This is a genomic window from Nostoc sp., from assembly GCF_036919895.1.
In the GTDB taxonomy this organism is placed as follows: domain Bacteria; phylum Cyanobacteriota; class Cyanobacteriia; order Cyanobacteriales; family Nostocaceae; genus Nostoc.
Genome location: NZ_JBALBW010000102.1, coordinates 1 through 57,671, shown reverse-complemented (window position 1 = coordinate 57,671; position 57,671 = coordinate 1). Strand labels below are relative to the sequence as shown.

42 protein-coding genes (1 of these 42 running past the window's edge) are annotated in these 57,671 nt (G+C 42.1%); 21 read left to right on the top strand and 21 right to left on the bottom strand.

All coding sequences use genetic code 11. The annotated features are described in order from the left end of the window. Both V7K55_RS20795 and V7K55_RS20790 read left to right on the top strand, forming a co-directional pair. Positions 1–2,425, top strand: the 3' portion of a protein-coding gene (locus tag V7K55_RS20795; RefSeq protein ID WP_334834524.1) for a penicillin acylase family protein. It extends 128 nt beyond the left edge of the window; the window shows 2,425 of its 2,553 coding nt (coding positions 129–2,553); the start codon falls outside the window, past its left edge; its stop codon occupies positions 2,423–2,425. A gap of 192 nt (positions 2,426–2,617) precedes the next feature. Continuing rightward, complete coding sequence (locus tag V7K55_RS20790; RefSeq protein WP_334834523.1) at positions 2,618–3,061, top strand: hypothetical protein; 444 nt, start codon at positions 2,618–2,620, stop codon at positions 3,059–3,061. A gap of 37 nt (positions 3,062–3,098) precedes the next feature. Here the strand turns inward: V7K55_RS20790 and V7K55_RS20785 are convergent, their stop codons facing one another. The 8 genes from V7K55_RS20785 to surE all read right to left on the bottom strand — a co-directional run bounded on the left by V7K55_RS20785 (position 3,099) and on the right by surE (position 12,601). Further along, positions 3,099–3,782 (bottom strand): class I SAM-dependent methyltransferase, encoded by a 684-nt coding sequence (locus tag V7K55_RS20785; RefSeq protein ID WP_334834522.1) that lies wholly within the window; start codon positions 3,780–3,782, stop codon positions 3,099–3,101. Next, positions 3,779–4,111 (bottom strand): low molecular weight protein tyrosine phosphatase family protein, encoded by a 333-nt coding sequence (locus tag V7K55_RS20780; protein WP_334834521.1) that lies wholly within the window; start codon positions 4,109–4,111, stop codon positions 3,779–3,781. Before V7K55_RS20780 ends, V7K55_RS20785 begins: the two co-directional genes overlap by 4 nt. A gap of 117 nt (positions 4,112–4,228) precedes the next feature. Next, positions 4,229–7,021 (bottom strand): preprotein translocase subunit SecA, encoded by a 2,793-nt coding sequence (gene secA, locus V7K55_RS20775; protein ID WP_334834520.1) that lies wholly within the window; start codon positions 7,019–7,021, stop codon positions 4,229–4,231. A 321-nt stretch (positions 7,022–7,342) separates the two neighbouring features. Next, entirely contained in the window at positions 7,343–7,930 is a 588-nt protein-coding gene (locus V7K55_RS20770; RefSeq protein ID WP_442949102.1) for a cytochrome C, read from the bottom strand. Positions 7,931–8,160: 230 nt separating this feature from the next. Continuing rightward, positions 8,161–9,069: an AAA family ATPase gene (locus V7K55_RS20765; protein ID WP_334834519.1), complete on the bottom strand. Its 909-nt coding sequence runs from the start codon at positions 9,067–9,069 to the stop codon at positions 8,161–8,163. A 122-nt stretch (positions 9,070–9,191) separates the two neighbouring features. Then, entirely contained in the window at positions 9,192–10,271 is a 1,080-nt protein-coding gene (locus V7K55_RS20760; protein WP_334834518.1) for a bifunctional riboflavin kinase/FAD synthetase, read from the bottom strand. Between the two features lie 350 nt (positions 10,272–10,621). Next, positions 10,622–11,518: an MBL fold metallo-hydrolase gene (locus V7K55_RS20755; RefSeq protein WP_334834531.1), complete on the bottom strand. Its 897-nt coding sequence runs from the start codon at positions 11,516–11,518 to the stop codon at positions 10,622–10,624. 276 nt (positions 11,519–11,794) lie between these two features. Then, positions 11,795–12,601, bottom strand: coding sequence for a 5'/3'-nucleotidase SurE (gene surE / locus V7K55_RS20750; protein ID WP_334834530.1), 807 nt, complete (start codon positions 12,599–12,601; stop codon positions 11,795–11,797). Positions 12,602–12,822: 221 nt separating this feature from the next. Between surE and pheS the strand changes: the two genes are divergently transcribed. Further along, a complete protein-coding gene (gene pheS, locus V7K55_RS20745; protein ID WP_334834516.1) occupies positions 12,823–13,815 on the top strand; it encodes a phenylalanine--tRNA ligase subunit alpha in 993 nt (330 codons plus the stop codon). A gap of 13 nt (positions 13,816–13,828) precedes the next feature. On the opposite strand, the gene V7K55_RS20740 is transcribed toward pheS, so the two are convergent. Then, positions 13,829–14,632: an SAM hydrolase/SAM-dependent halogenase family protein gene (locus V7K55_RS20740; RefSeq protein ID WP_334834515.1), complete on the bottom strand. Its 804-nt coding sequence runs from the start codon at positions 14,630–14,632 to the stop codon at positions 13,829–13,831. Positions 14,633–14,742: 110 nt separating this feature from the next. Here V7K55_RS20740 and pirA point away from each other — a divergent pair, with 110 nt between their 5' ends. The 5 genes from pirA (at position 14,743) to V7K55_RS20715 (ending at position 20,998) form a co-directional block, all read left to right on the top strand. Continuing rightward, complete coding sequence (gene pirA, locus V7K55_RS20735; protein ID WP_012409843.1) at positions 14,743–14,898, top strand: arginine synthesis PII-interacting regulator PirA; 156 nt, start codon at positions 14,743–14,745, stop codon at positions 14,896–14,898. Between the two features lie 424 nt (positions 14,899–15,322). Continuing rightward, positions 15,323–17,200: an NAD(P)H-quinone oxidoreductase subunit F gene (locus V7K55_RS20730; protein WP_334834512.1), complete on the top strand. Its 1,878-nt coding sequence runs from the start codon at positions 15,323–15,325 to the stop codon at positions 17,198–17,200. Positions 17,201–17,249: 49 nt separating this feature from the next. Beyond that, entirely contained in the window at positions 17,250–17,972 is a 723-nt protein-coding gene (locus V7K55_RS20725; RefSeq protein WP_334834510.1) for a carbonic anhydrase, read from the top strand. Positions 17,973–18,058: 86 nt separating this feature from the next. Then, positions 18,059–19,555, top strand: coding sequence for an NADH-quinone oxidoreductase subunit M (locus tag V7K55_RS20720; RefSeq protein WP_334834509.1), 1,497 nt, complete (start codon positions 18,059–18,061; stop codon positions 19,553–19,555). Positions 19,556–19,690: 135 nt separating this feature from the next. Further along, positions 19,691–20,998, top strand: coding sequence for a CO2 hydration protein (locus V7K55_RS20715; protein WP_334834508.1), 1,308 nt, complete (start codon positions 19,691–19,693; stop codon positions 20,996–20,998). A gap of 133 nt (positions 20,999–21,131) precedes the next feature. On the opposite strand, the gene V7K55_RS20710 is transcribed toward V7K55_RS20715, so the two are convergent. Then, positions 21,132–23,639, bottom strand: coding sequence for a CPBP family glutamic-type intramembrane protease (locus tag V7K55_RS20710; protein ID WP_334834506.1), 2,508 nt, complete (start codon positions 23,637–23,639; stop codon positions 21,132–21,134). A 117-nt stretch (positions 23,640–23,756) separates the two neighbouring features. Further along, entirely contained in the window at positions 23,757–23,906 is a 150-nt protein-coding gene (locus V7K55_RS20705) for a hypothetical protein (RefSeq protein ID WP_334834504.1), read from the bottom strand. Positions 23,907–23,972: 66 nt separating this feature from the next. Between V7K55_RS20705 and V7K55_RS20700 the strand changes: the two genes are divergently transcribed. Both V7K55_RS20700 and V7K55_RS20695 read left to right on the top strand, forming a co-directional pair. After that, positions 23,973–24,857 carry a pirin family protein gene (locus tag V7K55_RS20700; protein ID WP_334834502.1) on the top strand — a complete coding sequence of 295 codons (885 nt, stop codon included), beginning with the start codon at positions 23,973–23,975 and terminating at the stop codon, positions 24,855–24,857. A 76-nt stretch (positions 24,858–24,933) separates the two neighbouring features. Beyond that, complete coding sequence (locus V7K55_RS20695) at positions 24,934–26,319, top strand: aromatic ring-hydroxylating dioxygenase subunit alpha (RefSeq protein ID WP_334834501.1); 1,386 nt, start codon at positions 24,934–24,936, stop codon at positions 26,317–26,319. Between the two features lie 356 nt (positions 26,320–26,675). On the opposite strand, the gene aspS is transcribed toward V7K55_RS20695, so the two are convergent. After that, on the bottom strand, positions 26,676–28,463 hold the full coding sequence (aspS, locus tag V7K55_RS20690) for an aspartate--tRNA ligase (RefSeq protein ID WP_094330350.1): 1,788 nt from the start codon (positions 28,461–28,463) through the stop codon (positions 26,676–26,678). Between the two features lie 213 nt (positions 28,464–28,676). Between aspS and V7K55_RS20685 the strand changes: the two genes are divergently transcribed. The 4 genes from V7K55_RS20685 (at position 28,677) to V7K55_RS20670 (ending at position 34,363) form a co-directional block, all read left to right on the top strand. Further along, positions 28,677–30,620: a pentapeptide repeat-containing protein gene (locus V7K55_RS20685; RefSeq protein ID WP_334834499.1), complete on the top strand. Its 1,944-nt coding sequence runs from the start codon at positions 28,677–28,679 to the stop codon at positions 30,618–30,620. 250 nt (positions 30,621–30,870) lie between these two features. Next, on the top strand, positions 30,871–32,388 hold the full coding sequence (crtD, locus tag V7K55_RS20680; protein WP_334834498.1) for a C-3',4' desaturase CrtD: 1,518 nt from the start codon (positions 30,871–30,873) through the stop codon (positions 32,386–32,388). A gap of 204 nt (positions 32,389–32,592) precedes the next feature. Continuing rightward, positions 32,593–33,699, top strand: coding sequence for a saccharopine dehydrogenase family protein (locus V7K55_RS20675; RefSeq protein WP_334834497.1), 1,107 nt, complete (start codon positions 32,593–32,595; stop codon positions 33,697–33,699). A gap of 274 nt (positions 33,700–33,973) precedes the next feature. After that, positions 33,974–34,363 (top strand): hypothetical protein, encoded by a 390-nt coding sequence (locus V7K55_RS20670; RefSeq protein ID WP_334834496.1) that lies wholly within the window; start codon positions 33,974–33,976, stop codon positions 34,361–34,363. A gap of 192 nt (positions 34,364–34,555) precedes the next feature. Here V7K55_RS20670 and V7K55_RS20665 read toward each other — a convergent pair whose 3' ends face one another. Beyond that, positions 34,556–35,854: a cation:proton antiporter gene (locus V7K55_RS20665; protein WP_334834495.1), complete on the bottom strand. Its 1,299-nt coding sequence runs from the start codon at positions 35,852–35,854 to the stop codon at positions 34,556–34,558. Positions 35,855–36,096: 242 nt separating this feature from the next. Here V7K55_RS20665 and V7K55_RS20660 point away from each other — a divergent pair, with 242 nt between their 5' ends. After that, a complete protein-coding gene (locus V7K55_RS20660) occupies positions 36,097–36,366 on the top strand; it encodes a hypothetical protein (RefSeq protein WP_094330359.1) in 270 nt (89 codons plus the stop codon). A 203-nt stretch (positions 36,367–36,569) separates the two neighbouring features. Here V7K55_RS20660 and V7K55_RS20655 read toward each other — a convergent pair whose 3' ends face one another. Both V7K55_RS20655 and V7K55_RS20650 read right to left on the bottom strand, forming a co-directional pair. Continuing rightward, entirely contained in the window at positions 36,570–37,709 is a 1,140-nt protein-coding gene (locus V7K55_RS20655; RefSeq protein WP_334834494.1) for a glycosyltransferase family 4 protein, read from the bottom strand. Between the two features lie 50 nt (positions 37,710–37,759). Then, entirely contained in the window at positions 37,760–38,929 is a 1,170-nt protein-coding gene (locus tag V7K55_RS20650; RefSeq protein WP_334834493.1) for a glycosyltransferase family 4 protein, read from the bottom strand. Between the two features lie 511 nt (positions 38,930–39,440). Between V7K55_RS20650 and V7K55_RS20645 the strand changes: the two genes are divergently transcribed. The 3 genes from V7K55_RS20645 (at position 39,441) to V7K55_RS20635 (ending at position 43,628) form a co-directional block, all read left to right on the top strand. Beyond that, on the top strand, positions 39,441–41,738 hold the full coding sequence (locus tag V7K55_RS20645; protein WP_334834492.1) for a hypothetical protein: 2,298 nt from the start codon (positions 39,441–39,443) through the stop codon (positions 41,736–41,738). 223 nt (positions 41,739–41,961) lie between these two features. Then, the gene (locus V7K55_RS20640; RefSeq protein ID WP_334834491.1) at positions 41,962–42,582 is read left to right on the top strand and encodes a PEP-CTERM sorting domain-containing protein; all 621 of its coding nucleotides are present in this window, start codon (positions 41,962–41,964) and stop codon (positions 42,580–42,582) included. Between the two features lie 188 nt (positions 42,583–42,770). Further along, positions 42,771–43,628 carry an Rpn family recombination-promoting nuclease/putative transposase gene (locus V7K55_RS20635; protein WP_334834490.1) on the top strand — a complete coding sequence of 286 codons (858 nt, stop codon included), beginning with the start codon at positions 42,771–42,773 and terminating at the stop codon, positions 43,626–43,628. Position 43,629: 1 nt separating this feature from the next. Here the strand turns inward: V7K55_RS20635 and V7K55_RS20630 are convergent, their stop codons facing one another. Beyond that, complete coding sequence (locus V7K55_RS20630; protein ID WP_334834489.1) at positions 43,630–44,508, bottom strand: aspartoacylase; 879 nt, start codon at positions 44,506–44,508, stop codon at positions 43,630–43,632. 170 nt (positions 44,509–44,678) lie between these two features. Between V7K55_RS20630 and V7K55_RS20625 the strand changes: the two genes are divergently transcribed. Continuing rightward, on the top strand, positions 44,679–45,857 hold the full coding sequence (locus V7K55_RS20625) for an AGE family epimerase/isomerase (RefSeq protein ID WP_334834488.1): 1,179 nt from the start codon (positions 44,679–44,681) through the stop codon (positions 45,855–45,857). 157 nt (positions 45,858–46,014) lie between these two features. Continuing rightward, a complete protein-coding gene (locus tag V7K55_RS20620; protein ID WP_334834487.1) occupies positions 46,015–46,146 on the top strand; it encodes an ATP-binding protein in 132 nt (43 codons plus the stop codon). Here V7K55_RS20620 and V7K55_RS20615 read toward each other — a convergent pair. From V7K55_RS20615 to V7K55_RS20595, 5 genes are all read right to left on the bottom strand, one after another. Then, a complete protein-coding gene (locus tag V7K55_RS20615; protein ID WP_334834486.1) occupies positions 46,135–47,439 on the bottom strand; it encodes a hybrid sensor histidine kinase/response regulator in 1,305 nt (434 codons plus the stop codon). The two genes, V7K55_RS20620 and V7K55_RS20615, sit on opposite strands and share 12 nt — an antisense overlap. After that, the gene (locus V7K55_RS20610) at positions 47,436–50,246 is read right to left on the bottom strand and encodes a CHASE2 domain-containing protein (RefSeq protein WP_334834485.1); all 2,811 of its coding nucleotides are present in this window, start codon (positions 50,244–50,246) and stop codon (positions 47,436–47,438) included. Before V7K55_RS20610 ends, V7K55_RS20615 begins: the two co-directional genes overlap by 4 nt. A 49-nt stretch (positions 50,247–50,295) precedes the next feature. Then, positions 50,296–51,279 (bottom strand): DUF928 domain-containing protein, encoded by a 984-nt coding sequence (locus tag V7K55_RS20605; RefSeq protein ID WP_334834483.1) that lies wholly within the window; start codon positions 51,277–51,279, stop codon positions 50,296–50,298. A gap of 634 nt (positions 51,280–51,913) precedes the next feature. Beyond that, a complete protein-coding gene (locus V7K55_RS20600) occupies positions 51,914–54,397 on the bottom strand; it encodes a two-partner secretion domain-containing protein (protein ID WP_442949101.1) in 2,484 nt (827 codons plus the stop codon). Positions 54,398–54,779: 382 nt separating this feature from the next. Next, positions 54,780–56,813, bottom strand: a complete 2,034-nt coding sequence (locus V7K55_RS20595; protein WP_334834482.1) for a GAF domain-containing sensor histidine kinase — start codon at positions 56,811–56,813, stop codon at positions 54,780–54,782. Positions 56,814–56,907: 94 nt separating this feature from the next. On the opposite strand from V7K55_RS20595, the gene V7K55_RS20590 reads away from it, so the two are divergent. Continuing rightward, on the top strand, positions 56,908–57,671 hold a 764-nt coding region (locus V7K55_RS20590), incomplete at its 3' end, for a cobaltochelatase subunit CobN (protein WP_334834480.1).

The window sequence follows — 57,671 nt, the reverse complement described above, 5'->3', positions numbered from 1 at the left end:
ATCCTTTCCGCAAGAGAGTGGCACAATTCAACTACCTAAACTCAAAGCTGAAGTAACCGTCCAGCGCGATAACTGGGGAATTCCCCATATTTATGCTGCTAACTCTCACGATTTATTTATGGCGCAAGGTTATATCCACGCCCAAGACCGTTTTTGGCAAATGGATTTTTGGCGACATATCGGTTCTGGCCGACTCTCAGAAATGTTTGGTTCCTCTCAGGTTGACACTGACAGATATCTGCGGACAATGGGTTGGGCCAGGGTAGCACAGCAAGAAATTCAGGAAATTAATGCAGAGATGAAAGCATATCTAGAAGCATACTCAGATGGTGTCAATGCTTATCTGAGGGAGCATCAAGGTAGCGCTCTCAGTCTAGAATACGCTGTGCTAAAATTCCTCAATCCTGGATATAAGCCAGAACCTTGGCAAATATTGCATTCCCTGACTTGGGGGAAAGTGATGGCTTACGATTTGGGTACAAATTTCCAGAGTGAAGTTGAACGTGCCATCCTGCTCAAAACCCTTACTCCCGCTCAAGTTGAGGAACTTTATCCACCCTATCCTCAAGATTTGCCAGCGATTTTACCTGAGTTCCAGAAAGGGAAAACAGGAGAGGATGAAAATTATGATAATCCGTCATTCACCGCCTTTGATATTGAGGAGGTAATGGAGGCAATTACCAAGCCGATGATGGCTTTGGAACAACTTATCGGCCCCACGGGAATAGGTATTGGTTCCAATAACTGGGTAATATCCGGTGAACGTACAGATACAGGTAAGCCAATTTTGGCAAATGACCCCCACTTAGGTGTGCAAATACCCTCTATTTGGTATGAGGTTGGCTTGCACTGCATATCCAAGAGTGCAGAATGTCCATACAACGTTACTGGTTTTTCCTTTGCCGGAATGATTGGGGTCATTATCGGTCATAGCGATCGCATTGCCTGGGGTGTAACTAATGTACTATCTGATGTAATGGATTTATACATCGAGAAAATCAATCCCAATAATCCCAATCAGTATGAGGTAAATGGCAAATGGGTTGATATGAAACTCGTGCAAGAGACGATTCAAGTTGCCGGAAGTCAGCCAATTGTCCAAACGGTGCGCTATACCCGCCACGGGCCGATTCTCTCTGATGTTTCGCCCAATCTGAAGGAGTTCCAACCAAGTCAGCTGTTAGAAATACCCCAAAACTACGCCGTAGCCTTGCGCTGGACAGCCCTAGAACCTTCCAAACTAGCAGATGCCATTCCCCAGATAAATCGCGCCCAAAACTGGCAGGAATTCCGCACTGCTGCGAGAAATTATGATGTCCCGGCTCAAAATTTGGTCTACGCCGACATTGATGGCAATATTGGCTACCAAATGCCTGGTAAATTCCCTATCCGAACTAAGGGAAATGGGCGTTATCCCGTTCCTGGTTGGACAGATGCTTATGAATGGCAAGGCTATATTGACTTTGAGAAGTTACCCAAAAGTTTCAATCCATCTCAAGGTTATATTGCTACTGCCAATAATTTAGTTATGCGTAAATATCCTTACTTAATTACCGCAGACTGGGTTTATGGCTATCGGGCGAAGCGCATCGTTGAGATGATTTCCCAACAAACGGAACCGATTTCTGTAGAAGATGTGCAGCAAATACAGGGTGACGATCGCAATCTCAATGCCCAAATATTAGTACCGCTACTGCAATCGATCGCTGTTGAGACTCCGCACTTGCAAGCAGCCCAAAAACTTCTCCGAGATTGGAATTTGCAATTGGGAATGACATTACCTGCTGCTGCCTTGTTTGAAGTATTCTGGAAACACTTGCTAGCAGATACCTTTCACGATCAGTTGCCTGAGAGATATTTTCCCAATGGGGGCGATCGCTGGTATGCTGTGGTAGCAAGTCTGGTAAAACAGCCCAATAGTTCTTGGTGGGATAATCGCAACACCCCAAAAGTTGAGAACCGCGACGAAATTTTGCAGCAATCCTTTACGGAAGCCGTGGATGAACTAGAACGGGTTCAAGGCAAAGATCCGAAAAACTGGAATTGGGGCAAACTACATACTGTTACTTTTCGGAATGCCACCTTGGGTAAATCTGGGGTTGCACCGATTGAAGCTTTATTTAATCGAGGCGCATTTGCCACGGCTGGTAACGGTGAAACAGTGAATGCTAACCGATGGAGAGCAAATAAATCCTTTGAGGTGACAGATATTCCTTCTCTGCGGATGATTGTAGATTTGGGAAATTTGGATAACTCAGTCGCGATTCATACACCTGGACAATCAGGACATGCTTTCCATAACCACTACAACGATATGGTTGACTCCTGGCGCAAGATTGAATACCACCCAATGTTGTGGGAGCAAAAGAAGATTACAACTAGTACTGCTGCGACATTGAAGTTAGTTCCAAAATTGGGAGTGTAAAGTGCAACCCAACTATAGAATGTTAACTTTTACTGCTTAAGTGTAATTACATACACGTTATAGTCAAAATGAAGTATAAAGTAACAGGGCAACAGAAATCAAGATTCTTTTTAGTTAGAAAAAAGCATTTTCGCTGGCCATTTATTTCTGCTGTCCAACTTTCCCGAAACATAGTTGGAGAAAATAGAACAAATGCAACGTGTATTTAAACAAAGTTTTATGCTTTCAGTCACTACTGCGATCGCATTATTATTTGCAGGTTGCGGAGAAAGTAAAGTTGCCCAATGTAACAAAGTTATAAAAGTTGCGAATCAGGCATCTAGTCTAGGTCAGGAATTCGGTAAAAATCCCAATCCGGCCAAAGGTTCTAAAGCTTTAACTGAACTTGCTGGTAAGATAGATCCACTTACCCAAGAGATGAAAACCCTCGAAATTAAGGATGAGAAGTTGCAAGGTTTTCAAGGACGCTTTATCACACTCTATCAGAACATTAGCAAGCAATTGAATAATGCAGCAGGCGCTATAGATAAAAAGAATATACCAGCAGCACAAGGCTTTTTGGTATCTCTGAAACAAAGTAGTACCGAAGAAAGTTCAATAGTTAGCGAAATTAATAGCTACTGTTCTGGTAAATAATCAATTATGCATGGAATCTTGAGCAAAAATATACTGGTTAAATAGTTGGTCGATAACCACCGAAAACAGCAAAGCTAAAATTTTTATACCAGCAATCCACATTTTGAAACCCTGCCGCTTCTAGCCAGCGAAGTTGAATATCAAGAGTTGCCATGCGATCGTATTCCATACGTTTTTGTGCAGCTTTGAGATCCTCTTCTAATATACCGTTAGCGCGGATAGAGTTTAACCAGTGTTGGCGATAAAGTTCTTCTAAATCAGCAGTTTTGCCGAGAATTTGGTCAGCATTGACAAATATTCCACCAGGTTTGAGGACATTATAAATCCGTTGATAAAGAAGTTCTTTGTCAAAATCAGAAAGATGGTGAATCGATAAGGCCGAGATTATAAGGTCGTAGGAATCACCCAAATCAGTCTCAATATAGTCACCAATTAAGATTTTGGGAGATTTACCCATTTTGCTAAATCTAAACTTAGCTTTTTCTAGCATCTCAGGGGCTAAATCTAGTAAGGTAAACTCTGCATTGGGGAAGACTGACTGAACCATACCTGAGTAAAGTCCAGTACCAGCACCCAAATCTAGAACTTTAAGCGGTGCAGTCCAATCGCCTGGCATGATTTCAACGGCTGTTTTGTAAAAGTCATCAAAACAGGGAATTAGAATCCGACGTAAGTTATCATAATCTCCGGCGGCAGAATTAAAAGCTTCTTGAATATTCATTTTTTAATTTTTAATATTGGTAGAACTTTCTGTTTTAACAACTCAATTAAAGCTGGTTCCATATACTCATAGTCATCAGGTATATCTAAACAAATAATTTTTTTATCTTTAAGAAATGGCTGAAAATTTTTTGATAGCTTGCTTTTATGGGATTTTTCCATCACAAAGATCGTATCAGCCCATTGAATAGCTTCTGTTGATAATGGTACTTGAGCATAGCGATCTAAACCTGCCGAATCAGTTTCAAGTTCTTCATATTCTGAAAACACAGCCTCGGCGGTGGGGCTTCGCAGTTTATTCTGGCTACAGATAAATAAAAGCTTTTTCATTAATTAGTATAAATTTTGTGTAGCCATTTATCGCAACTTTTTTTGAGAGATGCCTTAAAATACAAAGACGCAAAAACGCCTCTGCGTCTCTGCGTCTCTGCATGAGATATTCTCTACCTATACCATCTCTGATTCTGCCTGCATCATCTGCTGCGGCTGGGGCTGGAACATAAACAACGAGTACACCACATCTCGGCGAATGTTGACCATCATATCCAAGAAGAGTTCGTAACCCTCGCTCTTATATTCAATCAACGGGTCTTTTTGACCGTAACCACGCAATCCTACCGATTCGCGCAAGGCATCCATTTGTTGTAGGTGTTCCCGCCACAGGGTATCAATGCGTTGCAAAATAAAGAAGCGTTCGGCTTGGCGCATCAGTCCGGGTTGAACTTGGTCAATCTGCGCTTCTTTGAGATCGTAAGCAATTCGCACCTGTTCGTGGAGGAAGGCTTTTATCTCGCTGACTGACATATCTTCTAATTGATTCGGTTGCAAGTCTGCTAGCAGATAGACAAATTCTTTGACTTTCTCAACCAACTTTTCTAACTCCCACTCTTCCGAGGGTAAGTCTACGTTGATATAGTAGTCAACGATGTCATCCATCGTTTTTTCAGCGTACTTGATTACCTGTTCTTTCAAATCTTGACCTTCTAACACCCGGCGGCGTTCAGCATAAATAGCACGACGTTGATTATTCATCACCTCGTCATACTCAAATACCTGCTTACGGATGTCGTAGTAATAGGTTTCTACTTTTTTCTGTGCGCCTTCCAAACTCCGGGTGAGCATCCCAGATTCGATGGGCATATCTTCTTCTACGTTGAAGGCTTGCATTAAGCCAGCAACACGTTCGCCACCAAAAATCCGCAGTAGGTTATCCTCTAAACTGAGGAAGAATCTCGTGGTTCCAGGGTCGCCTTGTCTTCCTGCACGTCCCCGTAACTGGTTGTCAATCCGCCGCGATTCATGGCGTTCTGTACCAATTACGTGCAAACCACCGATTCCCACGACCTCATCATGTTCGCGGGTAGTAAATTGTTCGTATTCTTGCTTAATCCGCTTGTAGGCTTCCCGCAATTTGAGAATCACCGCATCGTCTATGGGAGCTTTTTCTGCGGCTACAGCTACCTTGTCTTCAGCTTCCAATTCCGGTAAACTGCGATCGCCATACTCACGGACTGCAATTTCTACTGCATCTTTCAGTAGTTTTTCTGTCTCTTTTGTCAATTGGGTGGGGAAAATTTCTGGTGAAGCCCGCCAAGTTTTAACTTTTTTCCCAGGGACAAAACCTTGACCACCACCGTGTCCTGTAGGCAATCCGGCTGGTCTTTGAACGCCAAAGCTATCTTCATCTTCTGGCATGACGATGCGGGGCATAAAGTATTCCCGCAGCTTCAGACGTGCCATGTATTCGGAGTTCCCACCCAAGATGATGTCTGTACCTCTACCAGCCATGTTGGTAGCAATAGTAACAGCACCTTTGCGTCCAGCTTGGGCAACGATTTCCGCTTCCCGCTCGACGTTTTCCGGTCTGGCGTTGAGTAATTCGTGGGGAATCTCCAGTTGCTTCAGCAGTCGGCTGAGAAGTTCGGATTTTTCCACACTAGTGGTTCCCACTAATACAGGTCGGCCGAGTTGGTGCATTTCGGCACATTCTTTTGCGATCGCACCCCACTTACCTGGTTCTGTCTTAAAGACCATATCAGATAAGTCTTCACGTCTTCTGGTTTGGTTGGTGGGAATTACGGCAACTTCTAGTTTGTAAATTTTTTCAAATTCTGGTTCTTCCGTTTTTGCTGTTCCTGTCATTCCACCCAATTTTGGATACAGCAAGAACATATTTTGATAAGTAATTGTCGCTAGAGTTTGAGTTTCTGGCTGAATCTCTTCGTGTTCTTTGGCTTCAATAGCCTGGTGTAATCCATCACTCCAGCGCCGTCCAGGTAGCACCCGACCGGTAAATTCATCCACAATTACCACTTCCCCATTGCGGACGATGTAATTTACATCCTTAAGGAAAAGTTCTTTGGCTTTAATTGCATTAAAAACGAAGTGCGCCCAAGGATCTTCGGGGTCAAATAAATCTGTGACTCCCAAAAGATTTTCCGATTCAGCAAAGCCTTCATCTGTCAGTAGCACGTTCCGGGCTTTTTCATCTACATCATAATGCTCGTCTTTTTTGAGCGTAAATGCGATTTCAGCCGCTTGCACATACTTTTCTGTAGGTCTTTCCACCTGCCCAGAAATAATCAGAGGTGTCCGCGCTTCATCAACTAAAATTGAATCTACTTCGTCAATTACGCAATAATTGAACGGGCGTTGCACCACATCTGCCATAGATGTCGCCATGTTATCCCGCAGGTAGTCGAAACCGACTTCGCTGTTGGTGACATAAGTGATGTCGCAATCGTAGTTTTTCTGGCGTTCGCTGGGAGTCATGCTTGACTGGATTAGCCCCACACTCAGCCCCAAAAACCGATGCACCTGCCCCATCCATTCAGCATCCCGACGAGCCAGGTAATCGTTCACAGTGATGACGTGTACACCTTTACCAGTTAGGGCATTTAAATAACTCGGCAAGGTTGCTACGAGGGTTTTACCCTCACCGGTTTTCATTTCGGCAATTTGCCCTACATGTAAAATGATACCGCCAAGCATTTGGACATCAAAGTGCCGTAAGCCTAAGACTCGTCGTCCTGCTTCCCGAACAACGGCGTAAGCTTCTGGTAAAAGGTCATCCAAGGCTTCACCTTTGGCAAGCCTTTGTTTAAATTCAACAGTTTTACCTTTTAACTCTTCATCAGAAAGAACTTTAATGTCTTCCTCTAAAAGGTTAATTTCAGTAACAGAAGGCTGGTATTTTTTAAGCTTACGAGCGTTGGGGTCGCCCAACAAAAGTTTTAACATGGCAGGTTATAGAACTGAATCAAGGGGGATGGGGATTAAAAGGTCGGCATTGATTATAAACATTTAACCCAACCCAACTGTCTTGGTCGTGGATGGGTGTGAAATGAGAATTACCTCAAAAACAGGAGAAAAACTAGTCAGTTAGTTTCTTAAATGATTGGTTTTAACTCTTATCTTACTATTTAGTCTTTCTTCATAGTATCATTTTGCCCCCAACTGGGGGCAGAGAAGGACTGGGGGAAGAGAGTTATGAGTTAGTTATAAATTTTCCGACCCCTAATTCCTGTACAGACAAAGATTTTTCGCGTCTCTCCTAATTCCTCACTTCCATTCTGCTGACAGGCGGCGGAAATTGTAGTCACTAGCACTAGGATGACAACTGACACAGCTACCAACTTGGACAGGACGTGGTAACTTCACTCCTGGATGCAAAGCTTTGAAATAACGCGAGTTGTTGACGCGATAGGGTGTTTCTTCATCATCTAGCTGAACGCGGGAGAAAGTCAAAAGATATTTCCACACCAAAATGCGCGGTGGATCGATTAAAGGCTTTAATTGTGCGCCGTAATGCTGCGAGTCTTGCAGGAGATTTTTCCAAGTTTGGGTGGGTAAAACAGCTGGTGGTAAAGCAATGTGGCAGGTAGAGCAGTTTTCTAAGTATAGTTCTTGCCCCAGTTGATACTGTGCAGGTACTACGTCAACTGTGCCAATTTCGGCGGGGGGTGTAGCACTTTGGGCATTAGTTGCTAAGGCTAGAAGCCAACCCATAGCTAGGCTCCACGTGACAATTACCAAAAGTAAACCGAAAAATTGGCGTTTGAATTGGCGTTCGGCACTTTGCTGTGGCGTTTGGCGTTGGCGTAGCCCGCCGTAGGCATCGCGGTTTTTGCGCTTAATAAAAATTGACATTCCTCACATTCCCAGATATTTAGAAGTGGCGCTTGTGCTAATCATAGGACTTACGCAGTATTGGTAGTGTTTCGGATTTTGTGTAAGTAGTTTTATTAATGGCAAGCCGCTCTGCGTCTTTTGTAGGAGATCCTAACATTTGAAATCCAAGCAAGATCGGTTGCATTGGATTTCAGATTCTGTTAGTAGTATTTCAAGAGAAAGCAATTAGACCAAAATCCTTTATTACCTTAAGGAATAGAAACCGATCGCAATAACCGCTCAACAACGGTTCTTGCATTCCTTCCTCCTCTAGGAATCAGGCGATGGCAAAGAACGTGAGGGACGAGAAATTTTACATCATCGGGAATAGCATAATCACGCCCTAATAGAAAAGCTAGCGCTTGGGCCGCCCGTTGTAATGCTAATGTGCCACGCGGACTTACACCAAGGGCGATTTCCTCATCTTGGCGTGTTGCTCGCACCAATTCGAGGATGTACTGTTGCAAGGAAGTTGCGACTTTTACTTGAGAGCAGAGGTAACGCAATTCCTGTACTTCCGCTAAGGTAATACAAGGCTGTAAATCAGCAACCTTCACACCCTTTTGGAGATTTTGCAGCATCAGGAGTTCTTCTGCCTCCGAAGGATAGCCCAAACTCAGCGACAACATGAACCGATCCATTTGCGCTTCCGGCAAAGGAAAAGTACCTTGATACTCAATAGGGTTTTGAGTGGCAATGACAAAAAACGGCTGGGGAACTGGACGAGAGACACCATCGACTGTTACCTGATGTTCTTCCATCACTTCGAGCAAAGCTGACTGAGTGCGGGGTGTAGCGCGGTTAATTTCGTCAGCTAGGAGGATATTGGTAAAGACTGGCCCGGGAAGAAAAGTAAATTCGCCGCTTTTTGGGTTCCAGATATTAGTACCAGTAATATCAGTTGGTAGTAAATCGGGGGTACATTGTAGCCGTTGAAACTTGCCATCCAGCGAACGAGCTAAGGATTTAGCAAGCAGGGTTTTACCAACACCAGGGACATCTTCTAAGAGGGCATGACCACCACCTAGCAAGGCTACTAGCACTAAGCGTATTGCCTCAGCTTTACCAACAATAGTAAGAGCCAGATTTTGGGTTAAAGCGTCAATTTTTTCTCTCATGCAGCGCGGGGAGTGGGGATTGGGGATTGGGGGGGAATGGGGATAAGGGGGAATGGGGATTAGGAATTTCTTCCCCTCACCCTCTTCCCCTGTGCCTTTTCAATCCATTCCCGATGCCCTATCTATTGTTCCCACTCAGCACTCAAAACTTCTTTCGCAACAACGCAGTCAAGTTGAATTTGTGTTTTGAGGGCTTCTAGAGAAGGAAATTTTTGTTCGGGGCGCAAAAATTTAACTAGTTCTACAGCCAGTTTTTTGCCATACAAATCACCAGACCAATCGAATAAATGTACTTCCGCAGATGAATAAGTACCATTTACAGTTGGGCGGTTGCCGATGTTCATTACGCCCAAGCTCTCGCTAGAAAGAGCGTCTGATGTTTCACTGAGAGTAAAAATGCGGACAGCGTAAACTCCTTGGCGGGGCAAAAACTTTTCTTTTGGTAGTTGGAGGTTGGCGGTGGGAAAGCCAATGGTTCTGCCCAATTGTTGACCTTGAACGACAACACCAAAGAGAGTGTAGGGACGACCTAGTAGTAGATTTGCGTTTTCGATGTCCCCCTGCTCAAGGGTTTGACGAATCAATGAAGTGCTAATGCGGGCATCTTGAGTCGGGGTAGTACTGACGCAACTGCTTTGAGTGGGCGAGTCACCTGTATAAGTTTGCAAGGGAACGATGGTAACGGGGATATTGTGTTTGGCGGCGATTAATTGCAAATCTTTGGCAGTGCCACTACGCTTTTCGCCAAAACAAAAATCCTGCCCGATGCTAATTCGCTGGCATTGCAGTTGTTGCACGAGAATTTTTTGGACGAATTCTTCAGGGGTTAACGCAGACAATTCTTTGTCAAAGGGTAGTAGTACCAGTTGCTCTACCCCAAGCGATCGCAATTGTTGGACTTTTTCATCCAGTGGCGTTAACAAAGTCCGAGGTTGCCCCGTAAAAAACTCCTGTGGATGGGGGTCAAAGGTGACAACTGTTGAGTAAGTATATTCTTGATTTGTTAGTTGTTGATTTTCCTTTGACTGCGGAGTACTGGCTACTGACAAGCGATCGCCACCGTGCAAGACTGGTTGAATTACTCTTTGATGACCAAGATGAACACCATCAAACTTGCCAAGGGCAACAGCAGTCGGCGTTAGCAGCCCTTCACTTGAAGAAGCAACCCACACAGAACACCCATTTTGAGACAAATTTAGCACGTGGATTCTGAGATTTTAGGTTTATTTTAGCTATCAGCAGGAAGCTACCTTATGGTAAACCGCCTTGAGGAGGACATTCACCAACTGCCCATGAGGTCTTGTGCGATCGGCCAAAACCCTAACCCACGGTAATTAGCCCCAGTTCAGCCGCAAGAGAGGGCTTCTGTGGGTATCTGGGCTGTGTTGGTGAATTTATAAAGTGTTTCCTCCTGTTGTCGCCCTTATCCTATGGTTGGCGTGACAACTCTGGGCAGCGCTGTCTCACCGTGCAGCCAACAGGTACGCTCTCGCGCTGAAAGCTTCTGATCACCAATCTAATCTAAAATCTCCAGTTCCTGCGATCGCAATCTTTAAGTAGAAAACTTACTAACAGGAAAAGATTCTGATAAGGCTACTGAGGTGGCAATCTGAAGTACCAACCCTTCTCGGGCCATGATCGCTCCAGGAAATTTCGCAGCTGCTTGTTTCCCTACACCATCTAAAAAGTCATCATCGTGTGCGGGATCGTGGTGGTAAATCACCAGAGTTTTGACATTAGCAGCTTGTGCCACTTTCACAGCTTCTTGCCAAGTAGAATGTCCCCAGCCAATTTTGGGGGATTTGGGAGAATGATATTCTTCGTCTGTGTAGGTGGAATCGTAAATTAGAATATCCGCATTCCGAGCTAACCACAGCACATTTTCATCGAGTCGATCGGGAAAATGTTCGGTATCGGTGATATAAGTAGCAGCACCACCACGCCAGTTGACGCGGTATCCTACGGCTTCACCTGGATGGTTTAAAGGTGCTGTTTCTATGGTAAGGTCATCGATGTGGATTGGTTGCCCTGGTCGAATATCGTAGAAATTTAAATTAGCTTGCATAATCTGCAAGGGTACGGGAAAGTTCGGGTGCAACATTTGATCGTTGAGGCGCTGTTCTATAGTAGAACCATCAGGTGCGATCGCGCCGTAGATATGAAAGTCATTTCCCTTCGCAAAACCTGGGGTAAAGAAGGGAAAACCCTGCATGTGATCCCAGTGAGAATGGGTAAAAAATATATGAGCTTCTAACGGCATCTGGCGCAACAAAGATTGCCCCAAAACATGTAGTCCCGTGCCAGCATCGAAAATTAAGCGTTTATCGCCCGCTTGCATTGATATGCAAGGGGTATTACCGCCGTAACGAACAGTGTGTGGCCCTGGACTGGGGATGCTGCCGCGAACGCCCCAAAATTGTACGGTAAATTGGTTCTCTATCCTAGACATAGGTGTTGCTTGCTGGACTGAGCGGGCGATATTTTGGATTGCTGCTTTATTTGGTTTAAGTTTATGCTGTCCTACTGATTTTGGTAGGGGAAGGATTTCTTGGTAAAACAGCATACCCTGTTTCTGATCGATCGTGTAAATGTGAATGAAATACTCTCAGATAAAATTTTTTAGCTTTTAGGGTGAATGTGTATCAGTTATTTCAAGAGTGCCCCTACGTTATAGCCTACATTTTTATCGAATGCATTTGAATAACCCCAGTTTTGTCCTGATAAGTCAAATAATTCCCGGAAAATTAAATTCCCAGTCAGACAATTTATCTAGTCCAGTTGCGTAGGTAAGATTGTACTGCAACGGCGTGATACTGATGTGGTTTTTACGGACAACGCTTACATCTGTTGGTACATTTTGTGGCAGATTTAAACCAGTTGGAGGTTCTACATCCTCAGTTACCTCTCCAGTTAACCAGTAGTACGTTTTTCCACGAGGATCGACTCGTTTATCAAACACATCAATATAACGCCGCACTCCTTGACGGGTAAGAGTAACACCGGCAATTTCTTCCCACTTCACAGCAGGAATATTAACGTTGAGCAACATTAAATCTGGCAGTGGTTTTTGGGCTAACTGGTCTACGAGAACTTTGGCAAACTTAGCAGCAGGTTGAAAGTCTTTAGATGTATGACTAATAAGACTCAGCGCTACGCTGGGAATACCTTCAATTAGACCTTCCATTGCCGCCGAAACAGTACCGGAATATAAGATTTCAGTTCCCAAATTTGCACCTTGATTAATGCCAGAGAGAACCAAATCGGGGGGAGTATCTAGCAAAGCCCACAGTGCCAATTTGACGCAATCTGAAGGCGTACCATCGCAAGCCCAAGCTTTGACAGCAGGATGAAAAATCGACTCAACAATTTCGGCACGAATGGGTTGGTGGAGAGTTAATCCATGTCCTGTTGCCGATCGCTCTCGATCTGGGCAAACTACACTAACATCATGACCTGCCTCTGCCAAGTAATTGGCTAGGGTACGAATCCCCAAGGCAGAAACGCCGTCGTCGTTGCTAATTAGTAATTTCATAGTCATTGGTCATTGGTCATTGGTCATTAGTTATTGGTCATTAGTTATTTGTTATTTGTTATTAGTCATTTGTCAATGTCGTAGGTCACAAGTGGCAAAAAACATTTATACTCACTAGTCCACTGTGGTGATAGTTTGCCCCTTATCTGTAAGTTGATTTATCGAGCAGTTCATGGCTTTTGACTATAGACTAATGACTAATGACCAATGACGAATAACTAATGACTAGCAATTTAGAAGCTCAACTTTTAGCACTGCGGCAATCAGGAGAAAAAGCGATCGCAGCCGCCGACACCCTAGAACGTCTGGAAGAACTCAGAGTTAATTATCTGGGTAAGAAAGGGGAACTGGGGGCACTGTTGCGAAGTATGGGGCAAATGAGCGCAGAGGAACGACCGAAAATTGGAGCGATCGCCAATACAGTCAAAGAATCTCTGCAAACTAGTCTAGACCAGCAACGCGCCGCCCTAGAATCCGCGCAAATTCAGGTACAACTAGAGGCGGAAACTCTGGATGTAACTATGCCGGGAATTTACAGCCCCCAAGGTCGCATTCATCCCCTCAACGGCATTATCGACCGGGCGCTGGATATCTTTGTTGGTATGGGCTACACGGTGGCTCAAGGGCCAGAGATGGAAACAGATTATTATAATTTTGAGGCTCTCAATACTCCGCCTGACCACCCCGCCCGTGATATGCAGGATACCTTCTACCTGCCAGATGGCAATCTTCTCCGCACTCATACCTCGTCAGTGCAAATTCGTTATATGGAAAGAGAAGAACCACCGATTCGGGTTGTGGCTCCAGGGCGAGTTTATCGGCGGGATAATGTCGATGCCACTCACTCGGCTGTTTTCCATCAAATAGAACTTTTAGCCATTGACCAAGGACTAACTTTTACAGACCTCAAAGGCACAATTAAGGTATTTTTACAAGCAGTATTTGGCGATTTACCGATTCGCTTCCGCGCCAGTTATTTCCCCTTTACCGAACCCTCGGCGGAGGTGGATTTGCAGTGGAATGGTCGCTGGCTAGAGGTGATGGGCTGCGGGATGGTCGATCCGAATGTACTTAAGTCTGTGGGTTATGACCCAGAAATTTATACTGGGTTTGCAGCCGGTTTTGGGGTAGAACGCTTTGCAATGGTGTTACACCAAATCGATGATATTCGCCGCTTGTATGCTAGCGATTTGCGATTTTTGCAGCAATTTTAGGGAAGCGATCGCTTTAAGTTAGCACAATTTGAAGCGGTTCTTGCCAATCTAACTGTAACTTTGAGTGAGCATTGCCGCTATTAATGGCAATTTCTACCCAGCCGTGACTGCCAACTAAAGCTACTACCTCTCCCACGCTGACATCACTGTAAGTTTTACAACCTGGTATATTCAACCCAGCAGCTTGCACGTGCCAAGTTTTGCCTTGTACGTAACTCGCTGGAATGTTGCTCGCTAAATTGCCAAAGTGGTCAATATATTGAATGCAACCCACCACACCATTGCCTGTTTGCTTGCACTTTTCTATATCCAGTTTGACTAAACTTGCTGGATCGATTTCTTGTCCTAGTTGTTTGAAGGGGACACCACTAGCAAGATTAGCTCCTACTGGTGCAAAGATATCTCTACCGTGAAAAGTGTTGCTTGCTTGAGGAGTTCGCCAATAGTTAAGATTTGTAAGTTCGACGGCTGCGATCGCCGGACTTTGACTAAGTACCCCGCTAAAGATACCATTATCAGGGCCGACTAGAAACCCTTGAGCAAATTCTACTGCGATCGCTCGTCGCTTGCTTCCCACACCAGGATCTACTACTGCCAGATGCACTGTTCCTACTGGGAAATAGAGATAAGCATTCATCAGGCAAAACCTGGCTGCGGCAATGTTTTGCGGCGGAATTTGGTGCGTTAAGTCTATCACTGCCAGTCTGGGGTTGATTTGGGCGATGACACCCTTCATTACGCCTACATAGATATCGCGATCGCCAAAATCGCTCAGAAAAGTCAGAATTAGTTGTTGACTTATCTGCTTTTTAGACATATTTTTGTTCAAAACTACAATAAAATATAAAAATCTGTAGCAACCGCTACAAAATGTGTGCTATGTTAACAATACCAGACATAAACTGAAAAATTAAGAAGGTAATCACTATGAATCAAGGTAGACTACAAAGTGCGAGGAAAGCCCAAGAAGTCCACAGAGAGAATATTCAAAAAAGCCTAGAGCATCGCTTACAAGTAGCTAGAGCAAAGGGCGACGAACAACTGATTCGTCAACTGGAAGCTGAAATGAGGTATTCCAGCTAAATCAAGTTTTCATTGTTCTTAGTTTGTTGTGTAACCCGCTACGGCGGGTTTTTTTTAGGGGTTTCTTTGGTAATCGTACTTTTAGAGATGCTCTTAGGGGGTTGGGGAACTTGAGTACCTCACTCAACTGAGAACTGCTATAAAAACTAATGATGACTATTGATAAAACCAACAGTTAATTCATAGATAAAAAACAATAGCTATTATTCGTTACTCAAATAGTTGATCGTATAAGATTTATTTAGAGTATTTATCTTAGATTTGTTTATATAAAGTAATTCCTTTTTGACAGATATAACGGTAAGCTATTTTAACAAGATTAAATAAAGATAAAATTGTCTTATCTGCAATCGCTGGGTTAACAGGGATCAATGTAAGTTGATTCAAAACCCCAAACTTTTGATGCAAATCTAGAGGTAAGTTGATGGCTCAGTTTCTACTTGAGACTGTTTGGCTAGTTCCTTGCTATGCCCTAATAGGTGGCTTGTTAGCCGTACCTTGGTCGCCGGGGATCATTCGGAAAACCGGGCCAAGACCGGCGGGTTACATAAATTTGGTGATGACATTTTTGGCCTTTGTACATAGTGCGATCGCCTTCCAAGCAACTTGGAATCATCCAGCCCAAGAAGTATTTATTCCTTGGTTATCTACAGCTGGTTTAGACCTCACCATTGCTTTAGAAATATCTTCGATTAGCGTCGGCGCTTTAGTTGTAATTACTGGCTTGAATTCGCTAGCGCAAATTTATGCCATCGGTTATATGGAGATGGATTGGGGTTGGGGACGCTTCTATTCCTTATTAGGATTATTTGAAGCGGGATTATGCGCCTTGGTTCTGTGTAATAATCTGTTCTTCAGCTATGTAATTTTGGAAGTCCTCACACTGGGAACCTATCTACTAGTTGGCTTATGGTTTAGCCAGCCGTTGGTAGTTTCAGGTGCAAGAGATGCTTTCTTAACCAAACGGGTGGGAGACTTATTCTTGCTGATGGGCGTGTTGGCATTATGGCCCCTAGCCGGAACTTGGAGTTATCCAGAACTAGCTGAGTGGGCGGCGACTGCTAACGTCAATCCAACAACAATGGCACTGGTAGGTTTAGCCTTAATTGCCGGGCCAATGGGTAAATGTGCTCAGTTCCCACTGCATCTGTGGTTGGATGAAGCAATGGAAGGCCCAGTTCCCAGTACAATTTTGCGGAATTCGGTAGTAGTTGCTAGTGGTGCATGGGTGTTGATTAAACTGCAACCTGTGTTAAGCCTGTCGCCCATAGTTTCTTCCGCTATGGTAGCCATTGGGGTAGTGACAGCGATTGGTGCTTCTTTAATTGCGATCGCTCAAATCGATCTTAAACGCTGCCAATCCTATTCTGTCAGCGCATACATGGGTTTAGTATTCATCGCCGTAGGAACCCAACAAAACGAAGCGGCGCTGTTATTAGTACTTACCAATGCTATATCCGCAGCCTTGTTGGTGATGAGTACCGGGGGAATTATTTGGAATAGCATTACCCAAGATGTTACCCAATTGGGCGGGTTGTGGACACGTCGGCCAATTTCCGCAATAGCCTTTATCGTCGGCACTTTGGGGTTAATTGGTTTTCCACCACTGGGTAGCTTTTGGGCGTTAGTAAAACTAGCAGATGGGTTGTGGGAAACCCAACCTTGGTTAGTAGGAGTAGTGATAGCTGTAAACGCTTTGACAGCAGTGAGTTTAACCAGAGAATTCGGTTTAATTTTTGGCGGTAAAGCCACACAAATGAGTCAGCGATCGCCTGAAGCACACTGGCCGATGATTTTGCCAATGGTAATCTTACTTGCCTTTAGTCTCCATCTTCCTTTAGTGTTGCAAAGCTTATCACTTCTACCCGATTGGGAAGCTTTAAATAAAGATGTCGTACTACTTTTAATTTGGTCGAGTATTTCCGCTTGCGGCATCACTGGGGTGGTTTATTTAGGCAATATTCCTAAACCAATTCGCCTCCCTTGGAAAGGTTTACAAGACTTGTTCGCATACGACTTTTACACCCCCAAACTTTATCGGATAACCATTATTTTTGGCGTTGCCAAAATTTCCCAACTTGCCGATATGATTGACCGTTTTGTAATCGATGGCATCGTTAATCTGGTTGGTTTATTTTCGCTACTGGGTGGTGAAAGTTTAAAATACAGTACCTCTGGACAAACCCAGTTCTACGCCTTAACCGTCTTACTAGGAGTAAGCTTTTTAGGAATGTGGGTAGCTTGGCCATTTTGGGGAGTGCAGTTTTTAAATTTGATTTTTCCAATTTCCGCAGTTGGGTAGTCGAACACGTTTTATTACAAGCACACATTAATATTGTGAGGATAATTTCATGAGCAGACAACATCCACAAACTAATCTTTCCAGAAGAAGTCTATTTAAGTTTGGTGCAGGTGCCATCGGTACAGGTGTATTGACAGTTGGACTTGGCTCAAATTTACTTGCAGCCGAAACAGCCCCAGCAGCGCCAGCAGAAGATGATATTACGCCAGATAAGGCATTGCAAGAATTATTAGATGGGAATGAAAGATTTATCAAAACAAAACGTAAAAATCCTCACCAAACTCATTCACGTTTAGTTGAAGTTGCCAAAGGTCAAAAGCCCTTTGCTTCTATTTTAAGTTGTGCAGATTCACGAGTGCCTTCAGAGATTGTTTTTGACCAAGGACTTGGAGATTTATTTGTCTGCCGTGTAGCTGGTAATATTGCTACATCAGAAGAAATTGGTAGCCTAGAATTTGGCAGCTTATTATTAGGCTCTAAAGTCATCATGGTAGTGGGACATGAAAGATGTGGTGCAGTAAGTGCCGCCGTTAAGGGTGGTGAAGTCCCAGGTCAAATCGGAAGTTTGATTGCAGCAATTAAACCAAGTGTAGAAAGTTCTAAAGGGGAATCAGGAGATAAGATAGAAAACGCTTGTAAAGCAAATATTTTGAGGCAAGTTAAAATATTGAAATCATCTACAGTTTTATCTGAGTTAATCAAGGCAGAAAAGCTGAAAATAGTCGGAGCTTATTACGATTTAGATACTGGGAAAATAAGTATGGTCGATTAGTTTTTTTGTCCTTTGTCATTAGTCATTGGTCATTTCTAACTCACACAGGGCAAATAAAAAATAATAAATAACAAAGGACAAAGATAATGTTAAGTGTTTTGATTTGGCTCCCTATTTTAGCCGCCGCTCTTATAGCAATATTACCGACAAGTATCCCAAATCATCGGATTCGTTTAACAGCATTAGTTTTCTCAGGCGTAGTTCTTTTGTGGAACCTGTTTATCTTACTAAAATTTGATATCAGCAATCCAGAAATGCAATTTAAAGAATATTTACCCTGGAATGAAACCCTTGGTTTGAGCTATCAAATCGGTGTTGATGGGCTTTCTATATTAATGTTGGTGTTAAATAGTCTACTCACCTGGATTTCTATTTACAGCAGCAGTAAAGAAACTCAACGTCCCCGGCTGTTCTACTCCATGATTTTATTAGTGAGTGGTGGAGTTGCAGGTGCTTTTCTCGCTGAAAATTTGCTGCTATTCTTCCTATTCTACGAACTAGAATTAATCCCCTTCTACTTACTAATTTCTATTTGGGGAGGGGCAAAACGGGGTTATGCTGGGATTAAATTCCTGATTTATACTGCTGTTTCGGGAGCATTAATTCTGGCGACATTCTTGGGTATGGTGTGGCTGAGTGGTTCTACCAATTTTGCTTTTGATGCATTCTCTACAGAAAATCTGTCAACCACAAAACAAATCCTTTTACTAGCAGGAATAGTCTTAGGTTTTGGGATTAAAATTCCCTTAGTTCCCTTCCATACTTGGCTACCTGATGCTTATGTTGAAGCTTCAGCACCAATCGCCATGCTTCTCGGTGGGGTTTTGGCAAAGCTGGGAACTTATGGATTGCTGCGATTTGGATTGGGGATGTTTCCCGATGCTTGGAGTATTATTGCACCGACTCTGGCGATTTGGGGAGCAATTAGCGCTATCTATGGGGCAGTAATTGCGATCGCTCAAAAAGATATCAAGCGCATGGTAGCATATAGTTCCGTTGGTCACATGGGCTATATCTTGCTAGGTGCTGCCGCTAGTACTCCCTTAGCACTCGTTGGTGCAGTCGCCCAAATGTTTAGTCACGGGATAATTCTGGCAATCCTCTTCCACTTGGTGGGAGTTGTGGAAACCAAAGTTGGTACGCGTGAGTTAGATAAACTCAATGGCTTAATGAGTCCCATCCGCGGTTTACCTATAATTAGCGCTTTACTAGTTTTAAGTGGGATGGCTAGTGCAGGTATTCCTGGTTTAACAGGATTCATCGCCGAATTTATCGTCTTTCAAGGTAGTTTCTCTATCTTTCCCATCCCGACTATTTTGTGTGTAGTCGCTAGTGGATTAACCGCAGTTTATTTTGTCATCCTCCTTAACCGCACTTGTTTTGGCAGACTAGATAACTTCGCCTACTATCCCAAAGTTCTTTGGTCTGAGAAAATCCCAGCTTTAATTTTGGCAGCCTTTATTATCTTTTTGGGAGTACAACCCACTTGGTTAGTCCGTTGGAGTGAATCCACAACTACAACAATGGTGGCTGCAATTCCCACCTTAGAAAAAACCGTAATCTCTGAAGTAGCGCTGAAATAGAAAATAGATCAAAACACTTGTAGAGACGGCGATTTATCGCGTCTCAAATCTATCCCCCAGACGCGATAAAAAATTGCGTCTCCAAATCCATCCTCCAAACGCAATAAATCGCGTCTCTACCCATTTACCATTACCATGACAGCAATTAAAACAGCCATTAAATTACCACCTTCCACACATGAATTTGCCGAAGTAATTCATCGCTTAGAAGCAGGTGGGGCAATGTTACCCGATACTCCAGAAAATTTGATGCAAATCATCGGTTTATATAAAGCTTATGCTGTACCGATGGATTTTTACTGGCGTGACTTGCTTTATATTGCCGAAAACGAATTTTTAAACCCGGTTCCTTTCTTTAAATACTTCTTACCCAAAGAGTATTTAGAACTGCATAATCATTATGCTGGCGATGATGCAGATTTACGAATTTGGCGCGGTGAAGCTACTGCACATCCAGAACTTTTGGCATTTATTGAAAAGGGTGAAACTTTCAAAATGCCAAAGTTATTGCATCACTTATTCCACGATCGCATTAATATGGAATTTGCTGAAGCTTGTATGCGGGCGATGTTGTGGCACAGAGGGATGGGTGGACAATTTGACCCTTACCTAGATTCAGACGAATACAAAGCCAACGCTGACCGAGCAATCAAAGCCTACTTCCAAGGGAACCCAGTCATGCTAGGACTTTACAAGCTGTTCCCCGATATGTTTTTGGAACAGTGCCGCCAGATGTCATACTACGCTAATCTGGGCTTATTCTGGGAAGTCATGGCCCCAGTATTCTTTGAAATGTCCGACCTCTATGACGAAGGCAAGATTAGCACCGTCCCAGAGGCGATGAGCTTCTTAGTTAATGGTATATTTGCGATCGCAGGTCGTCCGATTTACCATCATGTTTATATTCGTGGCGAATGCTACGAAATTGTCCCCAAATCCAAGGGTTTCATGTGGCTATACGAAGCCGCATTACCTTATGTAGAAGCAGTTTTCTACCGCACCGCACCCTTCCGAGGGACAAAATCTTATAATGCTCAAGCGCGTCAAGTCCCAGAAGACCAAAAAGACTTTCACTATGGTATTCTTTACGCTGATGTATTTCCAGTAGGTACTGCTGGCATTCCTCCCACATTATTAATGCAAGACATGTTGCATTTTTTGCCCCCGTATCTTATTGATTACTACAGCCAACATTGCCGGGGTGAAGAAGATATGTTGATTCAGTTGGGAGTTAGTTTTCAACGGTCAATGTACTGTGTTACTTCTGCGGTAATTCAAGCCTTGCGAACTGCACTCTTATATCCTTTAGATGACGAAAATATTAAGCATTTACAAGCCAATCGAGACTTTTTTGAAATGCAGCTAAATCGCTTTACTCGACCCGACTACAATATTCGTGATGCTGCTCGTTTAGGGAGTATTCAAAAGCAAGATTATAGATAAGATATACCCCCAACCAACCCTTTTTCAGCCTTGCTTTTACCCATATCCTTTACATCTGGAGTGCGTTAGGCGACATCTAAATATACGCCTAATACACCCTACAACAATTTGATTTTTAGTTTGGAAATCGCCTCTAAACTTTCTGATTTTTATCTAATTTTGTGATTCCTCCAAAAACAATTAACCAAACTACTACTACTACCCAGTGGATTAAAACTATCACCCACAAAGATCCTGTTAAGGTATATGCAACAGTACAGATAATTCCCAATAATGAAGTTAAAGTAAGAAAAACATGATTAAAGAATGTAGGACTTGCAGCTTTAAAAAATAGTTTAGCATTCAATGGATGATATAAAATAAACAATACTAAACTCACTATTGCCCATAAACTCCATCTTAGCCAATTGGTGATTTCGGTAGGATGAGGAAGTAAAATAACGCGAAAAAAGAGTTCTTCAATAATCGCAGGTGTAAATAAACAACGCAACATCAATAAGCATTTATCAATCCAATTTGCAGACCAAATATTTATCTGTAAAAATCCAAATTTCCAGTCATAAGGTATGGCAATAATACTATAAACTATCAGCAGTAAAACAACAACTAACCAATCTTGTTGTGTAGGAAGTGCTAACGACGCTAGAACACGATTTAAAATAACTGAAAATGGTGAAATATTAGTAAAAGGAATCTGAAATTGTCCTAAAAAGACTGTTGGTGCAATGGGTATAATATCGGATTGCCAACCACCTACTTGATTGGTTCGCAATACTTGCATAGTCGCACCATGTTTGAAAAATATTGTGGCGAGGTCGTCGTGTGCTTGTCTTGGCATTATTGTTCGCCATGTTGTCAAACCAGCCCAAACACTACCATCTTGAAATGGTTTCGTCGTTTTTCCTATTCCCGTACCTGCGAGTATACCTGCTTGACTCTGCCAATCAGCACGGATTATTCCCAAGGGTGCTAATTGTTGTTCTAAAGATTTACCTAATTCAACTAGCTGCTGAAAGCGTAATGTTTGTGGATGATTAGGGTTTTTGCGTATCCAAGTTTGAATTTGAGGAGTTGTAGCAACTTGGTTTTTAATTACCATTATCGCGGCATAAAGTGCTTGGTTTGAGTCTTGGACGCATGATGTACCAGGTGATACCATTGCCCCACCAGTACCATCGCCAACGCGATAACGTGCCATTGTTACCTGTAATTGTTGCTGGAACTGCTTTAAAGGCGAAAGTTTAATCCCATCAAAATTATAATCTTGCGTTACAGGGTCGAATTTAATCAGAATATCTGATACTGGACGTGTTGCTAGCCAGCCACGCTGTAAATTCCCCATATAATCAGCCCATGTATGCGTTCCGGCAATAATTCCATCAGGGTTATGGGCATAAATTTGGTGGTATTTAGTCTCAAAGCGTAATTCGTTAGTAAACTCGTCACGGACAACTTCTGCAATTCCAAAAGCAAAATGTCCGGTGATAGTATAAGGTACTGCGATCGCTTCAGCTTTACGTCCGCCAATTCCACCGAATAAGTGTAGTACAATAGCTTTATCGCCTTGTTGCCATTTTGATCTAGATGTTTCTACAGGTTTTAACAAGGCAGTATTGAATTTACCTTTATTTTTATCAGTATTTTGCCAATTTACCTCTTGGATATAATTTAGCCCTAATTCCTTCCCAGTGATGATTTGACGGGGTTGGATTTGAAACAGAGAACGAGGTGCAAGGGCGCTTACTGTAAATACGGCATTTGCATCTTTAGCACCATAAATATACCAACCATCCTCACCCGCAGGTGATTTTTCGATTTGCTGCGAACTTGAAGGCGCAAAGTTTCGTGTATCTATTGCTTGTTGGGGAATACGAATAGTTTCTTGAATCCCATCAAATTTATTTGAGTTAGGGTTATAGTGCTGAACAGAAAAATAATCGCTACTTTGCTTATCTTTTGTAGATAAAAGGTTTTTATTGCTAGATTTAATCGGTTTAATTATTTTTACTAACCCATAAAATCTACCAGTTGCCAAAACAGGTTCGCGTTCAATTTGCAAAATAGATTTTTCTGCATTTGCATTAATAATTGTATTTGAATCTAAAGCAACAATTGCATCATCATGAGGATTTGCACCAGCCAAAGAACGTAAAATACCTACCTGACGAACTCCATTTAGTCGGAAAGGATGAATATTACCTTGGTTTTGACTTTTAATCACTTCAGAAGTGAAATTTATATCTCGCGTTACAGCTTTGACTTTAGCAAGTAAATCTTCATTCTTTTTCCACTCCAAACGCACAATCTTTCCTAGCAAATTTTGCGCTGTGGGTGGTGCATATTGCACTTCCATCCATACCCAATCTAAACCATCTTGTAATTGCTGTTTTGTTGGTAGTATTAATCTTCCTACCCAGTCGCTAATAGGTTTGTAAAGTTTGGCAGATGGAATTTGTGCAACTGGGTAGAAATCAGATTGATTAAAATTTTGTCGAGTATGTATCGCGTAATTGCTTTCTTTTGGTACTAGCTGTGGTTCTTTTAAGGAGAATTGCCACCCTGCAATTACTGCTATGAATACTAGGAGTAAAAATATCGTAAACACTAGCCTGATTTTTAAACTCAATCCACGCCAAATCATATATAGGAATCCGGTTTGATTTCTGAAAAGATCCGTAGGGGAGCCAGTCGTGTGGGCAGGTTTCCCGACTTGGGCGTTAGCTACGTTAGCATAGCGTCTCCGTCAGCAGAAAGAGCGTTACTGGCGTTGTGTTAGCACGGAGAGGACACCAAACCCTTGTTTTAAGCTTGAGGCAAGTGACTCGACTGCTGTGACGTTCCCTCCCGTTATAATATCTCCAAAGGATTGGTAAATTCGGATGAGCGATCGCACAAACAAATAACTCACAAAGGTTAGCTTTTTTCTGGTGGATCTACTTATAATAATTCCAGCATTTACCAATTACCTCCACTTATGGCAATACTTCAACTGATTGAACCTGAAGTTAAAGATTTGGGTGGGTTTATTGCCCGTCGCAGTTTGCCATATCTTAATCGTCAAATGGTTGGGCCGTTTATTTTCTTCGATCATCTTGGCCCATCCGTTTTACCACCCGACAAAGGTATCGATGTTCGACCACATCCTCATATCAATCTCGCCACCGTAACTTACTTATTTGATGGTGCTTTGATGCACCGCGATAGTTTAGGCACTGTGCAGGAAATTCAACTGGGTGCTGTAAACTGGATGACGGCGGGAAAAGGGATTGTACATTCAGAGCGATCGCCCGATCTCGATCGTCAAAATGAAGCTACCATTCATGGTATTCAAACCTGGGTCGCTTTGCCTGTGGAATACGAAGAAACTGATCCAAGCTTCACTCACTATCCTGCCCAAACCCTTCCTACCTGGGAAGAGAATGGTGCTATCATCAAACTCATCGCCGGACAAGCCTTTGGCTACACCTCACCTGTCAAAGTTTTCTCACCTATTCTCTATTTAGATGTAGTGCTGTCTGCCAATGCTCATTTTACTATCCCCACTGGTTATTCTGAGAGGGCAGTATACAGCGTCACAGAAGGTTTGGGTATTAATGAGCAACCCCTAGAGCCATATCGCCTCGCCATCCTAGATCCAATAGATGAAGTCAGGGTTTCTGCTAGTGCTGCTGCTCGGTGTATTGTTATTGGTGGTGAACCATTGGGTAAACGCTACAAATGGTGGAATTTTGTTTCTAGCCGACCAGAACGGATAGAGGAAGCAAAAGCCGATTGGCGGGATTGCCGCTTTGCTAGTGTGGCAGATGAAACAGAGTTTATTCCACTGCCAGAAGTGGTAGTAGAGGCTAATCCCTTATAATATCAGTCATGGTGTTGGGGGTGGAAGTAGGCGATCGCAATCCTAATTAAAAAAGTTGAATACATTAGCGAATTTGATGGTAAATAACTTCTCCTGGACTAAACAGTGGTATCCAATAACTCCCCTCAGCTATCTGGAACCCTCTCATCCAACCCCCATTACTTTGCTTGGAAAAAAGCTGGTAATTTGGAGAGACAAACATCAAAATTGGGTAGTGATGGATGATACTTGTCCCCATAAATTGGCGCAGTTATCTTTAGGAAGTATCAATGAAAATGGAAACCTAATGTGTCGTCATCATGGTTGGTGTTTTGATGGGGCAGGAAAATGTACAAATATTCCGATGCTGAGTGATGAAAAGGCTTTAAAAGCTGCTTGTAATAGCGAACGATCGCAAGTAACAACATACCCGACTCAAGTGCTACAAGAATTACTATGGATCTGGGCAGATAGTAGTCCTACTGCTTTTGAAGATAGCACTTCCAAGCAACCTGCCCTGATGCCAGAATCTCAACTTGATAGCTCGTTGACCGATTGGTTTATGTCAGAAGTTCCTGTTGGTTACACTGTCTCTGTTGAAAGTAGTTTTGACCCTTCTCACGCCCAATTTTTGCATGAAGGAATTGCTGGATTTTCACCGGAACGAGCTATCCCCATAGAACATTTTGAAGTATTGGGAGAAATATCTGCTGAAGATGGTTTTACTTTAAAGCATTCTGGTTACAATATTTTTAACAAAGATATGGATGCGACTCGGAAGTTCAGTCCACCTTGTTCTAATACAACAATCTACAAATATTCTAACGGTAAATCTGCTTTATTTCAGTTATATTTTGTACCCACAAAATCAGGTTATTGTCGGCAAATTGGTAAGTTTATTGCTGATAGCCTTCCACAAAAACGCAATTTCTGGTTTGAGCTTCTGCCCAAATATTTACAAACGGGGTTAAAACATTCATCTAGTTATAAGTTGAGTAACCAAGATTTATCAATGATGCACTCCCAAGCTGTTAACGAATCTGCGATCGATAAAACTTGGCAAAAGTCATATTTTATGCCTTCAATAGCGGACGTTGGCATCGTTACTTTTCGCAAATGGTTAGATGAGTTTGGCGGTGGTAAACCTGCATGGCAGGGAGTAGCAGAAGCACCTTTTCAAGAATTAAGTGATGAGGACTTATACGATATCTGGCACAGACATACAAAGCATTGCCCTAGTTGTCGGCAATCTTTAGTTTTGATAAATCAAGTCAAAAACTTTTGTCAAAATTTTACGCTCGGATTGACAATTCTAGCGTTGTTGCTAATCGGAATTAATCTACCGACAAACATAGTCATCATACCAGTTTTACTGGGTGTATTAAGTTTAATTGGTGACTATAAATTAGACTCAATTCGAGAACGCTTTCTCAGCAGCATTCCCAAAAAAGGTGTTTTTTCAGTACATAGTATATTTAACTAATATAGGAATCCGATTTGAATCAATAGGTTCGGATAAGATCCCCTCACCTGCGGCGACCCCCTTAATAAGGGGGTAAAGATTAGAAAAAGCCCCCCTTTTTTAGGGGATGTTCGAGAGACGAACACGTTAACCGAACCGTATTGCGATTTGAATGGTGAAAAAATAAGTATTGTAGGGTGCGATTTCATCCTAACGCACCCTACATGTCTAACCATACAAGGTATATCATAGTCCCCTCCTCGCTTGCGGGGAGGGGAGACAAAGCATAGCTTTGGCGGGGTGGGGTTCTTTAGAGTTACAGAGAAACTGACCTATAAAGGCTTACTTTAACTTTCTGTACTCCCCTTGCGCTTTGTTTAAGGCTTTGGTTTATAAGTCGAAGCAACATGCAATTCTTTCAACTGTTTTGCATCTACACTCGAAGGTGCATCTGTTAACAAACAACGCGCTTGTTGTGTCTTTGGAAAAGCAATGACATCTCGAATGGATTCTTCTCCAGCTAGCAACATTACCAAACGATCTAAACCGTAGGCGATGCCACCATGCGGCGGTGTACCATATTCAAATGCTTCTAAGAGAAAGCCAAATTTACTTTGTGCTTCTTCAGGAGATAAACCAATCGCTTCAAACACCTGCTGTTGAATTTCTCGCTGATAAATCCGCAGACTTCCGCCGCCAACTTCTACGCCGTTGAGTATCAAGTCGTAAGCTTGGGCGCGTGCTGTCTTTAAATCGCTCAAATCATCAGGATGGGGTGCTGTGAATGGGTGGTGTAATGCTTCTAAACGTTTTTCGTCAGCATTCCACTCGAACATCGGGAAATCTGTAATCCACAGCAAGTTGATTTTTTCTGGATCGATTAAATCAAACTCTTTAGCGATCGCTTGCCGTAATCTATCTAATGTTTTATTAACTGTAGCAGCTTCCCCTGCCCCAAACAAGAGCAAATGTCCAGCTTTTGCACCTGTACGCCGCAAAATTTCTTGTTTTTGTTCAATGCTGAGGTTGTCTTTAATCGCGCCAATGGTGTCAATTTCGCCATCATCCCTAACACGGATATAAGCTAAACCTCTAGCACCGGCTTCGCTGGCTTCTTTAAATAAGTCGCCGCCTGGTTTAATGCGGACGTTAGAAATTACATCGTTACCGTTGGGAATTGGCAGGATTTTGACGATACCACCATTAGTCACAGTGTCCCGAAAGACTTTGAAACTAGAGTCTTTCACGATATCTGAGACATCAACTAATTCTAAATCATAGCGGGTATCTGGTTTATCACTCCCGTAGCGTTCCATCCCTTCAGCGTAAGTGAGGCGGGGGAAAGGGCGCTGTAACTCAATGCCTTTAACTGTTTTGAAGATATGGCAAACTAAGTTTTCGTTTAGTTCGATAATTTCTTCTTGAGACATGAAACTCATTTCCATGTCCAATTGGGTGAATTCGGGTTGTCTGTCGGCGCGTAAATCTTCATCACGAAAGCAACGCGCAATCTGATAATATCTATCTAAGCCGGATACCATCAGCAATTGTTTAAATAGCTGGGGCGATTGCGGCAAAGCATACCACTCACCAGGATTAACGCGACTGGGTAGAACATAATCCCGCGCCCCTTCTGGGGTAGAACGGGTAAGGATTGGGGTTTCAACTTCAATAAAACCTTCCAAATCTTCCAGATAACGCCGCATAGCTTTAACAATTTGATGACGCAGTTGCAAATTTTGCGCCATGCGATCGCGTCGCAAATCCAAATAACGATATTTCAACCGCAAATCTTCGCGCACTGTCTCGGTGTCAGCTACAGAAACTTGGAAAGGTAACTGTTTGCGGACAGCATTGAGGAGTTGAATTTTATCGGCGTAGATTTCTACCTCGCCTGTGGGGATGCGGGGATTGAGGGATTCTTCGGGACGGTGCGTTACCCTACCTGTGATTTCGACAACATATTCATTTCGCAAGGCGTTCGCCTGTTCGTAAGAATCTGGGGTGCGTTGCGGATCGCTGACGATTTGGACAATTCCAGAGCGATCGCGTAAATCTAAAAATATCACACCACCGTGATCGCGGCGACGGTCTACCCATCCGTAAAAGGTAACAGTTTCTCCAATATGTTCTTTTCGGAGTTCGCCGCAATAGTGAGTTCGCATAAGTCTTAGTTATTGTTTCCGGGCTAGATTGGGAAGAAAATGTCAAAGCTTTCCCATTATCTAGCATCAATAGTAATTGTAGTAGTTCTAGTTGAAGAAAAAATGAAATAATCTCACACGATTAGGACTTAGGCAAAAAAACCTCAAACTCTTACTCCTCCGTACAGAGTAAAGTTGTATAAAATCTCATTAAAACCTCTTGCTGACGCAATTATGCCGCCAGACTACTACTCCGGTCAAAATCTCCGAGGTCGCTCTTTTAAAGGTCAAAACTTGACTGGAGCCAACTTTAGCAAGGCTGATATTAGAGGAGCAAACTTTACCAACGCGATTCTTAAAGATGCTGATTTTACAGGAGCTAAAGCCGGACTACAGCTCCATTGGGTAATTGTGCTGCTCATAGTAGCATTAGTAGTGTTAGCACAAGGAGCTATTTATTCAATCTTTCTTGGTTTATCAGCAGCGTCTATTTTTGATACTAGATACACTGGAAGCGTCTTTATTGGTTCCGTTTGCATTATTATTGTAGTAGTTTTTTGTATTATCACTCTTCACAAGAATTTAATAGCAGGTTTAGGAACTGTAGCTGTCATTCTTGTCCTTGTCTCACCCGTAGTCGTTATTTTAGTTCTTACCTTTCCTAAAAGCTTTCCTGTGATTAGAACATCACCCAAAGGTTTAGCTTTTGTCTTTAGTTTAGTATTCAGCGTTATCTTCATATTATTTAGTATTTTTATTGGGTGGAGGATTCAAGGTACAGATGATAAAGATGCTTGGCTTGATTCAGTTGCTAATACTTTTGCTGCTACAGGTGGCACAAGTTTTTATGGTGCTAACTTAATTAATGCTAATTTTACTGGTGCAATTCTCAAAAACACAGATTTGAGAAAAGCAAACCTAACACGTACTCGTTTTTATGAAACTAAAAAACTAGACTTTGCCAGAGTAGACGATACTATACTAGCTAACCGTGCTGTTCTCAACTTGCTCGTTACTTGCAATGGTAGAGGAAAATCTTATGCTGGTGCTAACCTAAGAGGCGCAAATCTGAAAAATGCAGACCTGAATAAGGCTAATTTTAAAGGTGCTGATATTATTGTAGCTACCTTTGAGGGAGCTTGTTTAGAATGGGCAAATTTAACTATTACTCAAGCTATAGATACTAATTTTACTAATGCTCAAATGACTGGTGTTTCTATAGAGGCATGGAATATTGACAGCACAACCAAGTTATTTAATGTAGATTGTCGCTTTATCTATCTTCTTGAAAACCCCAAGTTTGGAACTGATGACCGCGAACGCCGTCCCAGTAGTGGCGATTTTCAACCAGGAGAATTTACTAAGCTGTTTGAAGAGGTTTTAAATACTGTTGATTTGATTTTCCGTAATGGCATTGATTGGAAGGCTTTTGTTAATGCCTTTCAACATGTGCAAAATCAAAACGAAGACACAGAATTAGCCCTACAGAGTATTGAAAATAAAGGTGATGGCGTTGTTGTCGTTAAAGTCGGTGTAACTGATGGTGCTGATAAAGAGAAGATTCATAGCGATTTTACGCAAAATTATCAACTGGCACTGCAAGCTGTAGAAGAAAAATATAAATCACAATTACAGGCTAAAGATAATGAAATAGTTATCTATCGTCAACAAAGTGCAGACATGAAAGAGATTGTAAGTTTGTTAGCGAATAAGCCGATTAATGTTCAAGTTGACAATAAAATAGAGAATAAAAATATGACTAACAGCAATGATTCCAGCCGCAAAATTGAAATTGGCAGTGTTGGCAGAGATTTTAATGCCAGTGGACAAGCTTTAAATTTGGGTGATATTAGCGGTACGGTAACAAATACTATCAATGAGTTAGCAGCATCACCCGAAGCAGATAAACCAGGAATTAAGGAATTGTTGACGCAATTACAAGCAGCAATTGAGGCGGATACAAATTTATCTAAAGAAGATAAAGTTGAGGCATTAGAACAGGTAAAAGCTTTAGCAGAAGCGGGGAAAAGTCCTCAAGAGGGGGCGATGCAAAAGACGGCGAAAACGGCGATAAAGATTTTAAAAGGGACAATTTCTAGTTTACCTAGTGCCACAAAGTTGGTTGAACAGTGCAGCAATCTATTGCCGTTGATTTCCAATTTTCTAGGTTTAGGGTAGCGTGTCAAATTAATACCCGGCGAATGGAATGATGCCTCCGGCACGCCAAGGGCGAACGCGGCTATACAAACAAAGCCCACCTAAGAGAAAATTAAGGTTTTTGATTTAACCCGCGCTGGCGGGTTTTGCCTGTGTAGACGCGGTTTATAACCGCCCTTTTATCTACGCCTACGCACCCTTCACCCATTCAACTCAGAGAGTAAGGTAAAATTATAAATAAAAATATTAAGAATCTTAAACAAACTAATCAATGTCCAGCATACCTCTTGACAAAAGTAACTCTCGTGTTGTCGTTATCGGTGCCGGCATAGGTGGACTGACTGCCGGAGCATTATTAGCTCATAGAGGTTACAGCGTCTTAATTTTAGATCAAGCTCTCGTACCGGGAGGTTGTGCTTCGACCTTTAAACGCCAGGGATTTACCTTTGATGTGGGAGCAACTCAGGTGGCGGGGTTGGAACCAGGGGGAATTCACCACCGCATTTTCTCAGAATTGTCAATAGACTTACCAGCAGCAACACCTTGCGACCCAGCTTGTGCGGTGTATTTACCTGGAGAAAGCACACCGATTAACGTTTGGCGCGACCAAGAGAAATGGCAAGAGGAACGACAAAAACAGTTTCCTGGTAGCGAACCGTTTTGGCAATTGATGGCAACTTTGTTTAATGCCAGTTGGGAATTTCAAGGACGCAATCCAGTGCTACCACCACGTAATTTATGGGATTTGTGGCAGCTAACGCAAGCGGTGCGTCCCAGTACATTAATTACCGTCCCCTTCACTTTGTTTACAGTAGGAGATGCTTTACGGTTATGTGGACTGGGAAATGACCAGCGATTGAGAACTTTTTTAGATTTGCAACTGAAGCTATACTCCCAGGTGGATGCAGACGAGACAGCATTACTTTATGCAGCCACAGCGTTGAGTGTATCCCAACTGCCCCAAGGATTGTTTCACCTCCAGGGAAGTATGCAAGTATTAAGCGATCGCCTGGTACAATCCTTAGAAAGAGATGGCGGCAAGTTATTGATGCGCCACACTGTAGAAAAAATCAAAGTAGAAGACGGTAAAGCGACTGCTGTTGTTATTACAAATCAGAAAACTGGCGAAGTCTGGACAGAAGCAGCCGACCATATAGTTAGCAACGTCACCGTGCAGAACTTGGTACAGTTACTGGGAGAACAAGCGCCATCTGGATACAAAAACCGGGTGGAAAAACTACCCCAAGCATCGGGTGCGTTTGTAGTTTATTTGGGTGTAGATGCTAGCGCGATTCCGCTTGGGTGTCCTCCCCACCTGCAATTTCTGTATGATGCTGATGGCCCCATTGGTGAGAATAATTCGTTATTTGTTTCTGTCAGTCATCCCGGAGATGGCCGCGCACCGCAAGGGAAAGCGACAATTATTGCTTCTTCATTTGTCGATCCTGCACAGTGGTGGGAGACTGAAGATTATGAAGGACTAAAAGAAAAGTTTACCCAAGAAGCGATCGCACATCTTGCCCAATACTTCTATCTCAAACCAGAAACGATTATTCATCAAGAAGCTGCAACCCCCCGCACCTTTGCTCATTTCACAGGGCGCGATCGCGGTATAGTTGGTGGCATAGGTCAAAGAATTCCCACTTTTGGCCCTTTCGGGTTTGCCAATCGGACACCAATTCAACATCTGTGGTTAATTGGTGACTCCACCCATCCCGGCGAAGGTACTGCTGGGGTGAGTTATTCGGCGCTGACAGTAGTCAGACAAATTGAAGCCCAAAACTTATAGCGTTTCCTAATATCATAGCCCCCTCCTCGCTTGCGGGGAGGGGGTTGGGGGTGGGGTTCTTGTACTTCAGTCAACCGAGAACCGCTATATCAACTACTAATAATTGAAAAGTCCTCCTTCCTTCGCAGGCAAGTCATACTTGTAACCGATGGTAAACAGGACAGAAAACTGATGAAATAAGGTTAGTGTTGCCAATTTGGAGTAATGACAGACAGAGTTTTAATTCTTGGTGGACGGGGGCGGATTGGTAGCAGTGTTGCTCAGGATCTAGCTACCCATACGCAAGCTCAAATTACGATTACTGGACGTTCTGCGGAATTTGGCAAGGCTGTTAGCTTGTCTTCAGGCGGACAAGTACAGTTTTTAGTATTAGACTTGGCAGAAGTTGACAAATTGCGAGATGCGATCGCAAAATCTAACTTAGTCATCCACTGTGCTGGGCCATTTCACTATCGAGATACTAATGTTCTCGAAACCTGTATTTCTCAAGGCGTTAATTATGTAGATGTCAGCGATCATCGTTCCTATACCAGCAAAGCTCTCAATTATCATGAAAAAGCCGCTGCTGCTGGTGTGACAGCAATTATTAATACTGGCATTTTTCCTGGTATTTCTAACAGCATGGTACGTCAGGGAGTTGAACGATTCGATCGACCAGAAAAGATTCATTTAAGTTATTTAGTTTCTGGTTCTGGTGGTGCTGGCATTACAGTGATGCGGACAACTTTTCTAGGGTTGCAGTATCCTTTTGAGGCTTGGATAGATGGAAAATGGGAGGTAGTCAAGCCTTACAGTGATAGGGAAGTAGTTGAGTTCCCATCTCCCTATGGAAGCAGAGGAGTTTACTGGTTTGATATGCCAGAAACCTTTACACTGCCCAAAGCTTTCCCATCAGTGAAAACTGTAATTACTAAGTTTGGTTCTATTCCAGATTTTTATAATCATCTCACTTGGATTGCGGCACACATTTTTCCTAAGTGGTTAATGCAGCGTCGTTACATGATTGAATTCCTGTCTCATGTCAGCCATTCGATGACAGATGTCACCAATAATTTTAGTGGAATTGGGGTAGCAGTTCGTTCAGAAGTTACAGGGCAAAAAAATGGTGAAACAGCCGTTTATTGTTCAACTGTAGTGCATGAAAATACAGCCGTGGCTTCTGGTTGTGGCACAGGTAGTATTGCCCAATTATTGCTAGAAGGTAAACTCAAGAAACCAGGAGTTTTTCCTGTAGAAGAAGCATTACCAACAAATTTATTTGAAGAAGTTATCCAAAGCCGAAGAATTAATATTACTCATAGTTGGTTATAAGAGATTTCCAACAAATAAATTAACCAATCTTGTGGGGTAGGAAACATGAGTGGCTTTGTCTATGGGGAAGCTGACTGAAAATTTGAAAATTATACTAGCTCCTAAAAGGTGCAGATAAGATTAACTTAACTATAGGTAAAAATTAATATACCTTGCGGTAGAAGGAAGAACTGTACCTAAACACTTAGGATGCCTGTGAGCCTTAAATTTTGAATGTTTTGAATGTATTTATACATGACCAAGGCTTATAAGAGAAAACTAGGAGGGTTTTTCCATGCAAAAAATTCTATTAACTTTAAAAAAAGCTTTACGTTCAAGCTTTTTAGTTGTTTGCTTGATGGTTTCCATCAGCTTGTCAGGTTCATTTATTCTCGTTCAGCAAGCTAGTTATGCAACTACACTTGAAGAATTAAAGCTAGTACCTCAAGAGTATAAACCAAATTATGAAGAAAAAATTAATCGTGCAAACGAATACGATCCAGGTGTTGGCGTTGAAGAAGAAGAAAGACAAGAAGCTTATGAGCAAGCAATAAAAGATTCAAAAAATCTTAATACTATAGAGAAGACTTACGAAAGGAATTTGAAGGCTGAGAAAGAACAAAATCCTCCAGAAAGTTTTGGTGAGAAAGCAAAAGAAGTTATTGAAAAAGTAACAGGTAAATAGAGAATCCTAACCACCAAGTACTTACCTACTAGCGTTACGTTGGGGAGTAAGATTCAAAGCCTTTCTCTGGTTTGGAGTACACGGGTTTAGAAAATTAAGTTGTAGGGTGCGTTGTCGCTAAAGCGATAACGCACCATCAACAATTTAAGGTGCGTTAGCCTTCGGCATAATATACCCTATAAAAAAATGCTTTTATTCAAATTCATCAATTGTGTTGCGAGGAGTAGATTTTTTCTGATTAGCAAAATTGCGCTCATACCACTTCATTAATGGAGTTGAACTGGTGCCATGTATAATCACAGAAGCTACGATAGTGGTGTAAGTTATCCAAGCAATTTTTTCGGCAGCTTCACCTTTTAAGCCATTACCAAAGGCATAGGCGAGATAATATAATGAGCCGACACCGCGAATACCAAACCATCCAAATAACCAACGAGTTCCTGGATGAAAGGTTCGGCGATGTGAGTCTAGAGGGCGCTTACCTATTGTGCTAATCCAAACTCCTACAGGTCGGATTATGAATAATAACAAAATTATTACCAACAAAGATTGCATAGCATAATTGAGCATTGGTTGCAATAACAATATTGAACCCAATACTAAAATTGTTCCAACTTCCAGCAGCTTTTCAACTTGTTCAACAAATTCTAATTGTGCTAGTGGTTTTTCAGGATTGCTGTAACTTCGTTGGACAACTAATCCAGCAACAAATACTGCCAGAAATCCATAACCATTAACCATTTCTGTTAAAGAATAAGTTATTAGAATTATGCTGATAGCAATAAAATCTTCCATTAACTTATCAGCAGCACGGCGTTTTTGAATTTTCTTTTCAATCCAAACTATAGATTTGGCAACGACAATTCCCATAATAATACCAACTGCGATCGCCCAAATTAAATCAACCGCAATCCACTGTTTAAACCAGTTCCCCCAATTATCATCTTTTAACGCATGAAGACCAAAATAAACAAAGGGAAAAGCTAAAGCATCATTTAACCCACCTTCAGAAGTTAAACCAAATCTCAACTCATCTTGGTCATTTGTATCGGTCAGTTGTACTTCTGATGCTAATACCGGATCGGTCGGTGCAAGAATTGCTCCTAATAAAATCGCTTCTCCCCAACTCATACCTAAAAATAATTTACCCACAACAGCCAGAGCAAAAATTGAAATGGGCATCAAAAATACAATCAATCGCACCGTAATATCCCAAACCCCCAACTTTAGAGGACGAACAATTCTTAAGCCGCAGCTAAACACAGAAATAATTACTACAAGTTCTGTTATTTTTTCCAGTAGTTCGGCATTAAAAACTTCATCTCGACGTAATTGAATCAGTCCTAAGCCATAAGGGCCTAGAAAAATACCAACTATTAGGTAGATAATGGCAAAAGAAAGAGGTAGGCGAGCAATCCAGCCTGACCCTAATGTTACCATCAGCAGAAGTAGACCAATTACAAATAGGTCAATAATATAGATATCTACCATATAGTAATTTGTATAAAATTAGGCGTTACTTTGTAAGCTTAATTGCAATACTTTTTTATTAGCATTACCTATGGGCAGATTTTCTGGAATTAAGGATTAGAGATTCAGATGCGCCACCAAATTAGAAAAAATTGGCTTTTTAGTACAAATATACTATAATAGATATAGCGTCCATAAAGCCTAATTAAACGCCTAACGGCTGTGTGAAAACCTTCCAGAAGATGGATTCAAGGGTTAGTTCGATGATGAAGCATTACATTCTCAACCTCAATCCGACTGCCAAACATGAATGGGATCGGTGTATTTTACGCGATCCGCTAACTGCCAAACGCCCAGACATTGCAAAATTAATTGCTGAAGCGGTTGGTGCTGATACAGGCAGTTATTTGGTGAGCGTGAATATCGAAGTTCAAGTTTTGCAGCAAGCCGCAGTCCCTCAAGCAGAACAGCTTTCGCTTTCGTTTCCAGAGGTGAGTGTGTCGTCACAACCACAATTGCGGGAAGCGGCTTAATGCGATCGCTTGGAATATCTGCGTAGTTAATTTAGTGTAGCTAAGTTGAGAGCAGGATTAGCGTAGCTTGCCGCCGTAGGCATCGCTCAACAACTCATATTATTTAACCAGACAATGTAAGATAAGGGGCTTCCAAAAAACAAATTATCCCAAATTATTTGTAGGGGATCTTGGCCAAAATCCCCTGCTTCTGCCACAGTGGACTAGAATCTGTGGGACAACAGTTGGGCAATTTGCTGATTAATAGTTGCAACATCAAAACGCCGACTAGCAGTAGTCTTGGCATTATTAGCTATAGTTGCAGTTATTTCCGTCTCCTGAAGACAGGTGATAATTACTTGTGCAAGTTCCTGGGGTTCTCCTGGTGTCACCAAAAAACCATTAAGCCCGTGTTCCACCAATTCCATTACACCCCCAGCTTTTGCTGCAACTACAGGTTTTCCACATAGCATTGCCTCTACAATCACTCTACCAAAGGGTTCGGGGGAAGTAGAGGTATGTGCCACCAAGTTACAAGCTGCCATTAACTGGGGAATATCTGAACGAAATCCTAAAAATTTAACGCGGTTTTCTAGTCCCAGATCGGCAACTTGTTGGTGTAACTTTTGGACATAATCTTGTTCGCCAAACAGGGCATCACCCACTAAAATAGCTGTCACCTCTTGCGGACATTTGACAAGGGCATCAATTAAAATATGCTGTCCTTTCCAAGGTGCAAGACGGCTAAAGTGTCCGACGACAAATTTACCTTGTAATCCTAACTTTTCCTGTAATTTATTAATATCAAATTCATCAGTTTGATAATTTTTTGGATCGAAGCCGTTATAGACAACTTCGATTATATCTGAGCGTCCTCCCGCTTGGATAAAGGCTATTTTACTAGCTTGGGAATTAGCAATTACTAATGAGGCACAACGATTAGCTAAGTTAATAGCAATGCGAAGATTAGTTTGGCTAAAATGCTCTGTGGAAAGAATATCATGTAAATGATAAACCATAGGACGACGACTAAAAAAACTTGCTAATGCTCCGACAACTAATGCTTTTTGGGTGTTGGCATAAATTAAATCGTATTCACATGCTTTTTTAATTACCTTAGTAATCAAAGGTGCAAGTTGTCCCAAACTCTTTAATCCTTGCACCAAACTACTTTCTTTACGAACTTGAATTGTTTGAGTTGCAAGAACTTCTACTGGGATATGATTTTGCTGTAGTAAATCTTTAAATGGCCCATCTGCAAATAAACCTACTAAAGCGTGATGGGAGTATGCTTTAGCAATATCTATTAAACACAACTCTGCACCACCTGGTTTACCACTTTGGTCTAAGAAAAAAATTCTCATAAAACTTCCTTATAATACAATATAGAGATGCAGAATTGTGCATCTCTAGTTTAATTTAATAGAACATTTCGCACTTGTTGGGCAATTTGATTCCAGTCGTAGTGTGTGGTGGCGTAATGGCGACAGTCCGATCGTGAAGGTATAAGGATGTTTCCCAAAAGTGCTTGTTCTAATTTTTCAGCAATAGCTGAGGCTTCTATTGAAGTAGTAATTAAATCGGGTGAAAATTCTGATAAAATTTCTGGCATTCCCCCAACTGGAGTACATAAAATAGGAGTACCACAAGCCAGAGATTCAACTATTACTAATCCAAATCCTTCAAAAGATTGACTAGGCATTATAGTCAATTCCGCAGCTTGATAAGCTATAGGTAATTGCTCATCAGGGAGAAAACCTAAAAATTTAACGTTGTCATCTAGTCCTAATTCTGTAGCTTGTTCTTGAAGTGCGGCTTGGATGTGACCGCGACCTGCGATCGCTAGCCAAACATCTGGTATTCTGGGCTTTATTATAGCCAAAGCCTGCAATAATTTGTCAACTCCCGTTCGATGCACTAAACGGCGCGATGTAAATATAATCCGGCGGTTATTTGGCCAGCCTAGCTTTGCACAAGCATCTTGGCGTGATAAATTTGGCTGAAACCAGTTAATATCAACTCCACCAGGAATAACATTAATTTTACTCCACGGTACTTGATATTTATTATGTAGAATTTTACCAAATGCTTTGCTCAAAACAATGAAGCGATCGCAGCGATTATAAGTATTTTTTTCTATTAGATGATGTTTAATCAAAAGACTAAGATTTTTATTAACTACCTCTTGCTGACTCTCAGAAGCCCAAGGGCCATGAAAATTAAAAGTAACTGGTACACCCTTTGGCAAAATATCTAAAAGAGGAAAGCTATATAATGCAAAGTGCAGATTAATAGCATCTGGTTTGCTTGTTCTAGTTTTCTGGAAATTACTTCTGATTGACCATAATCTTTGCCAAATAGCACTATCGGGAGAAGCTAAGTTAGTCAGCATAATTGGCGAATTTGTTTCAGCTTCTGGTAGACCAACTCCGCATAATTCAACCTGGTCTTTATTGGCTGCTAATTTATGAGTTAATTCATAAATATACCTTTCTAATCCTCCAGGATTATTGGGAAACCAGCCTAATCCCAAAGTGAGGATAGATGCAGATGATGAGGCAAATTTTTCTGGTTTGTTTTTCACTAATATGTCTCCTATAAATATATAAAAACAGTAGGTATGTACAACTGTAAGCCCCTACAGAATGTTCAAAAGATTAATTACTAGAATTTACAGAACCATATTGAATCCACATTCGCAATAAGATTTTTATATAGAACACCAATTTATAAACTATTTATATGTCAACGTCAACAAGGGATGAAACCTTGTGTTTTTGTTAACTACATAACACTGGTTATGATATATATGATACTTATCAACCAACAAAGGTGAATGCTAGATAGGGATAGCCGAAAATCACTATAAATTAATAATTATAGAAATATCATGTATTAATATTTACAATTTTTGGTTACTAATCAGTAGCTATTAATACCTTTATGAAGGTTTTAGAGATATTGCCTGAAAAATTACATAATAAAAGGATTTTTATAAAGATAGTGTAAAATCATCGTTCATTTATAATAATTATACTTTTTACTGATTTACCAAAAAATGATTGTATATAAATAATTAAAAGCTGAAAAACTATATGATAAATAAAATAATTACGAAGTTAGGAAAACTTCGCTGCAAGCTTAATCAGCATATTAAAAAGTTATCTAAATTTAGATATTTCCAAAGAAGTAAAACTTTCAACTTTTTAATTAGTTTTACTGTTGGAGCCATTGTTACTACCCTTGGAATTACAACAGACTGGGCAAAAACGGAAACACCGACGCTTACATACAAAACATCGTGGACAAGTAATTCTATTGAAAGTACAAATCTACTGGTACAAAACAATATTGAAACACCCACACTTACCTACAAAACATCGTGGATAGGCAACACTATTGGCAGTGGAAATCTACGGATACAAAACAATATTGAGGCAATGTATGTTGCACCTGATGGCACCGTTTATACGAACAGCCATTGGGACGAGGCGGGAATGGAGGCAGCCATATACAAAGATGGTAAGGTTATTGGTGCTATTGGCGATACTCACGGTTGGAGTCGTGGAGGTGGCATAGCTGTAACCGCAAATAGTAAATATATTTACCTTGCCATGACTCAGGGATCGAAGGGCAAAACCAATGAAGATTATCCCCCTGAAGGAACAGCTTGGCACTGCGTTAGACGCTATGATTTGTCGGGAAAACCTGCACCCTTTCCTGAAGGGCGTGGCTGGGATAAAAGTATGTTAATTACCAGTACTAAAAGTGAAGTCACTGGATTAGCAACTGTAGGAAGTGAGTTGTATGTAAGCGATTTTGCTGCTAATCACATTCGTGTCTACGATACTGAGACAATGAAGGAATTACGCAGCTTTACTATTAACAATCCGGGAGCAATAACTATTGATTCACAAAAAAATCTGTGGATTATTCAAAGTAAAAATGGTAGTAATCCTGCCAAAATTTTACATTATTCCCAAAGTGGAAAGCAATTACCCGAACAGATTGCAGATATCGTTGAACCAACTGCGATCGCAATCGATCGTCAAGGTAAGCTGTTAGTGGCAGAAAATGGCCCGCGTCAGCAAATGTTGATTTATGACATCAAAGATCGGCCAGTGCAGACGGGTAGTTTTGGCTCTAAGGGTGGTATCTATACAGAAGTTGCGGGTGAAGTTCGAGATTTGAAGCTTTACGGGCTTACTGGAGTTGGTGCAGATGCTTCAGGTAATATCTATATAAATAGCAATGGTTTCAACAAATCGGGAACAGACTTACGGAAATTTTCGCCATCGGGAAAACTAATATGGCGATCGCTAGGATTGATATTCGTCGATAATGCAGATGCCGATCCTAAAACTGATGGTGTAGATTTATTCACCAAACAAGAACACTATCTCATGGATTACAGTCAGCCTGCTGGTAAGCAATGGACTTACAAAGCTTACACCTTAAATCCTTTCAAATATCCTCAAGATCCACGTCTGCATACATCGCCAGATGGAACCTTTGTTCGCCGCATCCAAGGGAAGCCGTTTTTGTTCCTCACAGATATGTATAACAGCTTCCTGCAAATATATCGTTTTAATCCAGACAAAGACGGCAAAATTGCTATCCCAGCCGGAATGTTTGTCGGTAGCAATGGCGCAGACAAACCATTTATCGCCGGAAATTGGCCACCGAATCAACCACAAAAAGGGGAATGGATCTGGCGCGATCGCAACGGTAATGGCAAATTTGAAAAGAACGAATATGATACCAACAAAGATTATCCCTATATCGGCGGCTGGTGGGTAGATAGCAAAGGAGATGTTTGGAAAGCTTTGCGAACAGAAGATGGCATTCGCCACTATCCTTTACAGGGAATAGATGCTAAAGGCAACCCCATCTACAACTATGGTTCGATGGAAAAGCAAACTACTCCCCGCATATTTAACGACTTGCGGCGGATCGAATATTTCCCCGAAACAGATAGTATGTATTTGTCAGGCTTTACAGCAGATCATCCCGCATTCGGTGATGATACTGGAGTTGCTGGATCTGAGATTGCCCGTTTTGACAATTGGAGTAAAGGAAATCGTACCCCCAAGTGGCGAGTTGTGATTCCCTACGACACCACCGGCAAACGCGAAGTGTCTACAGCAGCCATGAGTGTAGCGGGCGATCGGGTATTTGCCGTGACAGTCAAAACCGCAGAGGTATATGTCTATAATGCCAAGACGGGAGCGCAAGTACAACAGTTAAAACCAGGCCCAGAAGTTGGTAGCGAAAGTGGCTGGATTGATATACCCTACGGTATCCGCGCATTTCGTCGTTCAAATGGCGAGTATTTAGTATTTGTAGAAGAAAATTGGAAAGGAAAAGTGATTATGTATCGGCTGGCGGAGTGAGCATTTACAATTACTAATTCGTAATTAAGAGTCCCAATTATAAATTACGAATTTTTTTATAATTTGTGAACTCTTCTGGGATAAAATCTATTGGTCAAGGGATTTTGATTAAATTTACAATTTTGGCAGTTTTTGATTTCTTGATATAAAACTTGGCGTTTACTCCCGTGTCAGGCAATTACACTCACTTGCAGTAATTTGTCAATTGGAGGCTATGTAATCAATGAAAAGCTTTTTCCCCTTAGCCGCAGCGCAGGTAGCTACTAGTTTGGCACTCTGTGCGACTTCCATGATTGCTTCTACTAATCTGGCTCAAGCTGCTGATTTAACATTTAACTGGAAGGGTGATGCTGGTTATTCGGCTTCTGGCTCGTTCAGCTACAATGAAACCACTACCCCAGCCATAATTTCCGAAAGTGGTGCGGGAAGTACAAAAGCCTTGCAGTCACTCAATATTTCTTTTTTCAGTCCATCACAGGAGTTGATTGGAACTAAAAATGAGGTTGTTAATGGTGTATCAAGCAATCAGTTTTTCCAGTTTAATTTTGACACGACTACAGGCAATTTATCTGGAGCTTTTGATGTAGGCACTGGTAGTGGTATAGGTGATGTTTTTCTCAGCAATGTTGAGGCTCCGGGCCGTATCTTCATCTCTCCGGGGGCGACCTCTTATCTTTACCAAAATACTACAGCAGACAAGAGTCAATTGCTCGATTCGAGTCAGAATCAGATTAAAGCATCTGCGGTTCCTGAACCGACAACTATTTTGGGAACCCTGTTAGTTGCTATGTTGGGTGTAACACTCAGCAGCAACAGAACTGTTTCCAAAAAAAATATAATCTGATGAGGCTCCCAACTTTTCTGGTTAAGTCGGGAACCATCAAAATAGCAAAGATTTGCATATTTACAGCAGTTTCCGATCAAACCCGCCACAAAGATTAAGTTACAAAATTAAGTCTTGCATTGGTTTTAATCTTTTTATCTGTGGCACGTTTGAATGCAATTTGCTGTAAGAAATAAATAAAATGCTTCATGCGTCGAGACTCAATTTTTTACAAACTGTTTCAACAATCTCCCACTCTTTTATTTGAACTATTGACAAATCCGCCGACAAATGCAGATGCTTATCGATTTGATTCGGTAGCTGTCAAGGAACCCAAATTTGAAATTGATGGGGTATTTCTCCCACCAGAAAGCGAGACTCCTGGAGTTGTATATTTCTGTGAGGTACAGTTTCAAAGAGATGAACAGCTTTATGAAAGAGTATTTGCTGAATCTTCACTATATTTTTACCGCAACCGCGCCAGATTTAACGATTGGCAAGCAGTTATAATTTATCCATCTCGCAATACCGAACAAAGTAACATTTACCCTCATCGGGGATTTCTCAATAGTAATCAAGTGCATCGGGTGTATTTGGATGAATTGGGAGATATTCGCCAATTACCTTTATGGGTAGCACTGATGGTACTAACTACGGTAGACGAAGAACAAGCACCAGAAGAAGCAAGGTATTTGTTAACAAGAACCAATCAAGAAGTACCATTAGCAGAGGGTCGCATCATAATAGAGATACTGACGACGATAATGATGTACAGGTTTGAACAATTGAGCCAAGCGGAGGTAGAGTCTATGTTAGGAATAACACTACAGCAAACGCGAGTTTACCGAGAAATCAAGGAAGAAGGACGAGAGGAAGGACGAGAAGAAGGACGACAAACGATGGCTAATACTATTTCCCGACAATTAACTAAGCGGCTTGGAGAACTTTCTGAGGAAATGCGCTCCTCAATCTCTGGTTTACCTTTTCCTGTTCTCGAAGAATTGAGCGATGCATTACTTGATTTTATTACCTTGGCTGATTTGCAATCTTGGTTACAAGGGCAATAAATTAAACTACCTCTTCTTGCTTTTGAGTTAGATACATTGCAATTCCTTTCTCGTAGTAAGCTGCCTCATTAATAAAAATAGGATAAACAGTAGACTCTCCCTCATAAAAAATATCTTTTCCTGCAAAAGTCAGAAATATTGGCTCCCCTGGATTCAAAGGTTCATAATCCCTAAACTGAAGCTGGGGATGAATCATAGCTTGAATCTCCCCGCCATCCCTTCTAGGATAATCGATAGTCTCAATGTATTGATAGAGTGTAAGTGTGTTGTTTGTCTGCGGAATACTACCTTGTTTGCACCCTTCAAAATAGTCTAAAATTGCATAAATAAGCTGCTCTGTTTGTTGAAACAATTCGGCGTTTAAGATATTCTGAGCCACAGCCCCAACTTCTATCACAAAACCCAGTTCGCACAAAGAACGCAGAAAACCACCTTCTCTTGATTGTGGATTTACAAAAATCTTGACCATCGGATTTATCGAAGTCAAATAAGCACCTAACCGAAGTAAAAAAGGATTCATCTCACAAAAAATCAGACTTAACCCCATGTTGGCAGTTGTGCTGTGCAAATCAATAATTACATCTACAAAAGGCTGATTTTGCGGTTGCAGTATTTGTTGGATTGCTCTCGCCCGTATATCTTCATAACTTGAGAGTTGGAGATTTTGTAAGCTTTGATTGGTGAAACAACGGTTTAAATCTTTGTCAATATACCGTTTACCTTCTTCAATCGCTTTGAGATTACCAAGTAATGCCAGAGTTTCAAAACTCGATCTGTTAATTAAATTTGGATATTGCTGAAATCTTTTAACTAGATGTACTCCTGTTAACTCATTACCGTGGTTTCCTCCAACGATCGCAACTCGTTCAATCTGACTCATAACAACCTCACTGGCTCCCCTACGGTTATTGAGAATGGTGCAAGATACAAGATAGAAGTATAACTGCTGCTGGCTAAATCTTGTAAAAGACTAACGCGAACGCTCCATATTCGAGCCAAAATGTGATAACTGTTAAGCTGTTAGCTTTGGCACAAAAGGAGAGGAAATTTATGGAGTATAATTTTGAAGCGATTGCTGAACTTTACAAAAACGCTCTCCTCAACGATGTCCTCCCATTTTGGGAAAAATATTCTCTCGATTGGGAGCAAGGCGGCTATTTCACCTGCTTAGACCGCTACGGCAAAATTTATGATACAGATAAATTTATCTGGCTGCAGAACCGCCAGGTGTGGACTTTTTCGATGCTTTACAACCAGCTAGAAAAACGCGAAAACTGGTTGAAAATTGCCAGTAATGGCGCTAACTTTCTCGCCAAACACGGCAGAGATAGTGACGGGAACTGGTACTTTGCCGTCACCCGTGAAGGGAAACCATTAGTTCAACCTTACAATATCTTCTCTGATTGCTTTGCAGCAATGGCATTTAGTAAATATGCACTTGCTAGCGGCGAAGAATGGGCAAAGGATGTTGCAATGCAGGCTTATAACAACGTATTACGCCGCAAAGATAATCCAAAAGGCAAATATAATAAAACCTATCCAAACACACGCCCGATGAAATCATTGGCTGTACCGATGATTTTAGCCAACCTGACTCTAGAAATGGAATGGCTGCTGCCAAAGGAAACACTAGAGAATGTCTTGGCTGAAACTGTCCGCGAAGTAATGACCGATTTTCTCGACCACGAACGGGGGCTAATGTACGAAAATGTTGCCCCTGACGGTTCTCACATAGATTGTTTTGAGGGGCGGCTGATTAATCCAGGTCACGGTATCGAAGCGATGTGGTTTATTATGGATATCGCCCGTCGCCAAAACGATACCAAAACTATTAACCAAGCCGTTGATGTGGTGTTAAACATCCTAAATTTTGCTTGGGATAGCGAGTCCGGTGGATTGTATTACTTTATGGATGCAGACGGTCATCCCCCACAACAATTGGAATGGGATCAAAAACTGTGGTGGGTTCACCTAGAGTCTTTGGTTGCATTAGCGATGGGCTATCGCCTAACGGGGCGTGAGGTCTGTTGGGAATGGTATCAAAAGATGCACAACTACACCTGGTCACATTTTGCTGATTCAGAATCCGGTGAATGGTTTGGCTACCTGAATCGGCGTGGTGAAGTATTGTTAAACCTTAAAGGTGGCAAATGGAAAGGATGTTTTCACGTACCGCGGGCATTGTACCTTTGTTGGCAGCAATTTGAGGCATTGCGATCGCAGTTATGATTTTTATCCGAGCTAAAAATTAAATATAAAATTAGCTAAGAATTTTTGAGAGGTGAGGCACTGAACGAAGCAGAATTGGTGACTCAACTAGTTCAAGCCAATGAATTAACTGGACTTCACTATTTATGTCTGCACAAGTTGATTCTCTGTTATCTGTTTGAAAACAGGAACAGGCTTAGGATTATCAATTATCCACTCTATTATAGAAAAACATCAAGAGAAACTAAGTATCATATCCGAGCCAGGCAATGGAGCAGAGTTTTCTCTCTCTATCCCCTTAAATTGCTAAAGTAATAATAAACTTCGTTCCCTTTCCAAAAGTTGATGAGCAGTTAATTTGTCCATTGTGTTTATCGGTAATAATTTGGTGGCTGATAGCTAATCCTAGCCCAGTTCCCTTACCCACAGCCTTAGTTGTAAAAGATGGGTCAAAAATTTTAGCTTGCACTTCAGGAGGCATTCCAAAAGCATTATCTTCAATGCAAATGGTAACAGTTTCTTGCTGACGATCGACTGATGTAGCGATCGTGATGGTATGAGGGACAGCAGCAGCAATTTCTTGAACTGAGTGGTTTTGATGGAGGTCATCAAATGCATCAATTGCATTGGCAATAATATTCATAAATACCTGGTTAATTTGTCCAGGATAGCAAGTGATTAGAGGTAACTCACCATATTGTTTGAGCGTCTCGATTTTAGGGCGGTTTCCTTGACCTTTTAACCGATGTTTTAAGAGCATTAAGGTAGTATCAATTCCTTGATGAATCTGAAACTCCACCATAGATGAGATATCAGATCGAGCAAAGGTTCTCAAAGAGAGGCTAATGTCTTTCAGAAGACCAATTCCCTGATGCATTGATCCCAGAATTTTTGGTAAATCTTCACCTAGATACTCTAAGTCAATTTCTTCAACTAGTTGTTCAATTTCTGGGTCTGGATGTGGTAGTTTCTGCTGTTGGAGATTCACCAAACGCAGCAGATTCTTCATATATTCTTCAAGATGAGAGCAATTTCCACTAATAAAACCAATCGGGTTATTAATTTCATGACCAATGCCTGCAACAAGTTGTCCAAGAGTGGACATTTTCTCACTCTGGATTAGTTGTAATTGGGTGTGTTGTAACTTTTGTAGAGATTGGCTTAATTCTATGGTGCGTTCTTGCACTCTTTGTTCTAAGGTACGGGTAAGATGGGAGATTTTTAGATGTAACTTTAATCGAGCAATAACTTCTTCTTGCTGAAAGGGTTTGGTAATATAGTCAACTGCACCAATTTCTAGTCCTTTCACTTTGTCTGTGGCATCGGCCAAAGCAGTCATAAAAATAACCGGAATATTCTGAGTGATGGAATTGGCTTTTAGTCTGCGACAAGTTTCAAATCCATCAATTCCTGGCATCATCACATCCAAAAGAATGAGATCGGGAACGGCATATTCTGTTTGTTCAATAGCCGACTCTCCATCAGTTGCCATGAGTGTTTTCCAGCCACATCCCTGAATTGCTTCTGATAGGACTTTGAGATTGTTGGGATTATCATCTACCAAAAGGATATACATTGGCTTCAAGAGAGGTTCAAACATCATTGATGTGACTCAGTTGTTACAAAATTTTTAAGGAACTTACGGATTTTTCCTGTTTGGAAGTTGACAGTAAATTGGCTTAACTCAGTTGCAAAGGGAGTTAGCTGACTATCTTGCTTAATTAACTCTTTTATTATTCCCTCGATCGCCGGAATATCTCCCATCATTGCTAGATGATAAAGTTGTTGTAAAACATCCTGGGATGGCAGAATCAATTCGGCATCGGCTTTCTGTTCGGGTTGGGAAAGTGATTTTTGAGGTGTGGATTGAGCATAAATCCACTCCACTTTTAGCAGCGATAGCAGTGCATTAAATAGCTCATCAACTTGCAGGGGTTTCGGCAAAAAAGCTGTAGCCCCGGCTTCAAAACTTCGTTGTCGATTTTCCTCAAATACACTGGCACTAGAGACAATAATCGGAATAGTACGGGTTTGTGGATTTTCTTGTAAGTGAACCATTAACTCAAAGCCATCCATGTTAGGCATGGCTAAATCCAGTAGAACCACATCCGGGTGATGTTCAGTTACCATCTGTAGTCCCTGTTTGCCATCGCTTGCTTTCAGGGTTCGACAGCCAATTCTTTCAAGCAAATTGGCCAACATAGAACAATGGTTAGTATCATCATCAACAATGAGAATTTGAGGCGCACTACCCCGAATACCGATGATTTTTTGATGGGTTGGGGCTGCATCTATACCTGGCGTAGATATCGTTTCTATCTGCCAGTCATGGGAAACTGGTACTGTTACAATCAAATCCAGCCAAAAGAGACTACCTTCACCCAGATGACTCTGTACTTGAATTTGGCTGCCCATCAATGTTGCAATTCTTTGACTGATTGCTAATCCCAAGCCAGTACCTTCAGATTTTCGCCCTGCTTCACCTACTTGCTCAAAAGCCAAAAAGATTTTCTCTAGTTGGTCTGCTGACATTCCAATACCCGTGTCTTCAATCTGGAAGCGAATTTTCTGATATGTCATTTGTCCATTGTCATTTGTCATTTGTTTAAATTCTTGACTAATGACATCTACTTTAAAGGTGACACTACCGTTGTCTGTGAATTTAATAGCGTTGCCTAGTAAGTTGATCAAAACTTGCCGTAGCCGTTTTTCATCAATTTCAATGGCAATTGGTAAGCGATCGCTGATTAAAATATTAAATCCAATCCCTTTTTGTTTGGCTCGGATACTGCAAATTTCGGTGACACCATGCAAGAAAGTGGACAAGTTGACAGCAGTTGCAAGCAATTCTAATTTCCGAGCTTCAATTTTTGAAAGGTCAAGAATATCATTGATTAGCATCAGCAGGTGTGTTCCACATTGGTAGATAATGCTGACTCCTTCCAGATTTTTCTCTGTCATGTTTGGCGATACTTCTAGCACCTGAGCAAAACCAAGGATGCCATTAAGCGGTGTGCGTAGTTCATGGCTCATATTTGCCAGAAACTCGCTCTTTGCTTCGTTCGCAGCATCAGCAGCTTGCTTTGCCTCCAACAGTTCATGAGTTCGCTCTTCAACTTTGAACTCTAGGGTTTTGGAATAATCTAATAGTTGAGTGTTGGCAATTTCTAGTTGCTGATTGGCTTCTTCTAACCGCCTCTGTTTATAGGCATTTGTGGTTGCAATCACGCTGCTGATGAATGCGGCTAAGGTGGGTGTGACTGGAATCAGAATGCCATCTAAAAACATCCCATAGCTGCTCCCCACAAATACGGCACTGATGCTTACTGTTGCCCAGAGAATTTTTCCACCAGGAATCCGCAGCCTGCGACTAGATAAGAACCAACTACCACAAGAACCGATCGCAGACCATAAAATAATCCAGAACGACACAGCCCGACCAGAAAGGCCGTGCAAAGTTCTCTTGGCAATTTTTGCCTCTTGTACCAGTTGATGGGCAATATTGGCGTGGACAACAACCCCAGGTGTAGGTTTTTGAGTAGAGAGCCAGGAAGAACTAAAGGGTGTATTGAAGAAGTCATTGGTACTAGCGGCGGTCGATCCAATAAACACCATGCGATCGCGCATTAAGTTGGCTGGAATTCGCCCTGCTAAGACATCGCGCATGGCAACTGTCCGAAATGCCGCATCTGTTCCATGCCAATTGAGCAAAATTTGATAGCCGCCTAAATCAGCATCGGAGTAGCCTGCTTCTTGATTGTCTAGTGGTAGGTAAATTGCTTTACCCAACTGAAACTTTTGCTGCTTGGGGTCAATACTTTCTAAAGTAATCTTGTCGGCTTCCAGGTACTTGAGCGCCACCTGGGTTGCCAATCCAGCTTTGAGCGTGTTTTGCTCTTTGGTATCAACTGCCGTCAGCAAAGCGCGACGCACAAAGCGATCGCCATCCAATACCAAATCCGCTAATCCAACTCGATCGAGTTTCTTCAATTCTGGTGGGGGATTGACACGCTCTCCGGTGATTTTCTCAACGCCGATCAAATTGGGAGTGCTGCGGAAGATTTTGACTAGTTCTTCATATCCGCTTCCCTCTGGTAAATCTCGGTAGAGATCCAATCCGATGGCTTTAGGTTGCTGCGCCCGAATCTTTTCTAGTAATTTTGCTAATGCCCAATCGGGAATTGGCCATTTTCGCACCGATTGGATATCGCGCTCATCGATTGTAACAATCACAATTTCATCAGCGATCGCCGGGAAAGATCGCTGACGAACCCATTCATCACGAATTTTCCATTCAAGTAAATTGAAAAATCCCAACGATTGCCCGACAATGACAGTCAAAGCAACTGTGGGAGTAATAATCAAAACGCTACGAGTGCGTTGGATGAAAGTCTGGAATCTGCGCCACATGGGGAATGGGATGGGGAATGGGGGAAAATAACCAATGCCTAAATTACTGTTAATTAGTAGGCGCTAATAACGGAGCTGTGACAATCTCTTTTAAGCTAACTGAAGAGAGGAGTTCTTCCCATTGCTTGGTAAGAGTTACGTTAGTAGGTTGAGCGCTATGTAGGGCTGCAAGTGTTGCCACGCAGTCATACCAAACGCCATTTTTACCAAAGGCTGTCGCTCGCTTCAAAGCATCTTGCTGCTGCATCGCTGTTGCCAGTTCAGCACTAGGCTGGATACGTTGAATCCAACCATCGACATAAGGGGTACTTGGGCTAAGTTGTCCATCAACTTTAACAGCTAGGAACCAATGGTAGTTTTTCCCAACTACTAAAGCGGGTGCATCGGCTGGTAATTTGACAGCGATCGCTCCAGCTTTCAGAGCAATAGGAATGGTCATTTGATACTGCGTATTGTCAGTTTCGTCCTTGAGGCTGAACACAGCTTCTTCTGCATTAGAAACAGGTAGATATACCAAAATTGTGGGACGTTCAGACACTGTTGTGCCATAGAAGCTTTGTGGTACGAGGGCGATTAGAGCTGCCGGGCCTGCCGATTTAGTTGAAGTATTTAAGTAGTAAGTACCAACGCGAGAAGCTCCCCCACTTGCCTGTTGAGGAGTGCCTTTATCAGCACTAGGTGTAAACAAACTACCACGGGAAGCTCCTCCCGTTGCTTGTCTAGGAGCGCCTTTACCAGCACTGGGCGTAAACAAACTACCACGAGAAGCCCCTCCCGTTGCTTGTCTAGGAGCGCCTTTACCAGCACTGGGCGTAAAGAAATTACCACGGGAAGCTCCTCCCGTTGCTTGACTAGGAGCGCCTTTACCAGAAGTAGGGATAAAGAAATTACCACGGGAAGCTCCTCCCGTTGCTTGGCTGGGAGCGCCATTGTTAATTGGTGGGGTAAATGTAACAGCATTGGCACTGTTCCATGTACTACTAGCAAACAGAGCGAGGATGCTCAATGTACTAGCTAAATATCGAAGCTTCATAATGTTACACTTCCTGAAAGAAAAGGTAAAACTGAGTAAATTTATTCTGATTGTGAGAATAAGCTTGGACAATTAATTCATCTAACAGCCAAAGGCTTAAATAACTACTATCAATATAAACCAAATTTAACTTATTTAATGTAAAATTTAGTTCTAATTAGCATAGCCTAGATCAATATAATTACGTAGCTAACGAGAGAGGTAAGAGAAGAGGTAGATTGAGGCTCATGATTTACAGCAGTTTGCTTTTTAACAGCAAATCGGAATCAAACGCACCACGGACAAAAGTACTAAAACCAATGCTGGGCTTTGTTTTAGAATTAATTTTTGTGGCGGGTTTGATAAAAAACTGCTGTAAGTGAAGTGCAAGATGTAGGACTCAAAACTGAGATATCAAGCAATAGCGCTAAAACCATTACGAGATTCGCTGATGCCGCCGACGATCGCACTGATGTGATTTTGCTGGAGCGATCGCAGGTGTAATGGTTATTGTTAAACACAAGCTCAAAATACTTAGATTGATATAGAGCCACCGACGTTGTTTGATTGGGAAAAGCACAAGTAATTGCCGAGATTAATGTTTAATAATTTATGTATTAAATTACCTTCAGTTTGTTAGATAATTCTTGGCAAATTAACTCTTGGAAATCCCCGCACAATTTAACTGTGGCTCTACATGTGTGGGAGATTGCGCCGCAATTAATTCAACTTGACCCTGTGTATTAAATTGCCAACCAGTAGCTTGGACAATGACTTCTGGGGATGCTGGGATCTGGGCAGTTACCTGACTTTTTTTGCGGTATCCTGAGATGTCGCGGGTATCAGACCAAGTGCGATCGCTCCCCACCTGTTGAAGTGGATTTTGCGGCACACCACCCCGTCCCGTTGCCACAAAACTACTACCATTTGTATTAGCGCAACCTGTAGCAATTTGCTGCGATGGATCAGTGACATTTGCTGGTAATTCCACTAAGCCAGAATTGGGATCGACACCAATGTTATTAACTTGAACTGTACCGTTAACCCCAAATTGCGAACTGGCAGTGATGTCGTTTTCGGGAGTTAGTTGGGGACGATATTTCAGCCCGATAATTCCCTGAGTAGTGATTTGAATATTGCCACCCTTTCCTTGGACTGCATTGGCAATAATATCGCTGTTATTTAATCCGATAATAATGGGTGCATCGATGTTAATATTACCTCCATTTCCATTACCGCCTGCTGTTGCGGCGATCGCGCTATTGTCTCGGAGAAATAACAGGTTTGTGGTTTGTAAGCTAATATTGCCACCATTACCAGATTCTGTTTGGGCTTGAATAAACCCCTGATGATTTAATCGGATCGTGTCTGCATCGATCTTCAGAGTGCCACCGTTTCCACTGCCTTGACTAGTGACACTGACCGTTCCGCCATTGGTCAAGGTCAACTTTGGGGTGGTAATATTCACAGTACCTGCATTAGCCGTCAATATATTTGGCAGACCGAATCGCTGCCGCAATAGGGGATCGGGTCGAATGGTAGATGCATTAATGTTGCTGTTATTTGCTCTGCCGCGATCGCTAACTGTAATCGATTCGCTGGCATTAATGTTTAAGTCTCCCCCATTACCGATAAAAAATGCGGTGGCAGCAACTGCTCCTCCATCCAGAATTTGCAAGTTGGCGGTATTCAACGTTAAAGTTTTTGAATTTCCAGTGGCAAATGTAACTATACCGATATTACTATAAAATCCTGAAGGGCTTTCTCCCGTCACCGTTGTCCTAGTGTTGCGAATCGTGACTTTACCGCTAGACCCATTGCCAAATGTACTCGAAGACAGTGAAGCACCACTTGATACTAGTAGACTATTACCATTGATTACCACATCGCCGGCATTTCCCGTACTTAAGGTAGTAGTGTTAAGGGTGGTGACAACACTAGGATTAATAGGTGAAAAACCAGATAAATCAATTGCCATTGCCTCAATTTGAATATTGCCACTAGGAGCCAATCCGAATGTTGAGCTATTCAAACCTGCTCCCTGAGTGAGGGTTAAACTGGGAGTAATAATGCTAATGTTTCCACCAGCTCCCCGACCAAAAGCTTCATCGCGAATCCCACTCCGAATTGTGGCATTAGATGTTGTGCCTATTAGATTAATCGCCTTTGTCGCCTGGAGGTGAATGTCACCACCGGGGAGATTACCGAGATTTCGTGCCAGTATCAGAGATCCATCAGTAAATTGAATTCGTTCACCCCGAATTTGAACGGAACTGGCATTGATCCCACTCACATCTAATAGCGATCGCTCTGCTAGCTGAATATCTCCAAAGTGTTGTATATCTCCATACCCTAGTGTGTAGCCTCGTTGGTTTGGTGTGAGGCTGACAAGTCCTGCACCGCTCACACTCCCTAATTCTACTTGTCCTTGGTCGGCGCTCAAGGTTGCTCCATTTAGATGTAGGTCGCCACCCACTAAAGCGATCGTGTTTCCAGGCTGTACTTGCAGTTTTGTAGAACTGGGAATCCGAACCAAGGGAGCCAGAGCCATTCCACTGGTTCCGGTTAAGGAGTGTCCTGTACCTTGAACGGTTATCGGTGCAGGATTGCTGCCCATTTGCAAGCCAAGGGGAACATTGATAGTCAATAATGGAGGAGCTTGAGGATTAATGGTGCTAAACTCAGCACCATTACTAAATTTAATGCTCTCAGCAGTTGTCCCAATAAACGAGCCGCCAATATTAAGTTTGGCATTGGCGCTGAAAACTATACCACTAGGATTGATCAGAAACAGATTAGCGCTACCATTTGCCTGAATTAAACCATCAATATGGGAAACATTACCCCCGGTTACACGACTGAAGATATTTTGCACATCTGCGGCATTATTGAAAAAAGCCGAGCCGTTGGTGGGAACTGAGAATTGGCTGAAGCTGTGGAAGAGGTTGTTGCCAACACGGTTGCCGTTGGTGATGGTGAAGTTATTGCCATTTTGGGAGACACTACTATTAAGGGTGCTATCAGGAGTTACCTGAGCGTTAGTAGATTTGTTCCCCAGAAGTATTGCCCCTAAAGGTAGCATCATTCCAATTGTCAAGATTCTATTCACCAAACTTGAACAAGTATAGGTAGCTTTCATAACTTAGTTCCCAATTAATAGCCTAATAGCTAGAGTTCCCTAAATCGAATTATTCCTTTCAGCAAACAAGGCAAAAGAAAGAAAAAATAAAAAGATTTGTTACTCTCCGAGAAGCCGCCTTGCATCTATAGGACTCCTATTTGATTTTTGAACAAAATTAGGTATTGTAGGGGAGCCAGTGTGTTGCGGAGGTTCCCCTACGTATCTTCTCAGAAATCAAACCGGATTCCTATATGAGACACGCAGTGCAAGAAACAAGGTGTTCTTGTTCAATCCCCGAAATTGATTTCCGGGGATTCTCTTTTTACTTTTTAATTTGTGTGGAGAAAATGCGAAATTGAAGAAGAATTTTGACTCCTGAATTCTGTTTGATAGCAGACTTCTAACTCAGCACTCTCATTGCCTGAGTTGGTATCCATACAGTAAAAATTGAGCCAATACTGATAGTTGATTCTACTTCAATTCGACCCCGATGAAGTTCTACAAGTTGTTTAGTTAAAGCTAATCCAATTCCAGTACCTTCGTAGCGGCGACGATAGGGTGTATCGAGTTGCTGAAATTTCTCAAACAGTAATGGTAATTGTTCTTCGCGGATACCAATCCCGGTATCTTCCACTTGAAAAATAGCAGTATCATCTTCTACCCAAAGGCGTAAGGTAACGCTACCACTTTCGGGGGTAAATTTAATCGCATTAGTTAACAGATTCGAGAGAATTTGAGCTATTCGTTCTGCATCACCGATAAAGCGATCGCGCCTGGGATCGATTTGCAAATCAAGTATAAGATTAATTTGTTCGCTTGTTGCTTTTTTTCGTAGTGATTCTATAGCATTTTCAGCAACATTCACCAAAGAAAATTCCGAAATATTTAAAGCTGTCTTACCAGCCTCGATTTGCGATAAATCGAGGATGTCGTTAATCATTTCTAATAAATGTTCTCCACTGTCGTGGATGGTTTGCAGATAACCCCGTTGTCGTTGGCTCAATTCACCCAAAGGCCAGCGTAATAACGTCGAAGACATCCCAATCACATAAGTTAAAGGCGTGAGCAATTCATGACTGATAGTAGCGAGAAACTCACTTTTGATCCGGCTAGCAGCTTCGGCGGCGAGGAGAGCATCACGTAGAGCCATTGTGCGCTCAATAACTCGTTGTTCGAGATTTTGTTTTTCTTGGGTGAGGGTTTGCATTAACTCAGCTTGGTGAATTGCGATCGCTAATTGTTCTGCGATCGCAACCAGCAAGTTTTTTTCGCTATCATTCCACTGATGGGGTTCATTGCACTGATGAGCAATCAGCAATCCCCACAGTTTGTCCTCAAACATAATCGGTGCAGCAAACTTAGCCCTAACTTGGCATTCCCTTAAAAAATTCAACAAACACTCTTCCAGAGCATAAGTTTTTTCAACATCATCCACAGCTAAGGTAAAGCCTTGGCGATACTTCTCCCAACATTGAGAGGTTCGGATAAAGCAATTTTCTTCTGTGTAATTCAATACCGAGCTAATCGCATCTGTAGCACGAGCTTCATAGACAATATAACCTCCATATTGTTGGTAGTCTTCTAATAGGGTTTTATTATTAACTGCTACAAAAGGCGAGTGTTCGCCGTTGTTTTCATGTATAGAAAAATAGATTTTGCAAGGTTCCCTAACTGATAGTTCCATACCTATTGTCAATGCCGTTTCATTCAGAGGAATAGTATCAGACTGGTATGGTTGAGTACTAACTTGGGAACCTGCAAATTTATAAATTACTAATCTGTCTAATTCTAGAAACTCACGCACCTGTGTAATCGCCGTTGCCATAATGACCGGCAAATCCAGGCTTTTGCGGATCTGTGTTGTTACCTGATTTAATAGCCGTTCTTGGGAAATCTGTTTTTTTAAAGCATCTTCCACCGGCTGACAGATATAAACTGCTGGCCCAATTGGGCTTGGAGGTGCTATTATTTCTTGGTTCGGCTGAGTTAGGAGATATTCTAATAACAACAGCGTGAATTGACTTTGGAGCGTAGCATCATTAGGTCTAATAATTTGCTGATAGCGTTCGAGATTTTGGTGAGTATAAGAATCGCACTCAAACAAGTCTCTCAATTCATAGACAAAAGAAGCGATCGCCTGTAAATTAAACGTCAACTGAACATTGATTTCTGAATAAATTTCTTCTCCCTCTGTTTCCCTGCTTCCTTGCTCAAAGGTTCCTACCAAAAGGACGCTAAACTGCTCAGAAACCACTAATGTAAACCTTTGCCTTTGCCACTCCACAGGTATGTAAATCCGCACCAACGTAGCTTCTGTCAGTATCAAAGCGGCACTTCCCACCGTTTGAGCCATCTGTTCTAACAATTCCCGAAGCTGATTAAATACAACAATAGGCAAGGTTCGAGAAAAGCTCAAATCAGGAGAACTAAGCATTTTCAATCATTTTGGTGAAAGGGCGCTGCATCCAGGGAAAAAAGTTTGTTTTGATTATGTACTAACCAACAGTTTAAAACGGTAACACAGGATTATGCATCGTATAAGTAGCACATCGGGTGGATGGAATCAGTCAGAGGGTTTAATTTTTCTAGAACAAACTCCCGCGCCTTTCGTGTTGATTACGGCTGCTGATACCGACATTCAAACCTTGGCAGCTGCGGTGACAAAGTTACCCCCAAGCTTTCCGGCATTAAGAGTCGCCAACCTATTGCAGTTACAGCAACAATTAAGCATAGATACTTATGGCGAGCAAGTTTTAGAACTTGCCCAAGTAATTATTTTGCGCCTATTAGGAGGACGCTCTTACTGGGGTTATGGCTTAGAGGTAGTGCAAGAACTTGTGGAACGTAATGGTAGAACCCTAATTGTAATGCCAGGGGATGACGCTTTTGATCCCGATTTAATTTCTCAGTCTACCCTGCCCTTGGGTATTGTTAACCAAGTATGGCAGTATTTTAGCGAAGGCGGTGTGGAAAATTTTGTTAATGCTCTGCAATTTATTTCCGACAGTTGCTTGTCAACTGCATATAATCCCCCACCACCACAGCCGATTCCGCGTGTGGGATTGTACGAGTGGGCAGCAGGGGAGCAGGGGAGCAGGGGAGCAGAGGGGCAGGGGGGCAGGGGAGAGTTAGAACTCCGTTCATCCACCTCGGAATCTCAAATCTCTCAATCCCCAGTCCCCAATCCCCAATCCCCAATCCCCAATCCCCAATTCCCAGTCCCCAATCCCCAATCCCCAGTCCCCAGTCCCCAATCCCCAATCCCCAAAATCGGCATCCTTTTTTACCGCGC

Bases quoted from the DNA above. Each gene is read 5' to 3' on its own strand.
- V7K55_RS20790 (WP_334834523.1), top strand. From the start codon at position 2,618: ATGCAACGTGTATTTAAACAAAGTTTTATGCTTTCAGTCACTACTGCG.
- V7K55_RS20785 (WP_334834522.1), bottom strand. From the start codon at position 3,782: ATGAATATTCAAGAAGCTTTTAATTCTGCCGCCGGAGATTATGATAAC.
- V7K55_RS20780 (WP_334834521.1), bottom strand. From the start codon at position 4,111: ATGAAAAAGCTTTTATTTATCTGTAGCCAGAATAAACTGCGAAGCCCC.
- secA (WP_334834520.1), bottom strand. From the start codon at position 7,021: ATGTTAAAACTTTTGTTGGGCGACCCCAACGCTCGTAAGCTTAAAAAA.
- V7K55_RS20770 (WP_442949102.1), bottom strand. From the start codon at position 7,930: ATGTCAATTTTTATTAAGCGCAAAAACCGCGATGCCTACGGCGGGCTA.
- V7K55_RS20765 (WP_334834519.1), bottom strand. From the start codon at position 9,069: ATGAGAGAAAAAATTGACGCTTTAACCCAAAATCTGGCTCTTACTATT.
- V7K55_RS20755 (WP_334834531.1), bottom strand. From the start codon at position 11,518: ATGTCTAGGATAGAGAACCAATTTACCGTACAATTTTGGGGCGTTCGC.
- surE (WP_334834530.1), bottom strand. From the start codon at position 12,601: ATGAAATTACTAATTAGCAACGACGACGGCGTTTCTGCCTTGGGGATT.
- pheS (WP_334834516.1), top strand. From the start codon at position 12,823: ATGACTAGCAATTTAGAAGCTCAACTTTTAGCACTGCGGCAATCAGGA.
- V7K55_RS20740 (WP_334834515.1), bottom strand. From the start codon at position 14,632: ATGTCTAAAAAGCAGATAAGTCAACAACTAATTCTGACTTTTCTGAGC.
- pirA (WP_012409843.1), top strand. From the start codon at position 14,743: ATGAATCAAGGTAGACTACAAAGTGCGAGGAAAGCCCAAGAAGTCCAC.
- V7K55_RS20730 (WP_334834512.1), top strand. From the start codon at position 15,323: ATGGCTCAGTTTCTACTTGAGACTGTTTGGCTAGTTCCTTGCTATGCC.
- V7K55_RS20725 (WP_334834510.1), top strand. From the start codon at position 17,250: ATGAGCAGACAACATCCACAAACTAATCTTTCCAGAAGAAGTCTATTT.
- V7K55_RS20720 (WP_334834509.1), top strand. From the start codon at position 18,059: ATGTTAAGTGTTTTGATTTGGCTCCCTATTTTAGCCGCCGCTCTTATA.
- V7K55_RS20715 (WP_334834508.1), top strand. From the start codon at position 19,691: ATGACAGCAATTAAAACAGCCATTAAATTACCACCTTCCACACATGAA.
- V7K55_RS20710 (WP_334834506.1), bottom strand. From the start codon at position 23,639: ATGATTTGGCGTGGATTGAGTTTAAAAATCAGGCTAGTGTTTACGATA.
- V7K55_RS20700 (WP_334834502.1), top strand. From the start codon at position 23,973: ATGGCAATACTTCAACTGATTGAACCTGAAGTTAAAGATTTGGGTGGG.
- V7K55_RS20695 (WP_334834501.1), top strand. From the start codon at position 24,934: ATGGTAAATAACTTCTCCTGGACTAAACAGTGGTATCCAATAACTCCC.
- aspS (WP_094330350.1), bottom strand. From the start codon at position 28,463: ATGCGAACTCACTATTGCGGCGAACTCCGAAAAGAACATATTGGAGAA.
- V7K55_RS20685 (WP_334834499.1), top strand. From the start codon at position 28,677: ATGCCGCCAGACTACTACTCCGGTCAAAATCTCCGAGGTCGCTCTTTT.
- crtD (WP_334834498.1), top strand. From the start codon at position 30,871: ATGTCCAGCATACCTCTTGACAAAAGTAACTCTCGTGTTGTCGTTATC.
- V7K55_RS20675 (WP_334834497.1), top strand. From the start codon at position 32,593: ATGACAGACAGAGTTTTAATTCTTGGTGGACGGGGGCGGATTGGTAGC.
- V7K55_RS20670 (WP_334834496.1), top strand. From the start codon at position 33,974: ATGCAAAAAATTCTATTAACTTTAAAAAAAGCTTTACGTTCAAGCTTT.
- V7K55_RS20665 (WP_334834495.1), bottom strand. From the start codon at position 35,854: ATGGTAGATATCTATATTATTGACCTATTTGTAATTGGTCTACTTCTG.
- V7K55_RS20660 (WP_094330359.1), top strand. From the start codon at position 36,097: ATGATGAAGCATTACATTCTCAACCTCAATCCGACTGCCAAACATGAA.
- V7K55_RS20655 (WP_334834494.1), bottom strand. From the start codon at position 37,709: ATGAGAATTTTTTTCTTAGACCAAAGTGGTAAACCAGGTGGTGCAGAG.
- V7K55_RS20645 (WP_334834492.1), top strand. From the start codon at position 39,441: ATGATAAATAAAATAATTACGAAGTTAGGAAAACTTCGCTGCAAGCTT.
- V7K55_RS20640 (WP_334834491.1), top strand. From the start codon at position 41,962: ATGAAAAGCTTTTTCCCCTTAGCCGCAGCGCAGGTAGCTACTAGTTTG.
- V7K55_RS20635 (WP_334834490.1), top strand. From the start codon at position 42,771: ATGCGTCGAGACTCAATTTTTTACAAACTGTTTCAACAATCTCCCACT.
- V7K55_RS20630 (WP_334834489.1), bottom strand. From the start codon at position 44,508: ATGAGTCAGATTGAACGAGTTGCGATCGTTGGAGGAAACCACGGTAAT.
- V7K55_RS20625 (WP_334834488.1), top strand. From the start codon at position 44,679: ATGGAGTATAATTTTGAAGCGATTGCTGAACTTTACAAAAACGCTCTC.
- V7K55_RS20615 (WP_334834486.1), bottom strand. From the start codon at position 47,439: ATGATGTTTGAACCTCTCTTGAAGCCAATGTATATCCTTTTGGTAGAT.
- V7K55_RS20610 (WP_334834485.1), bottom strand. From the start codon at position 50,246: ATGTGGCGCAGATTCCAGACTTTCATCCAACGCACTCGTAGCGTTTTG.
- V7K55_RS20605 (WP_334834483.1), bottom strand. From the start codon at position 51,279: ATGAAGCTTCGATATTTAGCTAGTACATTGAGCATCCTCGCTCTGTTT.
- V7K55_RS20600 (WP_442949101.1), bottom strand. From the start codon at position 54,397: ATGAAAGCTACCTATACTTGTTCAAGTTTGGTGAATAGAATCTTGACA.
- V7K55_RS20595 (WP_334834482.1), bottom strand. From the start codon at position 56,813: ATGCTTAGTTCTCCTGATTTGAGCTTTTCTCGAACCTTGCCTATTGTT.